Origin of the sequence: Bacteroides sp. (assembly GCF_030151085.1) — a bacterium.
Taxonomy (GTDB): Bacteria; Bacteroidota; Bacteroidia; order Bacteroidales; family Bacteroidaceae; genus Bacteroides.
Map to the genome: position 1 here is coordinate 1 of NZ_JASLER010000014.1, position 57,671 is coordinate 57,671.

A 57,671-nucleotide genomic window follows, 5' to 3' on the forward strand; every position below is an offset into this window, starting at 1 on the left:
GGCCGGAGACGGTGTGGTTCGCACCGTCGAAGGTGCCGCGGTAAGGGTGTTCTAAGTCCTTTCCTATCGGCGTCCATTGGTTGGTGGCGCTGCCGGCAAGGTCGATGTCGGCGGCAAGGGTGGCGTCGGGGCAGACGGCGTCGGGGTTGCTGGTGTAGTCGATGCTGTTCACGTAGCTGCTAAAGGCGGCAAGTCCGCGGGCGGTGCGTATCGTCCAGCGGCTGCTCATGTCGCCGGGGGTGGCGAGGGTGTAGTCGCTCTGCATCCCCTCCTCGTCGCCCCATCCTGTGGTGCCTCCTTTGATGGCGGCGGTGCTACGGGTGGGCGTGAGGGAGAGGCTGAGGGGGTAGCGGGTGCCGGGGCGCAAGGGCACCGGTGTGCCGTCGGTGGCGCTGCTGACGGGGGCGGTGACTGTGTAGGCAGGCGTGTCGGCAGTGCCCCCCTTGGTGAGGGTGGCGGTGAGGGATTGGAGGGTGTAGGTCGTTGTGCTTGTCGGGTTAGAGGCGTCAGCGATGGCTTGCCACGTGCCTGTGCCTGGCGTGGCGCCGGGGGTGTAGATGAAGGGGATGTCGTCCTTATTTGTAATTCCGTCGGAGTTGGTACTCACGAGGCGTCCGGTCAGGGTGTTGATGCCGTCGTATGCCTCGGGGTAGCCGCTCACGCTGAGGGCAGTCTCGGGCAGGGAGAGCAGGGCTAACTTGTGGCGGAGGCAGGCGGTGACCTTGCCGTCGGTGCCTACGCGATATTCCGCTGCCGCCAGCGTGCCGTCGGTGGTGCGGCGGGTGCCGGCGTAGAGGCAGTCGTAGTACATACGGGTGTTGGTGGCGGGGTCGAGGTAAGAGCCGCCGATCTGGTAACACAGGTATCCGTCTTCATCGGTGAAGATGCCTCGGGGACTGAAGTGGAACTCCAGCCGGAGGTTGTCCCAGCTCTCGGCGGGGCGGTCGGGGTTGGGGCGCAGCTTCACTTCTTCGTTGAGGGTGGGGCCGGCATAGAGCGTCCAGGTGCCGGTGGCGGTGAGCTTGGCGTAGGCGGTGCCTTGGCCTTCGGGGGTGTCGAAGTCGCCGTCGAAGTCATAGGCCATCAGTATCACGTCGCCTTCCTCGAAGGTGCTCACGATGGGGCGTTCGATGGGGGTGGTGATGCCGGCGCGGGTGGTGGCGGCACGGGGGGCAAGGGCTGCGTGACTTTCTACGGTGGCGGTGCTCAGGGTGAGGTACGCGTTAGGGTCGACGCCGGTGTTGGGGTCGAGTTCGTCGGTGGTGGCACACGAGGCGAGTGCGAGGGTGGCAACGGTGGCCACGGCTGCGGCGCCGTTCAGCAGTCGGGCTGCCATGCGGGTGGCACGTGCGGCGAGGCTGCGGGGGATGGATGTTATTCTTTTCATGTTGTTCATTGTTATATTATATAATTTATTATTTCTTGTTTCAATTCCGGCTCCTCCGCCTGAAAGGGGAGGTGCCCGTAGGGCGGAGGGGTCTCACACAATACTAAGTTACTTCTGACTTGCGGAAGACCCCCTGTGTGGAAAACCCCCTCCCCCTCCTTCGTCGGGTACTCCCCCTTTCAGGCGGGAGAGTCCTTGCGGGTTTCAAGCAAAAACTCCTCCTTGCAGGTTTCAGGCAAAAACTCCTCCTTGCGGGTTTCAGGCAAAAACTCCTCCTTGCGGGTTTCAAGCAAGAACTCCTCCTTGCGGGTTTCAAGCAAAAACTCCTCCTTGCGGGTTTCAGGCAAGAACTCCTCCTTGCGGATTACTCCTGCCTCCCCCAGTGCCTCTTCAATATGGCGTAGCACGTTTTCGGGTTGCTCGAACACCATACGGTTCTCGAAGCGTAGCACGCGTATGCCGGCCACTTGTTCGAGGTAGCGGGTGCGTTGCTCGTCGTGCCGGGCACCGTCGGGGGTGAAGTGTGGCGCGCCGTCGAGTTCCACGGCCAGGCGGGCGGCGGGACAGTAGAAGTCCAACACGTATGCCCCCACGCTATATTGCCGGCGAAACTTGCATCCCGACACCTGCCCCGCCTTGAGCATCCGCCACAGGGTGGCTTCGGCAGGGGTGCCGTGGGTGCGCAGTTCGCGGCGCAGGGGCTTCACGTCGTAGCGATTGACCTCCTTATTATTGTCGTTGCGTTGATAGCTCATATCTATTGCTTTTTTATTGTTATTACTAAACTCCTCCGCCTGAAAGGGGAGGTGCCCGTAGGGCGGAGGGGTCTCACATAATACTTAAGTTGCTCTTGCTTTGTGGGAGACCCCCTCCCCCTCCTTCGTCGGGTACTCCCCCTTTCAGGCGGGAGAGTCCCATGCGGATTCAGGCGGGAGAGCCTGAGTTACTCTCATTAGTTACTCTTGCTACTTACTATCATTACTTACTACTTACTACTCACTTCCTCCCCTCCTTACTTCCTCACCTTCGGCGCCGCTGCCGTCTTCGTCCAGCGGTAGGGGCAAGTGATGGCGGGGACGGTTCCGTTGGCGGAGAAGGCGCCGGTGTTGTAGGTGTCGATGGCATCGTTCATCGCCTTCACCTTGCCATTCAGCCCGGCAGAGGTGGGGATGATGCCGCCGTCGGTGTTGGTGATGCCGCCGACGACGTCGTCGACGCTGTAGACGCCATTGGTGCCCAGCTCGTTACTGCCCACATAGAAGGAGGTGCTGACGGTGGCGGTAAGAGAGTTGAGGTAGCCGAGGATGCCGCCGATGTGCGACTGCCCCTCCGCGCCATTACCGCCTCCCTGGCCGGCCGTGGGCACTTCGGTGCTGAATGAGGCAACGATGGATTTCAGACTCAGTCCCACCACGCCCCCGGCATACAATTCGCCTCCGGCGTTGAAGGTGATGGCTCCGCTGTTGCTGCACGCCACGACCTCTGCACTGCTCCATCCCGCCACGCCGCCGATGTGGAGGATGCCGGTGGTGGCGTCCGTTGCCGAGCCGCTCACCGCCGCCGTGTTGGTGCAGCCCAGGAACTGACTGCTGGCAGAACCCACTACGCCACCGACAGTGGCCGTACCCTTCGCCGTGGCTGCGGATACGGCGCCCGTGGTGTGGCTACAGCCCGTCAGGGGGGTGTCGCTGCTCTCGCCGCAGATGCCGCCCGCAAATGCCAATTCCTGGCTGCTGTTTGTGGTGCTTGCCGTGGCTGTCACCACGCCGGTGGAGGTGCAATCGTTCAAGCTGCCGCCGATGCCGCCGTTAATGGCGACGCCCGCGATGCCGCCGGCACGGACGGTGGTATTCACTGCCGCCTCGTCGCCCTCGGCGGAAACGCTCACCTCGCTGTGGCAGTCCGTCAGGGTGGAGCCGTAGGCAAAGCCCGTGATGCCGCCCGCATAAATCGACAAGTCGGCTTTGCCTTGCGCGGCTGTGATGCTGAGGTTGACGCTGCCCGTCACGGTGAGGCGCTGCACAGTGGCGCCCGCTGCAAATCCAAAGAGCCCTTGGTAGATAGTGCCGCTGCCGGTGTCGAAGCCCGTTCGCGTATCGTCAATGTAGAGCCCTTTCACGGTGTGGTGGTTGCCTTCGAATACTCCTTGATAAGAATAATCGAGGCCTTTCCCTATCGGCTTCCAGCTCTTGCCCTTGCCGTCGGTGCCGATGGTGGCGCCGCACAGGGTGCTCAGGTCGATGTCTGCCATGAGGCGGGCGTTGCTCTTGCGGGCTTCTAAGGTAGAGGTGCCCGGTATCGCGATGCCGCAGAAGATGCGGTCGGCGCCGTCGTCCGTGCCATTGATGAGGTCGGCAAAGGCTTTGAGGCCTTGGGCGGAGTGTATCTCGTAGGTGGGGGTGCCGGTGCCGGGGGCGAGGACGAGGCCGGGGTTGTTGGTGGCGTCGAGGGGGGTGCCGGCGGTCCATTCGCCCACGGTGAAGGAGGTGAGGGTGGCGATGTGGTTGCCCACGGTGAGCTGGAAGGTGTAGCTCTTGCCGGGGGTGAGGCCGGTGGTGGCGAGCAGGTCGTTCACTTTCACGGTCACGGGCTGGCCGGCAATGGTCATCGTGAGGAAGTCGGCGCCGGCGGCGTACTTGCCCGGTGCGAGGATGGCGGTGTAGCTATGCAGCGCGGCGGGGCTGGCGTCGGGGCTGACCAGGGGGAGGACGGTCTGCGCCGTGGGCAGGGTGACGCCGGTGGCGAGGTCGAGGGTGGGCAGCTTGAACTGCACGCTTTCGAGGGTGGGCGGCGTGGTGCCGAACTCGTTGCGGTAGGCGGTGATGCTGACGGTGACCTTGGCCAGGCGGTGGGTGAACCGGAGGTCGACGGTGCGGTCGGCGTCGGTGCGTGCCTTGGTGGCGGTGGCGGTCATCCAGTCGGCGGCGCGCAATTTGTCGACGTCGGTCTGCGTGCCGGGCAGGGTGAAGGTGGCGTAGGTGGTGGTGGTTTCGCCGACGGGCATGTAGGCCTCGAAGGTGTTCTCGCCTTCCGCCCAGGTGAGGTAGGGGGAGGTGACGGGGGTGCCGGCGGCATCGGTCAGGGACCAGGTGGCGGGGGCGGTGTAGGTGTAGTGGGCGGTGTTGGTGCCTGCGTTCGCGGTGGTCGCGGGGGTGGTGCCTGCGGTGTTCGGGGTGGTGTTCGTCACGCGGAAGCGGTCGGTGCCGATGACGAAGGCGTCGCCGGTGGATTCGGTGTTGGCGCGGGTGGAGGCGCCGGCGGTGTCCTCCCCTTGCAGGGTGGCGTTGACGATGACGGCGTTAGGGTCGCCGAGGTAGGTACTCTCCCACTCCTGCTCGTTGTTACAGGCGGCGAGGGCGAGTAAACCGGCGGTGGCGGTGAGGATTGTTTTTATCTTCATATTGTTATTCTTGTTTTATTAATTTCTTATTCACTTGTTCTTGGCAGGGGTGACTCTTGTGAGTAGCAGGGGTAACTCAAAGCTCCTCCGCCTGAAAGGGGAGGTGCCCGTAGGGCGGAGGGGTCTCACACAACACTTAAGTTGCTCTTGCTTTGTGGGAAACCCCCTCCCCCTCCTTCGTCGGGTACTCCCCCTTTCAGGCGGGAGAGCCCATGCGGATTCAGGCGGGAGAGCTGAGTTACTGCTGCTTCACTCTTATTCGTTACTTCTGCTGCTTCACTCTCATTAGTTACTGCTACTGCTTCGTGCTCCGGCTTAATGCGTATTCAGCGACCCTCCTGTCTCGTTGCCCCAGCTATCGGCGGTGATGCCTCCCGGGTTGGCGGGGTCGATGACGGTGATGGTGCATGCAGCCGTCTTGCCTCCGTCCGTGGTGGTGACGGTGATGGTAGCGGTGCCCACTTTCACGCCGGTCACATTTCCTTTAGCGTCCACCGACACGATAGCGTCGTTGCTGCTCGTCCACGTCACTGCCTTGTTGGTTGCATTCGTCGGGTTCACGGTAGCCGTCAACGCTTCGGTCTTTGCCCGGACAAGCGTAGCGCTGGTCTTGTCGAGGGACACGCCGGTCACGACAATCGGATTGACCGTCACGGTGCAAGTAGCAGTCTTCTTGCCATCCTCCGTAGTCACGGTGATGGTGGCGGTGCCCACGGCTTGCGCGGTTACTACGCCTGCGGCGCTCACGCTTGCAACGGCTGCATCGCTGCTTGTCCATGTCACTGCCTTGTTCGTAGCATTCGTGGGGTTCACGGTAGCCGTCAGCGTTTCGGTGGCGCCTACTAATAAGGAAGCAGCGGTCTTGTTCAGCGTTACGCCGGTGACGGGGGTAATCACGGTCACGGTGCAGGTAGCGGTTTTCTTGCCATCGGCGGTAGTCACGGTGATGGTGGCGGTGCCGTTTGATACGGCGGTAACTACGCCAGCGGCGCTCACGGTGGCAACGGCTGCATTGCTGCTGCTCCATGTCACTGCTTTGTTCGTTGCGTTCGTGGGGTTCACGGTAGCGGTCAGCGTTTCGGTGGCGCCTACTAATAAGGAAGCGGCGGTCTTGTTCAGCGTTACGCCAGTCACGGCAACGGTTTCCACCGGTTTTTCAGTCACTGTGACGGTGCAGGTTGCTGTCTTCTTGCCGTCCTCGGTAGTCACGGTAATGGTGGCGGTGCCGGCAGCATTTGCGGTCACAAGTCCCGTTTCGCTCACACTGGCCACGGTGGCGTCGCTCGACTTCCAGCTCACCTTTTGGTTAGTGGCAGTCAGCGGAGAGATCTTATATACAAGCTGCTTCGTGCTGCCTTTTGCGATGCTTACGGTAGCTTCGGCAAACGATACGCCCTCTACAGGAGTCGGTTTATCGGGTTTTGCCGGAGGAGTGACCTGTCCGCTTACAGTGCCGTCGGCAATGTCGGCCTCTTTGGCCTTGCTGGCATCTACCGATCCGTTCACTTTGGCGCCTTCGTTCACTTTGATCTTTCCGTCCTCGGTCACTACGATATCGCCCGTGACGCCGGTGCTGCCGATGGTGATGTCTCCGCCGGTGATGGTGCCTTCTACGGTGCCGTCTACCAGCAGCGAACCGTTGCCCTTCATTATGATAGCGCCTTTCACCTTTCCGGTGGGGCCGATAATCAGGCTACCGCCTTCTATGGTAAGGTCTCCTTCTATGACTCCATTCAAGATGAAAGTGTCCGGGTTGGTCGTTGCCTTGGCGCTTCCGTTGATTTTGCCCGCTTCAATCAGGAAGGAGCCCTTCGGCAGGTTCACCATCAGGATATCCTTGGCAGATGGGGTGGCGGTGCCCACGGCAATCGTCTCGTTATTGGCTGCCCGCAAGATGATGGTGCCGGTATAGTTGGCATCTTCTATCGTCAGCGATTCGGTGAAGGAGGCTCCTTCGGCCAGGTCGATGGTGATGTTGGGATTATCTTCGGCCTTCAATTCGGCGGGGAGGATCAGCTTTGCGCTTCCCTCCACACTGGTGGGCACGGAGACGAGGATGTTTCCTTTCTCTTTCGGAGTCTGGAGGGGGTACTCGGTTCCCGTCCAGGTCTGCTTCTCCTTCTCGGCAGGCTTCACGGGTTGTACCACGGTGATGGTGGCGGTCTTCGGGCCTGCGCTGATGGTGATAGTGCCCTTGCGTTGGTCGGTGTACGAGAGGTTGTTTTCCTTAATGGTGATGGTCAGCGTGTGCTTGCCGGGCTCTCCTGCAAGTTTGTCGACGGTGAACCAGGTGGGAGCCGGGTCGCCCAGGCTGAGAGTCCACGACTGATTGGTGGTGAAGGTGGTGGTTACGGTACCCATGTCTGCCGTGGGCAGGGTCAGAGTAGGAGTTTCAACTTCGATTGCGGGCTTAGCCGAATCATCGTCCTTGCTGCAAGAGCAAAAGCCAACCGCTGCAAATAGAACGGTTAGAAGTAGTGTTCTGATTTTCATCTTTTCTTTGTTGTTTAAAATGTTATTATTAGATTGCTTATTCATTGTCATTTCGTTAATGCCACTGTTGATGTCATCGTTCTGTTGATGTTTCGTTGATGTCATTGTTGATGTCATTGTTCCGTTGATGTCATCGTTTCGTTGCTGTTCCGTTGATGTCATCGTTGTCATTTCGTTATCGTCACAAGTACGCTACGCACCGCCCGCGACCGAAAGCTGGGGGTGGTGCCGATGGGTTCGGGGGTGTCGGTGCCTCCCCAAGTATATTTCAAGTAGCTACCGTCGGTGGCGGTGCAGAGGTATAACGCTTGCGAGCTGCTGGCATCGCCTCCGGCAGCTGTAAGCAGGTTATCGAAGGCGCCCGTGGTTTTTCCCACCGCCCTGCGGGCATCGCGCAACGGGGTGACTTCTGCCTCGGTGGGCAATCGCCATGCACCGGGCAAAGTTGCCAGGCTGTAGTTGATGATGGTGCTTGTGGCGGCGGCGGGTTTTAGTCCGCCCCACTCTTTGAGGGACATCACCAGCAGTGTGGCACCGGTGGTGGTTACGTTACTCACGCCCATTACGCAAGCACCCCTCCAGATGGAAGGCACAGTGGGGATGGACGCCACGGAGATAGCATCGCCACTCGCGCTTCCGCTACCGGGTTCGTTTCCGCCGGATTCACCGCCGCCGCCCGATTCGCCGCCGCCCGATTCACCGCCACTACTCGACCCTGCACCGAAGTTGAAAGAAATGTTGACCGGAGCCTTCCAGCCCTCGGCTTCGAGCACCCCGTTCACGGCAATGCCCTGCTTGTAACTGCCGCTCAGCACGTAAGGAGTGGCGGCAAGCAAAGACTGGTGATGCGTGTAGCCATAGGTAGAAATAGTGCCGTTGGCACGAGTGAGGACGATGGAAAATATCGTTTGTTGTCCGCTACCCGGAAAGAGGTGGAACTGGGGCGTGCTCCATGTGCCTGCCGTTGCCTGCTTGGTGCATGTCACGGTATTCACCGCACCGGCATCGCTGAAGCTGCCCTGCATGCAGTAGCCGGTATATTGCGGCGAGAAGCGCACCTGCACGGCAGTCACATCCTCCGGCACATCGGTGAGGGTAAGCGCGAGGCGTGCCACCCGGTAGCTGAGACGGATGTTGGCCGAAACGGCGGCATCGCCCACCGTGACGTCGGCATTGCCGCTCATCAGAGCCGAGGCGGCGGGGGTGCCTCCCTTCAGGGTAATGAGGCTTGTGCGCTGCATGGGGCTGGGCAGGGTATATCCGTCGGTGCCCGCCAGTGCCGCCAGGTGATAATCACCCGGAAACAGGTTCAGGGCAAGGGCTTCGCCGGCACCGGTGATGGTTTGCGAGGCGGCACACTCCCCTTCGGCATCAAAGGCATAGACGGTGATGGGGTAAGCCAGGGTGGCGCTGCCCTCGCCGCGGGTCTCTACCAGCAGCTTCACAGGCGATTCGTTTGTAGTCTCTTCAGCATCGTCGATGCGATTGACGCAAGCGGCAAACAGGAGGGTTAAGATCATCAATAGGGATGTTACTTTCTTCATAATTGATAGAGTTTTGTTATTGTTGATTTTCTACGTTATGGTGTTCAATCGGTGTGTGGTGTTCAATCGGCATGCAGTAATCAATCGGCATGCAACATTCAATCGGCATACAAGCTCATATCATCGTGTTCATCAGCCCCAGTACACGTGCCGACCGGGAGTTCAGATTGTCGAACGTAGGGTTCAGCTGCCGTATCTTATCGGCTATAAGGCTGCTTGCGTTTATACTCTGTGCATAGGCGCGCGCCTGCGCCACCGAGTCGAAGCGACGGATGTAAAGCAGTTTTTCGTCTTGCAGTTCCACTTCGCGCTGCTTGTACTCCAGGTTGGCGGTGAGCTGCACACGGTGATGACCGGGACGGACGGAAGATTCGGTGATGACCACCCAGCAGGGTACATTATTACGCCGCAAAGCCGCCTTGTCGTAACGGCGGATCAGCCAAAGTTCCTCTTCGGGCTGGTAGAGCAAGGTATAGGGTTCCTCCCCCCACTGCTCGGTGGTGTCAGTGCGATAGGGTGACACAAAACGGAAGTGATACTCCACCACCGTGAATGCCGCCACAAACACCACCCATACAATAAGCAGCACGGGCATCGAAAGCCAGAATGCCGCCTGAGTAAGTGACACGCCCAGCAGGGCAAACAGCAAGTAGTAACTGCCGGGCATCAGTTCCCGAAAAAGAGTCAACAAATTGGCACCTCGCAGCGACTCTCCATTCTCTCTCACTTCACGAATCAGCTCGATGAAATGGGCGAAAATAGCAAATATGCCCATTGCCAGCGTGAAGAATCCAAGCCAGCGCGTGGGCAGAAAACGAAACAGATCGGTGATGACCACACCGCCTGCAAGAAACCACAACAGGACTGCTTTCCACGTGCGGTAGACGTTGAGTGAGTTCGTTTGTTCGGCTGCCTGCGCAGGGGTGAACTCGTTCAACTTGTGGAAGCAGATGGTGCGGTGTAATAGGTAGGCAGGCAGCAGGGCCGTGTAGAGCAGCAGCAGGCTGTCTGTAGAGAACAGGAGCCCACGATGCAGGAAGAGCGCCATAGCCGCCAATGCAGCCAATATCAGCGCCACAGTCAGTACCACGCGTGCCTCCTGCGCCGGATAGTAGTAGCGGTAGGCACGGCACAGGTAGTCGTGGGCCGGACGTATCCAACGGGGCATCCACCGGGTGTTGTAGATGGATAGCGTGTGGGGTGCAACCAGCCATCCGCACATCGCTGTAAACATAGCGAGTGCCAAGAAAAATACATGTTGAGAAGGAGCCATTGTTTCCATTGCGTATAGATATAAATGATCTTTTAATTTTGCTGTGCAAATATGTCTATTCCACACCAATAGCTTTGACCAAATACGCAATTTCTTTGACCAAATACGCAAACCACTGATTAGCAGCAGTAAAAAAGCTCACTTTTAACATTTAGGAAGGAGATGTTCACGGTGCGGCAGAAGGCGGAAAGAGACAAATAATGCCGCCCGACAATGCGACAACCAAGCCGAAAGAGTGGCTTTAAGGCTGGCAACACGTGGGGATAAACTAAAAAAAATCGGAAAGGAAAGGGGGACAAAACCGGAAAAGGCAAGCGGACAAACCTCCAAAAAGGAGAGCCGCCGGGCACCATCGGTCTAGGAAGTTGCCGAGGTGGCTACTAACAAGCAGAGGAGGCAGTCTTGTGCATAGGACGGTGCAATGAAGGTAACTTGTGCCGCAGCCTCGTCTTGTGGAGACGAGGGATTGCAGGCAACAATAAGCATTACTAATAGAACTGTGGTAAAGTGGTTTTTAGTTCTTTCAGTATGAGGTAACGACTATGTATCTTACTCATACATTTTATCTATCAATTCCTTGTAGTTCTTCTCCACTACGGCACGCTTCAACTTCAGGGTGTTCGTCAATTCGCCACGCTCCATGCTGAAGGGTTCGAGCAGCAGAGTGAAACGCTTGACCTGTTCATACTGGGCAAACGACTGCTGCAAGGTGTCAATGCGTGCACGGAACAGCGCCTGTATTTTAGGATGCTGCAACAAGTCTTCCATATCTTTGTACTCAATGCCTTTTTCCTTCGCATAGTCTTTCACAAAACCATAGACAGGAACAATGAGTGCAGAGACAAACTTGCGTTCATCGGCAATGATGGCTATTTGATCGATGTAGCGGTCGATGGACAGCTTCGTCTCAAGAGCTTGTGGAGAAATGTACTTGCCGTTGGAAGTCTTGAAAAGGTCCTTGATTCGCTCTGTGAGATAGAGCTGATCGCCTTTCAAATAGCCGGCATCGCCTGTGTGAAACCAGCCATCGGCAGTAATTGCTTCGGCAGTTGCCTCGGCTTTCTTATAGTAACCGGTGGTTATAGTCTTGCCACGAAGCAGTATCTCATTGTTTTCGCCTATCTTCACTTCTACATCAGGCAAAACCGTTCCCACGGAACCAATCTCATATCCTTCGTTCAAGAAGCAAGACACAGTAGCTGTAGATTCTGTCAAGCCATAACCTACCACCATATTAATGCCGACCGAATGTACAAATTCACAAATCTCATCAGGAACGGCAGCACCTGCTGTAGGGAAGAAGTTTCCGTTTTCAATACCAATCGTCTTCTTTAGCAAAGCGTAGATGGTCTTTTCGTAGAATTTATATTTCAGATGGAGGAGCATGGGAGGAGTCTTACCTTGACGCAGATAATCTATATTATGCGCCCTGCCCACTTTAATTGCATCCAGCATCAATGCTTTCTTCATACCCGTCTCCTGGTTGATCTTCTCCTGTACACCGGCATACACCTTCTCCCAAAAACGAGGTACGCTACACATCAATGTAGGACGTATCTCCTTAATAGTTGTTTGAATATCTATCGGACGAAGGTTGATACAGATCTGTACACCTCTATGAATACAAAGATAACACCAAGCTTTCTCGAATACATGTGTCAACGGCAAGAAGTTCATTGAGACATCCTGATCCGTCATAAACGGCAAACGAATATCATGAATGCGAAGTGCTTCCCGATAGTTGAAATGATGTAGCATTACACCTTTCGGTTCACCGGTCGTACCGGAGGTATAAAGGATATTGGCCAAATCATCGTCCGATGCCTGTGCAGTACGTTCTTCCACAATGTCATTATGCGGCAGATCCTTACCCATCTCCAGGAATTCGTCGAAGTAGATAGAGGTCATATCGCGCTGGTCGCGTACCACGCTGCGGTCGAAAATAATGAGTTGCTGCAAAGACTGGCAGAAGCCGAATATACTAAAAGCAGCATCATACTGGAACTGCTCGCCCACAAACAAATAGCGAATCTGCGCATCATTGACGATATACCGGGCTTGTGCAGATGAACTGGTTGCATACAAAGGGATGGTCACAGCACGATTGGCAAATGCTCCGAAATCGGTAAACAAACATTCGGGCTTGTTTTGAGAGAATATTCCGATATTCTCCTGCACTTCAACCCCCAGAGCCACCATAGCATTAGCGGTCTGACGCACTGTTTGGGAGAATTCATTCCAAGAAATCGGCAGCCATTGCGATGTCTCATAGTCCCTATATTTAAGAGCTACTTTATCTCCATACTTTTCTGCCTGGCGATGCACCATAACAGACAAATGATGATATGTCATAACGTTATGAATTAGTAAATAACACGCAAAGGTATTAGTTTTATTTGAAACTATCTGCATTTTTCAGTATTTATCCGTAAGTTTGCAACTTAATAATCAATAAACTTCCAATCATGATATACGATATGCCCACCTTAGTTTCTGAAGCTACAGGCCTATTAAAAGCACTCATTTCTATTCCTTCTCTTAGTCGTGACGAAGAAAAAGCGGCTGATTATTTACAGAATTACATCGAGATGCAAGGCATGACCACCGGCCGAAAAGGTAATAATATTTGGTGCCTCAGCCCAATGTTTGACCTCAAGAAACCTACTTTGCTACTGAATTCGCATATCGATACCGTTAAACCTGTAAACGGATGGAGAAAAGACCCGTTCACTCCTCTCGAAGAAAACGGAAAATTATATGGTTTGGGGAGTAATGATGCCGGAGCAAGTGTAGTAAGCCTCCTGCACGTTTTCTTGCAATTGTGCCGTACGACACAAGCCTACAATCTGATTTATCTTGCTTCTTGCGAAGAAGAAGTTTCGGGTAAAGGTGGAATAGAGTGTGTATTGCCGGAACTACCTCCTATACAATTTGCTATTGTAGGAGAGCCGACCGAGATGCAACCTGCCATTGCAGAGAAAGGTTTGATGGTGCTGGATGTTACAGCTTACGGCCGTTCGGGACACGCCGCCCGGAATGAAGGAGATAATGCTATATATAAGGTATTAAATGATATTGCCTGGTTCCGCGACTACCGCTTTTCCAAAGAATCAACCTTTTTAGGACCTGTGAAGATGAGCGTAACGATGATAAATGCCGGTACCCAGCACAACGTCATCCCCGACCGCTGCACTTTCGTGGTAGATATCCGAAGCAACGAATGTTATAGTAATCAGGATCTCTTCGAAGAAATACAAAAGCATATTACCTGCGAAGCTAAACCACGTTCTTTCCGATTGAGTTCCTCGCATGTTTCACCGGAACATCCGCTAGTACAAAAGGCAGTTGCTATGGGACGTACTCCTTTTGGTTCTCCCACTCTCTCCGATCAGGCATTAATGCCATTCTCTTCCATGAAAATGGGTCCGGGCAAAAGCAGTCGCTCGCACACTGCCGACGAATTTATTTTTATCAAAGAAATAGAAGAGGCGATAGAAATGTATCTAAATCTATTGGATGGTGCTGAACTAATTCATTAACAAGATCAGCGGTTTAACCACGGTTCCGGATTCAACTTTTCTTTTTCCCTTCTTAATTGGAAATGCAGTACTGTGCGGCCGTTATCCGAGCCGTCGGAGAAAATTTGTCCGAGTGATTGCTTGGTAGTCACATTGTCGCCTTGCTTTACAGAAGCAGAAGACAAGTTACAATAAACGGAAATATAGTTTCCGTGACGAACGAGAATATTGAATAGTCCATTTAACTGGAAGACGGCAGCTACTTTTCCGTCGAATATAGCACGAGCTTGTGCACCTGCTTTTCCTTGGATATCAATACCTTTATTATCTAGTTTGACATTGCGCAATCCTTCTACCGAGTATTGTCCATAATGGCTGGTGATAATATAGGGTCCGGTAATAGGTATAGGCAATTTACCACGGTTATTAACGAAATTGCCGGATAATTCACGATCATCCCGACTCATAGAATAAGTTTCCAAAGGAGCAACTTTAGTCTTTGTCTTTTCTACTGTAGTAGTGGTAGCAGTAGTTGTTGCCGATTCTTCCTTCTTCTCATTCGCCTTTTTGCGGGCAGCGGCTTCACGACGGGCTTCCTCTTCGGCACGCTTACGCGCTTTCTCAATCTCTTCTGCAATCAAGCGATCAATGCGGGCATTAAGCTGATTAGCTTCACGGCGTTTCTTCGAAAGCTCATTTTGAATGCCCTTCTGCTTTTTCTGCAAATTGGCAACAAGGGTCTTTTTCTCTTTCTCCTGATCCTCTAACTTAGCCTTTTCCGCCTCACGCTCTTTCAGCAAACCTTCTTTAGCAGCCTTTACTTGTTGCAACTCCGCTTTCTTTCGATTTACCTGCTCTTGCTTTTTCAGAACTTCTTCGCCTTGCAAACGCTGGTAAGTAGCGTATTCACGTACATAGCGCAAGCGACGATAGGTTTGTGCCAGACTTTTGGCAGATAAGATAAACATCAGTTTCTCCTCTATCGAACGGTTTTTATATAGATATTGTACAGACGAATCGTATTTCTGTTTCTTATCTTTCAAGTCGCGTTGCAAACGGGTCAATTGCCGTTCCAAAGAAGTCAATTCACGTTCTATTGATTCTACATCATTATTGATGGTTAGAATGTAACGTTTGCGTTCTTCGATTTGTCCGGTCAATGCAGCAAGACCATTCAGCTGGCTGCCAACGTCTTTCTTAGTAGTGCTCAAAAGTGTTTCAGATTCAGAAATCTGCTTTTGCAGACTTCCACGCTTGCTTTCCAATTCCTTAATCAGCTTATTGGATTGGGCAAGAAGCGGTGTCAACAGACAGAAACAACTTATCAAGATACAAAAAAGACGTCTCATTGTATTTGCTATTTGACTATTCAGTATTTACTCTATCCCTTTCTGCAAACCCATCAACATTTCCATTAACTCACTCAACTCAACCTTCTTGTATTTAGCAGAAATTCCGGTCGGTGATATCGAGAAGGCTTTATCCGAAAAGTTGGAAAACTCTATCTGCCCCTTCTCCATAGATGGTATGCCTAATTCTGTTGCGGTCAGAATTTTCTTTCCATTTGGTCTGGCAGCTGCGTAAAGCAACTTTTCCAGGTGTGCGAAATTGAATTTCTTAGGTAATACGTCCTTCAATTCTTTACGAGTGGTTTGTACATAACGCTTTCCCATACGGTCCACCAATAATATATCATCCGGTGTAACCTCTATCCGGGCAACTTCAGAACGAAGAATCGGCATGAGGAAAGAAATCTGCATACGTTCACCACTTTTCAACTTCATCGTACCATTCACTGTAAAAACGGCATCTTTATGAGGAATGGTCAACTGTACCTTCGAAGAAAGATAACCGGAAGCATCCGGCAGGGGTGAACCTGTCTGACGAGTAGTTTTACATCCCGAAAGTCCCACAATCATCAGAAGCAGGAAAGACAAAACACGAAGTGTCTGTATTACATCGTTATTCAGTAGTTTGAGTTTCATCAGCTATATATTTCTTTTTTGCTATTTTCTGTTTAATTGTCTTCGATTTACTACCCATCTCCAGTGCCTGATTCCAGTATTTTAATGCACCTTCCACATCTCCGGTCATATAATAAATGTCGCCGCAGTGTTCCACCACAACATCGCTTTTTGCTCCGTCGTTTTTCATGGCATCATCAATGTAAAGACGTGCCTCGGCATAATTGCCTTTTTCAAACAATATCCAAGCGTATGTATCCAGATAAGTGGCATTATTCGGTTCGGCCTTCACCGTTTTGTAGCTCATTTCTTCCGCTTTATCCAAGTCACGGCGTTCTACAGAAAGATAATAAGCATAATTGTTCAAAGCGCCGATGTTCTTAGGATTATACACTAAAGCTGAATCGTATGCGGCATAAGCCTCTGCCTGATGCTTCTTGCTATGGTAGGCATCACCCATAATAGCATAAAAATCGGAGACCACTTCTTTCTTGCTATCATCCTTTACATGCTCCAATGCCTTCTGAGAAACGGCAAGTGCATCGTCAGTGCGTTCAGCCTGATTATAAGCAATAGCCAAGTAAAAATAGAATTCCAGCATATCGGGATTCGCCTCTACACCGGCTTCACACAAGTTCATCAAATCTTTGTAATCTTCCTTGCGTACCGCTTCGCCTAACAACATCATACGTGCTGCCGTATTGGTAGGATCAATAACTAGCACTTGTCTAAGCACAGGCAATGATTCTTGATTCATCCCTTTGGATAAAAGGTATTGAGCATACAACATGGGGAGTTGAGCGTCATCGGGATCTTGCTCCATAATACGATTAAAAAGGGTGATAACCTGAGTGCTATCCTTACCTTCCTGCTCACTTTCTACCACAAACTGACGCATCACATTCAACTTCGTATCCGAAGGAACTTTCTTATTCAGCAACAACGTGTCCAATTGTTGTTGATAAAGCTCTTTTTGCCCGGTCTGATCACAACGTGTCCAATTGTTGTTGATAAAGCTCTTTTTGCCCGGTCTGATCATAATATGATGCCAACGAATACATCGCCATAGCATTCTCCGGTTCTTCCTTTAATATTTTCTGATAGATATTATAGGCTTCTTCTTTTTTACCGTTCTGCATATAAACATCTCCCAAGACCACCTGATACCGGGTGTCCATAGGATATTCAGCAACCAAGCTCTCTATTTCACGGAAGGCACTTTTATTATCTTTCTTTTGCAGATAAATACGGAACTTCTCCATACTCAGCTGCTCATTCTTACCCATCCTGTCTTCCAGTTTATTCAAGACCACAATTACCTTATCATAATCTTCCTGACGATTATAAATATCCAGCAAGTTATAAAGTGGGTCCATTTTGCCGGAGAAACGGGTAGTCATTCCTTCTAACAATGGAATTGCTTTCTCCAATTCATTCTGTTGCAAATAGAGGTTTGCCAATCCCTGGCTATACCAAAAGTTATCCGGATCATTCTGCACTGCTTTCTCCATAGCAGCTATCCCCTGTGGAATTTGTTTGAGAAAAATATAGTATTGTGCCATCTCATACAAAGCAGACGAAGCGTTCGGATTGATAGTAAGGCAATGTTGCAGCATATTGAAAGCAGTGCCATAATCTTTCTGAGTCTTCTGCCGAATTGCCTCCAGATAGAAATAATTGTATTTACGTTGTTGCTCAGACGTCAGGGTATCTAAAGCAGTAACTGTTGCCACCGAACAGGTATGCGTTTTCTGACGAGCTGTACCGCAAGAGACAAACAAGACCCCGATCAACAACAAACCTACAATCTTATTCTTCATATTTTTCATTGAATCTTCATTTAATTATACTCCCGTATGTCCAAAGCCACCGGCACCGCGTTCGGTCTCATCGAGTACCTCTACAGCTTTCCATTCAATCTGTTCATGGCGTGCTATCACCATTTGGGCAATACGTTCTCCATCTTCTATAACAAATGTTTCCGAAGAGAGGTTGACCAGGATGATACAGATTTCTCCACGATAATCCGCATCAATCGTTCCGGGTGAATTCAACACTGTAATTCCCTTCTTGATTGCTAATCCGCTACGCGGACGAATCTGTGCTTCAAATCCGGCAGGTAAAGCTATATACAATCCTGTAGGTACCAGACAACGTGCCAAAGGAGCCAAAGATATTGATTCCGAAAGATTAGCACGAATATCCATACCGGCAGATAGTTCTGTGGCATACGCAGGAAGCGCATGTTTTGATTTATTGATGATTTGTACGTTCAACATGATAATAATTACAAATTACGAATTATAAATTACAGACTGCCCAGCTCTAAAAAGCCGAACTGTTATTCTTTTAAATGGACGAAAGTACGGCTTTTTATACAAAATAGTGATACATTTGCAGTTAAATTATAACAAAGGACGCAGTACACCCCCTTTTTAGCACTTTTGTCTGTCATCCCATAGCTTATAATTTATAACTAATAATTCGTAATTTGTACCTATCATGATGAATTGGAATACGCTTATATCTGCCAAACGTTTCGGACTGGAAGAATTCCACGAAGAACGTATCGAAAACCGATCTGAATTTCAACGGGATTATGACCGTCTTGTTTTCTCAGCTCCTTTCCGACGTTTGCAAAACAAGACGCAAGTGTTTCCGCTTCCGGGAAGTATATTTGTACATAACAGATTGACGCATAGCTTGGAGGTGTCATGCGTAGGACGTTCATTGGGCAATGATGTTTCTAAAGGATTACTGCTCCGTCATCCGGAATTACAAGATTCTTTCCTTGCAGAGATAGGATCTATCGTCTCCGCCGCCTGCCTTGCACACGATTTGGGAAATCCTCCTTTCGGGCATTCGGGAGAGCGTGCCATTTCCACATTCTTCTCTGAAGGAAAAGGTATGTCTTTACAAACCAAGCAATCTAATGGCGAACAACTGACACCCGCCCAATGGGAAGACCTGACACACTTCGAAGGAAATGCGAATGCTTTCCGCCTTCTCACCCATCAATTCGAGGGAAGACGCAAAGGAGGATTCGTCCTTACCTATTCCACCCTTGCCAGCATTGTAAAATATCCCTTTTCATCGAGTTTGGCAGGTAAGAAATCCAAGTTCGGTTTCTTCACTACAGAAGAAGAGAGTTTCCGTCGGGTTGCTGATGAACTAGGAATGAAAAAGATTAATGATTCACCATTAAAATATGCCCGCCATCCGTTGGTTTATCTGGTAGAGGCAGCAGATGATATTTGTTATCAGATGATGGATATTGAAGATGCCCACAAATTGAAGATTCTCACAACACAAGCAACACAGGACTTACTGCTCTCCTACTTTTCCGAAGAGCGTAAGTTGCGCATGCTTAATACACTAAATATCGTCAGTGATGTCAATGAGCAGATAGCTTACCTCCGTTCCTGTGTTATCGGATTGCTTATACGGGAATGCACTCAAGCCTTCCTCGACAATGAAGGGAAAATCCTAGACGGAGAGTTTGAAGGAAGCCTCATCAAGCACATCTCTGAAAAGCCGAGAGCTGCCTACAGCCATTGTGCAGCTGTGTCAATGGAAAAGATATATCGGTCAAGAGATGTATTAGATATAGAACTTGCCGGTTTCCGCATTATCAGTACATTACTAGAGTTGATGATTGACGCCGTTCGCTCCCCTGAGAAAGCTTACTCGCAACTACTTATTAACCGGGTTTCCAACCAGTATAATATAAAAGCGCCTGCACTCTATGAAAGAATACAGGCGGTGTTGGATTATATTTCCGGTATGACAGATGTATTTGCGCTCGACTTATACCGGAAAATAAACGGTAACAGCCTGCCGGAAATCTCTTAATAGCAGGAAGTTGATAGTTAAGAGTATATCCACTTACCTATCAACTCTCAGCTAAATAATAATTTTGTTTGCTCCCGATGTAATCTTGCATGCATCGGGTTCATTCTCTATGAACGACTCAATATGACGGATGCGCTTATCTGCAAGGATTTCATCTACAGCAATCAGAATACCGGTTTCTTCTACATCACCGAAACCATAGTTGATAGCTGTACCAAACATACGCATAGTCGGGCTAAGACTCATATAAGCATTCACTAATGGAGGAATGTTGTAACCCAATTTGCGGATTTCGCAATTCAAGATCTTATAGTCTTCTTTAAACGTGTCCTTACAGAACAAAGCAGCCAAATCTTTCTCATCTGATTCCAAAATCAACGGTTTCATCGGGGTAATCAAGTTGTCCTTGTCACCAAAATGCTTCTTCAAGAAATAAAGAATCATGTCACGTCCTTGACGGTGATAGCTGGGGTACATGGTTACTTTACCAAAAAAGTACTTCACATTCGGCATAACTACTGTCAACGCACCCAGTCCATCCCACAAATTATCCAATGCAAACAGACCTTTACTGTCTGTGCGGGTTGATTGATATTCGAGGGTTACGAACGAGCGACCCAATTCGATGGTAGTGGGGAGATACTCATTCAAGAATGTCGGTGAAAAATTAAACATGTGCGCCGTAGCAAGTATAGGAACGCAATGCTCGTCATACTGAACATCAGTACCTAATATATAACGATAACCACCAAGAATTTCTTCTGCTTCAGGATTCCAAACGATCAATTGCTTGTACGGATTATCCATGATATCATATTCATCAATATCCATCGATTTGCCTGTTCCTCCTCCAGCGGCACGGAATGCTATTTCACGCAAACGTCCGATCTCGTTCATCGTATTCGGGGAGTCCTGAGCAGTAATGATATAAATTTGGTTATGACTTCTGTTGGTCATACGCAAACGCTTCTCCTCAGTTAACTCCGCTTTCAGCAATTCTTTGCTTATCGGTGCAATAATATCTTCCATATTTTTTTGTTAGTAGTTCTTCTTTAATTATATACAGTATTTCTACAGTTTATATACGATATCCTTCACATATTGAGCCCACTGTGCAGGGGTTTTCGACTTATCAAAAGTCTGCCATGGGATAGGTTTTCCAATAGTGACGGTAAACGTCTTATGACGGTTCTTTAGCATTTCGTCTGCCAGATAGAGCATGGCTATATTAATCTTAATACCCAATGCCTTGCAAAGATTAGCTAAATTATAAAAGAAATCAGAGTTCCGACCTTCAAAATGGATAGGCACGACATCACGGTGGGACTCAACACTTTTCACTATAAAAGTTTTCTTCCAGTCCAAATCACGAATTACTCCATTCTGGCGACGGGAACATAATCCTGCGGGGAACATAATCAGTTGGTCGTCCGATGCAAAACCCGCTTCCACCATTCGGGGGAAATCCTTAGCCTGCTTACCTGTTTTGTTTATTGGAATGCAAAGCGGAGCCAGTCCTTGGAGATTCATTAACAAGTCATTGACCATGTATTTCACCTTACCATTATAAAAGGAACCGAGTACATATCCCAACGCTACTCCATCTTGCCCCCCCAAGGGATGATTGGATACTAAAGTACACAACCCTTCTTTAGGAAGATTTTCTTCTCCTTTCACTACTATCTTAGCGTCAAGGAATTCAAGGCATGCTTTTAGAAAGTCTACCCCCACTTTATCTTTCGAATCCCGTAAGAAGACATTCAACTCCTCCTGATGAATAATCCGTTTCAGGTAGGAGACGACGAATTTAGGGATATACTTAAAGTACTTCGGTGCTTTTTCCCGAAGTATCTTATCTATGTCAATCAAAAATAATGAGTCGTCAGCCATTCTTCTTTCGATGAAATGAATGCGCAAAATTAACGCATCTTTTTAATTAATCGCAAGAAAACAGCAGAAAACTACACCTGATATCTATCAAAATACACCTGATATCTATCAATTGACAGTTTTTCCCCTAAAGAGTGTTTGAAATTCGTCGGTCGAAGAGAAAGAATATTCGTAGAATTGCAACACCAAACGAAACGAACAATTAACATTAAAACATAACACATTATGAAGAGTGTAACATTTGCAAAAGACCTGGTAGGAGTTCAAGACGATTTATTACGCTTTGCATTCAAACTAACTTCCGACCGTGAAGAAGCCAACGACCTGCTCCAAGAAACATCTCTGAAAGCTTTAGATAATGAAGATAAATATATGCCCGACACGAATTTTAAAGGTTGGATATATACCATCATGCGCAATATCTTCATTAATAACTATCGCAAGGTAATGCGTGATCAGACTTTTGTCGATCAGACTGATAACCTTTATCATCTGAATTTACCCCGTGACGCTGCCTCAGATAACACCGAAAGCGCTTACGACCTTAAGGAGATGCACCGCATCGTCAATTCTCTTCCGCGCGAATACAAAATACCTTTCTCCATGCACGTTTCCGGATTCAAATACCGGGAGATAGCAGAAAGACTGGGACTTCCCTTAGGCACAGTGAAGAGTCGCATTTTCTTCACCCGTCAGAAGCTACAACAAGAATTAAAAGATTTTGTTTAGTAAAAACAGGAACAATCATCTATATCCATTAATTATAGTACAGATTTTAGTAGTATCAAAGAATAAAGGCAGACCGGAGAATCCGGATCTGCCTTTATTCTTTTTGAGAATGTCACAATTCTGGCACGGTATTCTATCAAAACACACCTAATATCTATCAATTGTTAGTTTTATCCCTAAAAAGTGTTTAAAATCCACCCGCCTCATCGGGAATTCTTCCGTAAACTTGCATCAACAAACAGAACGAACAATAAATTTAAAAACCTCACACATATGAATAGTAGAACATTTACTAAAGATTTACTCGGAGTACAAGATGACCTTTTACGCTTTGCATTTAAACTTACCTCCGACCGCGAAGATGCTAACGACTTGCTGCAAGAAACATCTCTGAAAGCGTTAGATAATGAAGATAAATATATGCCTGACACAAATTTTAAAGGTTGGATATATACGATCATGCGCAATATCTTTATCAACAACTACCGTAAAGTAGTACGTGACCAGACATTTGTGGATACTACAGAAAATCTGTACCACCTAAACCTGCCGCGTGACAGTGGATTTGAAAGTACTGAAAGCAATTATGACTTAAAAGAGATGCACCGTATCGTCAACTCACTGCCTCGTGAATACAAAGTTCCTTTCTCCATGCATGTTTCCGGTTTTAAGTATCGCGAGATTGCAGAAAAGCTAGGAGTTCCATTAGGAACTGTGAAGAGCCGTATCTTCTTCACACGCCAGAAGTTACAACAAGAACTAAAAGATTTTGTATAAAATATACAGACCTAAACCTTACTTAAAACCTGACTAAACGACAAAGGTCACACTGTAATGAGATTACTATCTTCATTGCAATGTGACCTTATTTTTGAATAAGTCTATACCAATCTATAGTCCTCCAATCACTACTTCTTCTCAACGAAATCTTTGGGAAGTATTCCGAAATACTCCTTGAAACATTTAGTGAAATAGGAAGCCGTACTAAATCCGGTCATTTCATAAACTTCCGTAGCTCGATGGCCCTGCTGCAACAATTCGGCAGCACGATTAAGGCGGACAATTCTCAAATAATCGTTAGGCGGCATCCCCGAGAGGGCTTTTATCTTACGATAGAAGTTAGAACGGCTCATGTTCATGGCATCTGCCAGTGTATCGACGGAGAAATTAGGCTCTGCCATTTCCTGCTCAATGATTGCTTTGATCTTTCCAATCAGCTCACAATCGCGCTGAGAGAGTGCGTTATTCACAGAACCTGCTGTTTCTTTATCTCCACTGCTCAAACCAAGATGCTGCATCACTTTATAATAAGATATGCGCAGGTTCAGCAGATTTTCTATCTGTGCTTTGAGTTGACGGATGGTAAACGGTTTCTCCACATAGACGTCCGCCCCACATTCTATACCTTCTGTTTTGGCATCAAGACTGGTCTTAGCGGTCAATAGAATGATAGGAATATGCGACCACTCGATGTTACTTTTCACCTGGCGGCATAGTTCGATTCCATCCATTATGGGCATCATAACGTCGCTGACTATAATATCTACGGTATCTTGCTTCAGCATTTCCAAGGCTTGCTCTCCATTCTCTGCTTTCAGGACAATGAACCATTTGTGTAGCATATTAGCTGTCATTGTCAACAGTTCCTGATTGTCTTCAACCACAAGAATGGTGAACTTTCTTCCGTTCAATTCGGGGGTTTCCGGTATTTCTTCCTGTACGTCGATCATTGCATTCGGTTCCGCATTGGTCACTTGTAGTACATCGCCGATGGGCAAAGAGAGAATAAAGCAAGAGCCACCCCACTCGCTTTTGGTTAGTTGGAGTTTTCCGTTTAGTCCTTCTGCCAAGCTACGCGAGAAGGCAAGACCGATACCAGTCCCCGGTCTTTGGTGTTCATTATTCACTTGATAAAAGGCAGTGAAAATCCGCGAATGTTCTTCAGGATCGATACCCGGACCGTCATCACTGACAGAGAGATGGAACATTTCACTGTCATATGTCAGCTCAAGGCGAATCTTCTTGTGGGCATACTTCATGGCATTGCTCAAGAAGTTGACGATGACTTTGCTCAACTTACCAGCATCGGTCATCACCTGTATATTCTTCTCGGGTAACCTGACATCCAGTTCTTTCCCATTCAACCGGAAACTCTCAGTAAACTGGGCAGATATTCCACGCACCAATTGGGCAACGTTACAAGTATGCAAGCCGAATGTAAGCCCTTCATTCTCCATCTTCTGAAAATCGAGGAGTTCATTGGTTATCCCTAACAAGTAGTTCACATTGTGATGTATGGTTTCCAGATACTTCAACCTGTCTACCTCTTTCAGGTCGCGATGTTCGAGCAACTGCTCCAAAGGCAGATTAATCAAACTAAGCGGAGTACGTATTTCATGCACCAGATTGACAAAGAACCCTACCTTGGAACGATAGGTTTCCTTCTCCTGCATCACGCGGAATTGCTCCATCCGTTTCTGATATTTCTGCTTCACCCATTGGTTCCACTTCCAGGCAAGCAGGCATAACAACAATATGCACAAACAAGTATAAACGGCATATGCCCAGCCGGACAGCCACCAGGGTGGAGTAATGATAATAGTCAGCCGATGGCTTTCCTTGCTCCATATACCATTATTATTACATCCCTTTACTTCGAATTCATATTCGCCAGGTGGCAGGTCAGTATAATAGGCAGTAGTCTGATCGGTCGATTTTATCCATTCGCGGTCGATGCCATGCAGAATGTAACTGTAGCGATTGCGCGAAGGATCACTATAACTCAATGCGGCGAATGAAATGCCGAAACTGTTGTTATTGTAAGGAAGCTCTATCCATGTCTGCTCCACAGAAGGACCGCCCGTACCTTTGAGCAAACGCACTTGCGCCTGATCATCGATATACGGGAAACTCATATCGGATATAATAATAGGGGGAACATACGGATTCTTTCTGAATAGTTCCGGACGGCAAGCACTCAGTCCGCCGATATTGCCGAAAAACATCCATCCATCTTGTGTAAGCAAGGACGAACGACGGCAGAACTGATTACTTTGTAAACCATCAGAGACTGTGTAAACTGAGAATTGCAGATTAGCCGGATTAATACGCATCAGCCCCCAATAGCCGGACAGCCATAAATCGCCACCGGCATCTTCCTGAATACTATACACAACATTCGGTATAGGCACTTTGGTTCCTGCACCCAAACGAGTGAACTCTTCTTTCTCACGGTCGTATGAACACAGCCCGCCACCATCAGTCGCAAACCACATTTTACCATTATTTCCTTCCAGCAAAGCTACTACCGAGTTAATGCTCAGCCCCTTTCCGTCCGAAGAAGCCTGAAAGTTCTTCCATTCCCCTCGCTTCAGATGGCAACGAAACACTCCGCTATTGCCGGTTGCCACCCACAGATAACCATAGGCATCTTCGTGCAAGTCCAGTACTTCGACCATCATGCCCACGGTGGTAACAGTCAGGAAGTCGTCAGTCTTCGGGGTGTAACGGCAAAGTCCCCAACTGGTACCTACATAGATTTCACCGTCCCGTGTACCTTGCAAAGCCAGTACTACATCGCTACCGATAGTATTAGGCATTTGCTGGGAGTGTCGGTACCAGCGTATCTTTCCCGAAGGCAAATCCATCACAGCCAGTCCACTACCGTTGGTTCCTATCCATAGTTTGTTCTGATATTGTAACAGTGCGGTTACTTCTATCTGCAAATCTTTATCTGCGGCTAATGGCACGCGCTTCAATATATTCTCATCCTTATGCAACTTCCACAAGCCATATCGGTTTCCTACCCAAACTCCTCCCGTATTATCTTCGCAGAGGGGACCGATACCGTTTTCTCTTTTCACTAAATCGTCATTCGTTTCATAGGTGAACCGTTCAAAATGCCGGGTATGCCATGCCAGATAGTTGATGCCGTCTTGCTCGGTAGCCATCCATAGTCCGTTTTCTTTATCCTGCATGATGGCATTCAGTTGACAGGTTGCCATGCGTTCGCCTATCAGGCTATCGGCAGTATCTATTTTCCCGGTTACGGTATCGAGCAGATAAGCACCGTCGCTGCTACCTATCAGCAAGCGTCCGTTCTCTATCATCTTTAAACAGAGTATGGCTTCCTGCCGCTTTGCCAATTGATAAAAATGGTTCTTGAGTTTACCGTCCGAAGCTTGGAACGAAAAGATATCGCCGTTGGCTGTTCCTATCCCGACAGTGCCTTGTGTCACGACTAATGCAGAAAGGGTAGCCATTGCACCACCTTCCGTTACAACCGGCTGTTTGTATTTACAAGTGCCGTCCAGCCTCAAAGCTACCCAACCGTCTTGCAGGGTAGCAACGTAGACAGTATTATCAAGAATAGACAAGTCGACGATAAAAGAACTGTAAGAACTGTTTTGAGTAAGTTTACCTGTAGTAGGGTTCCATACAAAAAGTCCCTGCCCCAAGGTGGCAATCCATATATTACCTTTTTTGTCTTTAGTAATACGGGGCACCTCACAGCTGATAGATACACCGTACTCAGTAGCTAGTTGTAAAGGTTCCAACCCATCCTTATGCTTATCATACAGACAGATGCCGCTGTTGGTGCCTACTACTAATGTTTGCGCATCCAGTTCGGCGAGTGCCAGAACACGATTGCTATTCACGGTTGAATGGCGGATATAATATGCACGGAAGGTATTGCCATCGAAACAGTTCAAGCCATTACCCGTACCAATCCAGATAAGTCCGCAGCTATCTTGTAGTGCGCAGTAGGTGGTATTATGGTTAAGTCCGTTTTCTACTTTATATTGCAGGAGGGTATAGTCGGGAAGAGCATAACTGCTTAATCCGAAGAAGAGATTAACCAAACATAAACAGAAAAGTCTTTTCAGATAGAAGTATTTTCTATTATGCAACGATTTCATCATATGTGCGTTTCATTCAAGGTTATCATATAGAGCAGGCAAAGATATGATTTTTATTGTAAAGAAACAGCAGATACTTTAGTAATATACAGTTACCTATTGTACATTCTTATTTGTAGGGTTATGAATTAAATGATTCCTGCCGAGATGCATAAACAGGAGTAGCTTAATTCTCCTCCTGAGAGGAGGAAAATTAAGCTACTCCGTGAAATATTATAAATGGAGGTATTTCATTCTTTTCTTACCTATAAAAAGGTACAAACGCCTATTTACTTGATAGGACACGGCTTCACTCCTTCATTTGTTATTCTGACCGGCTTGATAAAGCCTTTGTTGTCAAAATAAAGAGGGTCGATGCACGTCACCCGATGGCTGACATTCGTATAGTCCAGTGGATGGCGGTGATACACGATGTACCATTCATCCTTACCAGGCACTTGGATAAGAGAATGATGTCCTGCTCCTGTAGCCACTTTATCATCTTGTTCCAATATCTTTCCGATGCGTTTGAACGGACCGAAAGGAGAGTCTGCAATAGCATAAGCTACACTGTAATCGGGACCTCCCCAACCACCTTCGGACCACATGAAGTAATACTTCCCGTTGCGCTTCATCATAAAAGGTCCTTCGGTATAGCGTTCAGGCGTTACTTCTTTATACATAGAGCCGTCTTCAAAAGGGACCACACTGAGCAAATCGGGACTCAGTTTCACCATGTTGCAATGTCCCCAACCACCATAGTACATGTAATACTGTCCGTCATAATCTTTGAAGACAAACTGGTCGATGGGCTGTGCTCCGTTAATAATTTTGTCAATCAGCGGCTTGCCCAGTGCATCCTTAAACGGACCGGCAGGAGAATCGGCTACGGCAACACCGATACCGCCCAACTGTTCATTGTTCTGTATATCGTTTCCACCAAAGAATAGATAGTACTTCCCGTTAGCTTCGACAACGGCAGGTGCCCAAAGGGCGAACTCCAGCCACGGTATATTTTCGATAGACAACACTTTGGAATGCTTAGTCCAGTTCACCAAGTCTTTGGATGAAAAGGCATCCATATAGGTTTGAATATTGTAATCCTGATTCACGGCACGAGTCTTGCGGTTCTTTACCTCAGCCGGAAAGTTCAAGGCATCTTCGCCATGCAGAAGTGACAAAGTGGGATATATCCAGTATTCGTTATTGAAGACCACACCTTCGGGGTCGGCATACCAGCCGGGAAAGACGGGGTTACCACTTGTTGTCTTGCTGCTTATACTTGTTTTCCTGCTGTTCATCTTGTTCAACAGCAGTTTCATAAAGAAACCGCCTACTACGGAACGGGCTTTGAAGTTCATCATCTCGCCGTGGTCTGCATCATACCAGTCGCTAATGGGAACACGCGATGCGGTTTCTTCAGCATTCAGATAGACAGGAGCAATCATCCGACGGAAATCGTCTTCACCACGCAGGCAGGCGCTCCACATTATCCAGTCGCTCTTGGTATAGTTCTTGCGCGAATCCAGCGGAGTACCGTATTTATGTTGCGATTTCAGGTAGAAGTCCATTTCCTTTTCAAATATCTGAGAGGGGAACAGGTTGGTGCCGAATGCTTTGTCCCATATCAGGTTGTACTTCAAGCTCCATGTTCCGGTTTTGTCGAATGCCAACTTGTAATGGTCGTTATCGCGTGCCATCTTCTCCCACTCTATTGCCATATTACGGGCGGCATTCATGTATTTAGCGGCTACGTCATTCTTGCCCAGCATGCGGGCTACTTCGCTGTAACCGGCAATGGCAAGGATGGCTTTTACAGATAAGTTGGCGTTGTGTGCCAGGTGTCCGGCAAAGTCGTCGGTGCAGATTTGGTTCTCCGGGTCCAGGCCGTTTTCGTAAAGGTAGTTAGCCCAGGTAGTCAGTGTTTCCCAATGTTGGGCGGCGTAGTCGGCATTACCTTCAATTAAGGAAATGGCGGCGGTCAGGATGACCATGTTACCGGCTTCTTCGATGGGCATGTCACCACCGTATTCCAGGCCGTTGGCTACGGGGTAGGTTCCCAGGTCGTGGGCAGGGAATGGTTTCGTCCATCGTCCGCTTTCGCTGTAATGGAAGATGGAGGTCATCATACCTTTCAGCAGGTCGGGATTATAAAGCAGGAATAGTGGTGCAGAGGGATAGGTGATGTCTACGGTATTGATGCAACCGTTGCTATGATTTTCTTTGGAGAAGAACAGGACATTTCCGGCTTCGTCGGTGAAGAGTTTGTGGGCGGTGATGGCCTGACGGTAAACTAAGGCGCAAAGTTCGGCATACTGTTTGCCGCCTGCTTGTTCGGCATTGGCCATCAGTTCGGCGTCGAAGGCACGGCAACGTTCCATCAAGGCGGCATGTTGCGCCTGGTAGCGTTCGAAGGCATCGAAGATCGTTACTTTGCCGTTGTGTTTCCAGTAGGCTTGACGACGTTGGTAGAAGTACTCCAAGCTATAGATATCGTCGTAACCTAGCATGATGAAACTGCTCTTGCCCTCTTTACCTACTTGTTTGAGGTCGTGCGAGTAGGCCATGGCAGGCATTTCGTTTTCGTTGCGGCTGATGATACGGGCAGAGGTGGGTGACAGGAGCTGTCCGTTGGTTATGAAGGATTGCTTCATATCGTAGTAACTGCCTGTACGGACGGCTTTATCTGACTCGTCCGGTGCACCGAGGTAAGCATAGCCCCAGTCGATGCGCACGCCGTCACCTTTACGAACGGTATAAGGCTGGTCGATAGTGCCGCTCTTGGCGTAGTTCATGCCTTTCACGTTCAGGCATTCGGTGATAGTGGGCTGTGAAGTTTCGTGTACAGCCAGTTGGGGAGTGGTTTCTATATAGATTTGTACGTTGTGTTGTTTGCGGTCGGTGGAGCGCACGCGATAAGAAAGATAGTTGATAGGGGTGGAAATCAAGTCGAAATCTTCCATCAGCAGTGGGGCGGTGAAGATTAAGTCCAGTTCTACGGGACCACAGGTAAAGGTATAGTATGTCTGCGTGGGCAGTACATCGACTGATTTCTGTAGGGCTACACGGCTGAAGTTGCACTCCTGTGCCGGTTTCTTATAAAGCCCGAAGTCCACGTAAGCACCTCCGGTGGTGTTGTGGCAATGGGCTGCCAGTACGTTTTCACCTTTCACCAGTTTCTTTTTGGCGGCTGCGGAGAGTTCCAGCAGTACGTTGTTCTTCCAGCTGTAGTCGGTGGCAACCAACTGTTCACCATTGAGATAGAGTTCGAATACATCGTCGTGGGAATAACGGACAAAGAGTGGTTCGCGAGAGAGGTCTTCCGTTAGTTGGAAGGTGCGGCGTACCCAGATATCGTCAGTATTCCACTCTGTGCCCAGGCATTTCATGTCTTTAGTGCCGAAGGCGGCTTTACCGCTTTTCCAGGCGGAAGCATTGTAGGCAGGCAGCGTCCAACCTTTTTCGGGACGTTCAAAGGTGTATCGCCCTTCCCACAGTCCGGTGTCTGCCATCGGTTGCAGGGCATCCAGGCGAACTTGGTCTTTACCCATAAAGCGATAAACGGTTCCGTCGACGCGCAGTGCGCCGAGTAACGGATGGGCGGCACCTGTCCAGTGCTCGGTATTGCCTTCTGTCAGTTCGTTATAGGGTGACCAGATGGAGAAATAGGTATCCGAGGTGATTAACGGAACGGAAGGGGCACGCAAGGCGGTTTCACGTGTGGGCGTCCAGATGTCGGAGGCATGCACACTGAATAGATATAGGCATAATGAGAATAAAATAAAGGCTTTCTTCATGTTGTTCTTGTTAAGAATGTGTTTTAATTTATTGTTTATCAGTTCCCGAAGGAAGCGGCAACCGTGTCTCTTCCTTTTGGGGTGTTCCCAGAACCGGAATGCCTTGTGCATCCCATTCTATCTTTTGTATACGGGGGGTACGCGAGTCGATGGCTCCGGCTGCATCATTCGTAATGCGCCGGGCGTGATAGAGCATATACCATTCCTTGCCATCGGGCGAAGGAACGAACGAAGGACTTCCCGGTCCGTACACTCCATTCTCAGCGGAACTTCGGAATACAGGTTGAGGAGATTTCTTCCATGAGCCGGGCAACAACGGGTCACTATTGGCGTCGGCTGTCAGCAATCCGATGCAATAATAAGGTGTCCAACTGCCGCTGGCACAATAATATATCAACAATTTATCACGATTCTTTGAATACATAAACTGGGGAGCCTCATTCACATGAATGGGGTAAGCCGTCTTGCTCCCATCGGGGTTCACCCATTGCAGTTCCCATTCGTGTTCGGGTTGCGAAATAAGGACACGTTCACTGTCCAGTGTCCACGGATTTGCCATGTGCGCCAGGTAGATACACTGCATCTCTTCGCTGATACGGCGTTGTTTCCAACCGCACCACATCATATATCGCTCTCCACGATGCTCGAAGGTAGTGGCATGGATAGCCCAGTTATCATCTTTATCAGTGCGGATGCGACCTTTCATCACGAATTCTCCATCCAGCGGATTGTCGGCGCTGTTCTCCAGAACATAAATCTGATGGTTGTCCATATTGCCGTCATCAGCAGCAAAGTAGATGTACCATTTGTTGTCGATGCGGTGCAACTCCGGTCCCCAAAGGTGATAAGAGGCATCTTTCTCACCGGGAATCCATACAGCCTTCCGCTCGGCGCTGTCCAGGCGGGTTATGTCGGTTGCCTTCCAAAGGACTATCTTGTTCTCTTCTCCTTGCGTATAATAATAGGTACCGTCGTGAAAGATAGCCCACGGTTCGGCGCCTTTCGCTTTGATGGGATTGGTATAAGTAGTATTGCCGGTAGGCAGAACATCGGCGGTTGCCTGTTTGTTTTTGCAGCCGCAGCAAATGCATAATAGCAATATAAAGAATAACAAGTTCGCTTTCATAGTGCTTATCATTTTGGTTTCTACTGCAAAGGAAAAGGTTTCCCTGCAAAAAAGGTCACAAAATCTAGTCTAATAATACGAATAGCTGTTCAACTGCACAAAAACATGCCTCACAATGGCACCAAAACCGCCTTTTATTGGATGTATATATGCAGCGGCTTGGATATATACATCCAGCGTGCTGGACATATATATCCAAGCCGCTGGAAGTTAACTTCCAGCAAACCGATAATAAACACCTCAGCACATGTATTCATATACCTCCCCTGTTCCATTCGCAGTACCCGGCTAAATTTAATCCATTCCTGCCCTATGTAAAAATAGCAACCATGTTGCAAGAAAATAGCAATAACTATTCATTCCGCTACCTGTAGAACGGGTTTTGATAGAATGAACAGCTATTACCTTTTATTGAACACTCATTATCGGCACGTAAAAAAGAGAACTCATACTTTTGTCGCAGTTCCCGAGGGGGGAAGAATACGATTAACCTGTTAAGTTAACTTTAAAACCCAATGATGCCTATGTAAAATTTCTCCAATTCAACTAATCCTTTCTAAGAGAAAGTTTCTCGATGCACTAAGACCTCTCTTATAGAGTCCTTTTTTACAAATCAATTTATAATCCAAAATTAAATCTATTAATTATGAGCGAAAACATTAAAAATGTATTGTCTAAGGCAATGTTTTTGATTGCTTTTCTAAGCTGTAGCTTGTTGATGGCAGCGCAGACGAAGAACGTAACGGGTACCGTTACCGACTCGAACGGCGAAACAATCATCGGAGCTAGTATTCTGGTAAAAGGAAGCGGCAATGGTACTATTACCGACTTCGAAGGAAAATTCGCATTGCCCAATGTAAGCGACAATGCTATTCTGCAAGTTTCGTATATAGGATATGTATCACAAGATATCCCTGTAAAAGGAAAGAGCGTGATACAAATCGTATTGAAAGAAGATTCCGAGCTATTGGATGAAGTAGTGGTAGTAGGCTACGGCACACAAAAGAAGGTCACCCTGACCGGAGCCGTATCTGCCGTGAAAGCTGATGAAATCATCGCTACCAAGAACGAAAATGCACAGAACATGCTGACCGGTAAAGTAGCCGGCTTGCGCGTAGTGCAGAAGAGTGCCGAACCGGGTGCCTTCAACAATAACTTCGACATCCGCGGTCTGGGTGCTCCACTGGTTATCATCGACGGTGTTCCCCGCGACAATATCAGCCGCATCGACCCTAACGATATCGAAAGCCTCTCTGTATTGAAAGATGCTTCGGCAGCTATCTACGGTGTACGCGCCGCCAACGGTGTGGTATTGATTACCACCAAATCGGGTAAAGCAGAAAAGACTGAATTGAGCTACTCCGGTAACATCGGCTGGCAGATGCCCAGCGGTTTGCCCGACGTAGTGAATGCTGTAGACTGGATGACCCTGTGGAACGAAAAGAAGATGCACAACGTAAACGGTGGTTCTCTCCGTTTCAATGATGATGACTTTGCACCCTATCTCAACGGCACCAAGCGTTCTACCGACTGGTACAAAGCTGTAATTCGCAACGCATCGCCCCAAACACAACACAACATCAGCGCAACTGGCGGTAACGAGAAGACTCACTTCTACATGAGCGCCGGCTATCAGAACCAAGAAGGTATCTTCAAGAGCGGCGACTTCGACTACGAACGTTTCAACCTGCGTTCTAACATAACGTCACAGTTGACCAAATACCTGAAAGTAGACCTCAACATCACCGGAATCATGGACACTCAGGAACGTCCGTATGAAAGTGCCGATATGATTATCCGTTCTTTGTGGCGTTCGTCTCCTATCCAGTCCGTTTATGCTAACGATAATCCCGAATACCTGCAACAAGGTTTGGTAGATGGTAGCAACCCGGTTGCCATGATGAGCAAAGACCTCACAGGTTACAACCAATGGAACAGAAAGTGGTTCCAGTCTTCGGCTTCGGCTACATACGACGTACCTTACGTAAAAGGACTATCGGCAAAAGCAGTATTCAGCTTCGACTTCAACATGGAAGATAACAAGAAGTATCAGTCTGCCTACAACCAATATAACTATCAGGAAGTAGACGATACCTATCGTCCCAACCTGCGCAACAATCCCAGCAAACTGACCCGCGAGTATTATCGCAAGCAGTCTATGCTTTACCAATTCTCATTGAACTACAGCCGTTCGTTCAATCAGACTCACAACGTAAACGCCCTGTTATTGTGGGAAGGGTCTAAGAGAACCGGTGACAACTTCTATGCTCTCCGCGAACTGGGTCTGGACTTAGACCAGTTGTTTGCTGGTAACACTACTAATCAGGTAGGTTATATGAATACTGACGGAAACGCTTTGTACGACAAAGCAAACCTGGGTTTGGTTGGAAAGTTCGGCTATGACTTCAAGTCCAAATACCTAGCTGAGTTCAGCTTCCGTTACGATGGTTCGTCCATGTTTATGTCCGGCGGACAATGGGGCTTCTTCCCTGCCGGTTCTTTGGGATGGCGTTTTTCAGAAGAAGACTTCTGGAAAGAATCTGCTCTTTCTTTCATCACCAGCGGTAAGTTGCGTGCCTCTTACGGTAAAATGGGTGACGACAGCGCATCAAGCTACCAGTTCATTACCGGCTACTACTATCCGGCAGGTGGCGACAACAACAAACTGCCTGGCGGACATGTAATCGGTGGTGACTTTGTAAATGCAGTAAAGAACAAAGGTATTGCCAACCGTAATATCACTTGGTACATCGCCAAGACATTCGACATCGGTATCGACCTCGAAGCATGGAACGGACTGTTAGGCTTATCCGCCGACTACTTCAGCCGTTCACGTAGCGGTTTGCTGGCAACACGTGCAACCAGTCTGCCCGAAGAAGTAGGTGCCGACTTGCCGCAAGAGAACCTCAACAGCGACCTTACCCAAGGCGTTGAGTTGGAACTGAGCCACCGCAACCGCATCAACGACTTCTCGTACAGCGCCAAAGGCTTGTTCTCTTTTACCCGCATCAAAAAACAGTATGTGGAAAGAGCACGCTCGGGCAACTCTTACGAGAACTGGCGTAACAATGAGAACGACCGCTACCAAGGCATTTGGTGGGGATATGGTGACAATGGACGTTACGGTTCATACGGCGACATCGCCAACAGCAACATCTATGTGGGCCGCGACAGATTGCCGGGCGACTATATCTACGTCGACTACGATGGCGACGGACAAATTACCGACCACGACCGTTATCCTATTGCCATGCGCGGCGACGGCCCGTTGATGAACTTCAGCTTAGACCTCAGTGCACAGTACAAAGGTTTCGACCTGAACGTCCTCTTCCAAGGAGCCGCTATGACCTATTGCGCTTACGGTGAACAGCTACGCGAACCATTGTGGGGTAGCGATTACTCCAACGCCATGACTCAATTTATGGACCGTTGGCACCCCACTGATGCAAAAGCCGACCCCTACGACCCGAATACCCAATGGACTTCCGGTTATTATGCCTATACAGGTTCAATGCCTGAGTTCGACTCCTTCTTCAGCATTCGCAACGCCGCTTATCTGCGTATGAAGAGCATCGAACTGGGTTATACCCTCCCCGCTCGTTGGACTGAGAAAGTAGGTATCAAAAACCTCCGCTTCTACGTGAACGGCTACAACCTATTGACCTTTACCGGTCTGAAAGATGTAGACCCCGAACATACAAACGACGGCGAAGGATATAACTATCCGTTGAATAAGACAGTATCTGTTGGTGTTAACGTTAAATTCTAAGAAACAATGATGAAGAAATATATATTTGCATTAGCATTGGCCTCCTGCTCATTGACTTCCTGTCTCGAACTGGATGTGCCTCCTATGAATATTGTGCAGGACAAAGACGTCTTTACCTCTGAGAATGGTGTAACAAGTTACATCGTCCGTCTGTACAGCCAGCTTCCAGTAGAAGATTTCCGCTACTCAGCAGCACGTGGTTTCAACCACTTCTGGATTATCGACCCTGTGCCCATGATTACCGGTGAAGCCATCGGTCGTGACTGGTGCGGTGCTCATAGTGAAGACTTCGACTACTACTCTGATAACAACAACCCAACGGGTAATGGTTATAAGCTGATTCGTGACATCAACTACTTCCTCGAAACTTTAACTTCTTACGAATCCTACTTCTCGACCGAACAGTTGAATACGTGGAAAGGTGAGGCCTTGTTTGCCCGTGGTTTTGCTTACTTCGCCCTGGTTAAACGTTACGGTGGTGTCCCTCTGGTAAACTCAGTACTGAAATATCCGGAGCAGAGCATTGACGAACTAAGAATACCTCGTTCATCCGAAGAAGCTGTATATAATCAGGTATATCAGGACCTTACCGACGCCTTCAACCTGTTGCCCGAGAAAGCGCAACGCGGACGTGCCACCCGTTATGCCGCCGCAGCACTTAACTCACGTGCCATGCTGTTTGCCGGTTCTATCGCCAAATACAACAAGAACTCTACTTTGGTTGACAAAGACGGTAACCGTTTATGTGGCATAGATGCTACCAAAGCAAAAGACTTCTACCAAAAGAGCTACGACGAAGCCAAGAAGGTAGAAGGTCATCACAGCCTATACATGAAGAATTGGAAAGAAGGCGATAAAGAAGCACAATACCAGAACTACGTAAGTGCCTTCTTTGACGAAAGCAGTGAAGAGAATATCTTTGTAAAAGAGTACTCTTACCCTAACTCTGTACACGGATACGACGCATACTGCGTACCCCGTCAGGCTATGGGAGCCAATGGTTACGCCACTTTGGTAAACCCGACACTGGACTTCGTTGAAATGTTCGACGGTCTGCCCAAAGACGCCAACGGACATTTGCAGAACTTCGATGCCAACGGTCATTATAAGATGTATGACAAGACTATGGATTTGTTTGCCAACGCCGAGCCTCGCTTGCGTGCCAACGTAATCCTGCCGGGCGATGAATTCAAAGGTGAAAACATCTCTATCTACCGCGGTCTCTGGACCAAAGCAGATGCTGCCAACGGTATCTCAAAAATCATCCCTGACGGTGCAACCGAGAAGTACGAAAACATTGCCCAGTGCAAAGACTACATCGTAAGCTCTCCCAACCCGGACAAGCAAACTGTATACACCCTGCCCGACGGAACCAAGATGAATGCTGCCGGACTAAGCGGTCCGTTTGCTTCGGACACCGGCGCAGGTGCCATGTCTGGTTTCTCTGTACGCAAATGGTTGAACCCGGATATGCCGAAATCGGATGTATTGGAGAACAACTCTACTCAAACCTGGATTGAAATACGCTATGCCGAAGTTCTATTGAATCGTGCCGAGGCTGCTTACGAACTGGCCGAGCTGGGTGAAGGCAATCAGTATAAGGAAGATGCTTTTACTTGTATCAACCTAATCAGAAACCGTGCAGGTGCCAATCTACTGGCTTCTTCTGCTGATTTGAACGATTTCTCTATCATTCAGACTGAAAGACGCAAAGAGTTGTCATTCGAGAACAAGACTTGGTGGGACTTGAAGCGTTGGAGACTGATTGAGAAAGAACAACAATCCAGCTTATGGAGAATCTTGATGCCTTTCTACGCCGTACATGCAGGCAAGTACTTCTTCGATGTACGCACGGACGAAGACAACCATCGCTTCACGTTCGATACTCGTTGGTACTACAAGAATCTGCCGGGCGGTTCTATCGAGAAGAATCCGTTGCTGATACAGAATCCGGGGTATTAATCATTAAAACTAAAAGACATGAAAAAAATAATATATTACGTAGCCTGCTTAATGCTGTTGTTCACAGCCAATGCTTGTACCGATGTTGACAACTATGATGCTCCCGAAGAAACCATCATGGGACGTATCATCGACAAGAAGACTCAAAAGCCCATGCAGACCGAAGTGGGCGACGGAGGCGTACGTCTGAAACTGTTGGAAATGAGTTGGAGCGACAATCCTACTCCTTATTATACTACAGTAAAACAAGACGGTACTTATCAGAACACCAAGATATTCAAAGGTAACTACATCATCGAGGCGCTGGGTGCATTTGTCCCTACATACGTGACGAACTCCGAAGGCAAGGTAGTGAAAGACGAACGCTGGAAAGGCGACGTGAAAGGTACTACTCAAATAGATTTCGTTGTAGAACCTTTCTTGAATGTAGAATGGGTGGGCGAACCGACAACGAATGCTGACGGAACCATCACGGCTTCCTTCAAGGTAACCCGTGGCACAGACAATGCAGACTATCAGCAGGGTTTGTCGGAAGTGTATCTGTTCCTGAACTCTTCGAGCCCGTATGTAGGCGACAACAACAAGGACGACCGCTACTCAGTACGCATGAGCGATGAGATGAAACAGACCTGCATCGGCAAGGATATCGTTACGCTGACTACCCCCAAGTTGCCGGGAAAACGCAACTACTATGTTCGTGTAGGTGCTCGTATCGATCGTGAAGTAGATGGCCGGAGACGTTACAACTACAACGAACCGAAGACTGTGACTGTACCCTAAGACAATCATATTAATTAACTAGGTTAGTTTTCAATAGGTTTATTATAATCATCTTCCGGCAAGAGACTCTTTTCTTGCCGGGAGATTCTAAAGACACAATTACCATGAGAAATAGAATCTTACTCTTTACACTTTCAATTCTGCTTATTTCCACGTCTGCCACTGCTTCCGGGCGAGTTGCCGAAAAGGAGAAGCCTTATACTGCCAAAGATGCTACTGTGGCAATAGATGCCTTTCACCAAACTTTCTACAACCCGGAGATGAAGCTCTACGCCATCTCGTCCGACGGAAAAGGAAGAGCAGCCATCTGGGTGCAAGCCATCTATTGGGACATGATAATGAATGCATACAAGCGCACCAAGGCTCCCAAGTATCGTCAACTGATTGACGACATTTACCAAGGCGGCTATGAACAATATGCCAAATACAACTGGAACAGCAAGGTAGAATGGTTCATCTACGACGACATGATGTGGTGGATTATCTCACTGGCACGCGCTTACGAGATTACGGGCGACCCGAAATACCTTGCCGATGCCGCCTCCGGCTTCTACCATGTATGGAAAGAATCGAACGACCACGAACGTGGCGGACTGTGGTGGAGTTTTGCCCACGATGCCAAGATGGCGTGCATCAACTATCCTACCATTGTAGGCGGTATGACACTGTACGAGATTACCAAGAAGGCCGACTATCTGGAAAAGTCCAAAGCAACCTACGACTGGTCACGCAACGTATTCTTCGACAAAGAGAAAGGCCGCGTTGCCGATAACATGCACTACCACTTCCAACGTCAGAATGGAATGGACATCGACTGGACTACACAACTCTACAACCAGGGAACGTTTATCGGTTCTGCCGTAATGCTCTATAAAGCAACAAACGACAAGCAATACCTGGACGATGCACTACTCGCTACAGAATATGTACGCAACCACATGTGCGACTCCAACGGCATGCTGGAATTCAAGAACGGAGTGGAACAGGGAATCTACGCCGCCATCTTCTGCCAATACGTTATCCGTCTGATTGAAGACTGCAACCAACCTCAGTATTTGGAATGGCTGCGTAAGAACATCAATACCGGTTGGGCAAACCGTGACAAGACCCGTAATATCACTTTCAAGAATCCGTCCATCCCCTGCCCTACGGGTGTAATGGAAAGCTATGATGCCAGTGCCTGCCCTGCATTGATGCAAGTAATCCCCGCTAAATAACAGAACAACAAAACACATCCATATATAATATGAAAACAAATAGAATATTATTTACCGCTGCCTTCGCACTCTTCTGTAGTGGAATGTATGCACAGAATGCACCTGAAGCAAAGACCATCTTCCAAACATCCGAACCCTGGAAGACAGAAACGGATATCCGCGCCGACGGCGTAATGGTGTACGGAACAGTTGATAAACCCGGAGTTACCTTTGAACAACGCATGCAGTCGTGGAAAGATCGCGGCTACAAGGTGCAATTCATGACCGGTGTAGCCTGGGGCGATTACAGTGATTACTTCCTGGGCTGGTGGGACAAGAGCATCGAGCACATGAAAGAGGGACAACGCGACCGTGATGGACGTGAAATCGGTCACGGCTACCTGACCCCTTATATTGTGCCTACCGAAAGCTTCATCCGCTACATGCAGGAAAAACAGATTAAACGCGTTATCGACTCCGGCATCACATCCATCTATCTGGAAGAACCTGAGTTCTGGGCGCACGCCGGATATAGCGATGCCTTCCGCAATGAGTGGCAGAAGTATTACAACTTCCCCTGGCGTGCACAACACGAATCACCGGAGAATACGTACCTATCCAACAAGTTGAAGTATCAGCTGTACTACAATGCACTGGAGAAGATATTCACGTATGCCAAAGAGTACGGCAAATCGAAGGGACTGGAAATAAAATGCTATGTTCCCACTCACTCGCTAGTGAACTATACTTCCTGGCAGATTATCAGTCCAGAAGCCAGCTTGGCATCCTTGGATTGCGTGGATGGTTACATTGCCCAAGTATGGACAGGTACGTCTCGCGAACCGGTATTCTACAACGGTGTGAAGAAAGAGCGTGTGTTCGAGAATGCTTTCCTTGAATATGGCTGTATGAAGTCCATGACCGACCCGTTGAACCGGGAAATGTACTTCCTTACCGACCCCATTGAAGACCGTGCCAAGGACTGGACGGACTACAAAATCAATTATCAGGCTACCTTCGCTGCACAGCTGATGTACCCCATGATAGATACGTATGAAGTAATGCCTTGGCCGGATCGCATCTATCAAGGCTTGTACCGCATTGCCGGAACAGACAAACGCCAACGTATTCCCCGCTCCTACTCTACACAGATGCAGGTGATGATTAATACATTGAATGACATCAAGAAGTCATCCAAGCAAATCAGCGGTACGAAAGGTATCGGCGTTTTGATGGCGAACTCTATGATGTTCCAACGTTTCCCCAACCATGCCGGATATGAGGACCCTCAATTCTCCAGCTTCTACGGACAAACGTTACCGCTATTGAAGAAGGGTGTTCCTGTAGACATCGTACACATTGAGAACACTCCGTTTGCACAGACTTTCAAAGATTTGAAGGTATTGGTCATGTCTTACTCCAACATGAAACCATTGGATGCCAAGTTCCACGGCTTTATTGCCGATTGGGTAAAAAACGGCGGTGCACTGGTATATTGCGGTGAAGATATCGACCCGTATCAAAGTGTACTGGAATGGTGGAATACCAATGGAAACAATTACACCGCCCCTTCCGAACACCTCTTCGAGCAGATGGGCATGGAGCGCAAACCTTCCGCAGGTGCTTTCAGCTATGGCAAAGGAACGGTTATCGTGATGCGTGAAGACCCCAAACACTTTGTATTGAAAGAGGGTAACGATGCAGCGTACTTCCAAACCGTAGCCGATGTCTATAAGAAAGTAACCAAGAAAGCAGTCGAAACCAAGAATAACTTTATAGTAGAGCGTGGTCCTTATACCATCACCGCTGTATTGGATGAGAGTGTATCGGCAGAACCCCTTCATTTGAAAGGACTTTATATCGACTTGTTCGACAAAGACCTGCCCGTACTTACCGAAGCTATTATCAAACCGGGTGAACAAGGTTATTACTATAATATAAAGAATGTAGCCCGTGGAACGAAAGCTAAAGTTCTTTGCGGTGCATCGCGCATCTATGACGAGAAAGTAAGTGCAAACTCTTACTCCTTCGTTGCCAAAAGTCCGCTGAACACCACTAACATTTCACGCATCTTGTTGCCCAAAGCGCCGAAGAAGGTATCAGTCAACGGAAAGGAAGTACAAGACGCATTGTGGGACCAACATTCAAAGACCATGCGCCTCGGCTTTGAGAATAATCCGGATGGTGTATCTGTAATCGTTGAATGGTAATAGTTTTCAGAATAGGGAAATAAATAATAAAATAGAAATCATGAAGAAATCAATAGTAACCTGTTTGTTAGGAGCCGCCGCTTTGCTTTGCGGTTGCAATTCCGCTTCTACCGTAGAACAGAAGAAAAGTGAATTACGGGTATCATCCTACCCGTTGATAACAATAGACCCTTACACCAGTGTATGGTCATCTACCGATAATTTATACGATTCTCCTACCAAACACTGGACTGGCAAAGACATGTCGCTAATCGGTGTTGCCAAAGTCGATGGAGTGGCTTACCGCTTTATGGGCGATGAGGAACTGGAATTGCTTCCGGTAGTGAAGACTTCGGAGCAAGGAGATTGGACGGGTAAATATACAATTACCAAGCCCGCCGACGGATGGGAGAAAAACGACTTCAACGACGCAAGTTGGAAAGAAGGCCCCGCCGCCTTCGGTACTTGTGAGAACGAACATGTAGCCCAAACACAATGGAGTGAGGAATTCATCTGGGTTCGTCGCCATGTCAACCTGGAAAATGATTTGCAGAATCAGAATATCTATCTGGAATACTCACACGATGACGATGTTATCATTTACATCAACGGAATTAAGGTAGTCGATACCGGCAACGCTTGTAAAAAGCATCAGTTGGTGAAGCTATCCGATGAAGTAAAAGCTACCTTGAAGAAAGGTGAGAATGTCATCGCCGCTTACTGCCATAACCGTGGTGCCAACGCACTGCTGGACTTTGGTCTGCTGGCAGAACAGGACGATACTCGTTTCTTTACTCAAACCGCTACTCAGAACTGGGTTGATGTACAAGCCATGACTACTACTTATGAGTTCACTTGCGGCCCGGTTAACTTGAACCTGGCATTCACAGCCCCCATGTTTATGGATAACCTCGACCTCATGGCACGTCCCGTAAACTATATGACTTATAAGGTTACTGCTAATGACGGCAAACAACACACCGTAGAACTCTACTTTGAAGCCGCTCCGCAATGGGGGCTCGACCTGCCTCATCAAGAATCTGTAAGCAACACATTCACTGAAGGCGATTTGGTATATGTCAAGACCGGAAGCCTCAACCAAAAGATACTCAACAAACAAGGCGACGACGTGCGTATCGACTGGGGACACTTCTACATGGCTGCCAATAAATCGAACACCTACTCCGTAGCAGGCAACGGCATGGAGCTTCGCAAGAGTTTCTTGAACGGAAAAGCAGAAGCCGGTAAGACGGAAGGATACGACAAGTTAGTCTTGGTTTCAAATCTTGGAGAAACCAAGGAAGCCGACGGACACGTTCTCTTGGGTTATGACGACCTATACTCCGTACAATACTTCGGTGAGAACCTTCGTCCGTACTGGAACCGTAAGAACAACGAGACTATTCTTTCTCAATTCGCAAAAGCAGAAAAGGAATATACCGAGCTGATGAAGAAGACTGCCGAGTTCAATGCTCAACTGATGGACGAAGCAACTCAAGCAGGTGGTCGTCAATATGCGGAGTTATGTGCTGCCGCTTACCGCCAGTGTATTGCTGCCCACAAGTTGATGGAAGCACCCAACGGCGAACTATTCTTCCCTTCTAAAGAGAACTTCAGCAACGGGTCTATCGGAACAGTCGACTTGTCTTATCCGTCTTCTCCCATCTTCCTGGTATACAACCCGGACTTGGCAAAAGCACTGATTAACCACATCTTCTATTATAGCGAAAGCGGCAAATGGACGAAACCTTTCGCAGCGCACGATATCGGTACTTATCCATTGGCTAACGGCCAGACTTATGGTGGTGACATGCCGATAGAAGAATCTGGTAATATCTTGATTATGACCGCAGCCATCGCTACAGTAGAAGGCAATGCCGACTACGCAGCCAAACACTGGGAAACCCTCACTACCTGGACCGATTATCTGGTAGAATATGGACTTGACCCCGAGAATCAACTCTGTACCGATGACTTCGCCGGACACTTTGCCCACAACGCCAACTTGTCTGTTAAGGCTATCCTGGGTATCGCATCCTATGGTTATCTGGCAAATATGCAAGGTAAGAAAGAGGTTGCCGAGAAATATTTGCAGAAAGCCAAAGAGATGGCTGGCGAATGGGAAAAGATGGCTAACGATGGCGACCATTACAAGCTAACTTTTGACAAATCAGGAACCTGGAGCCAGAAGTACAACCTGATTTGGAATAAGCTTCTCAAGATGAATATATTCCCGGATAGTATCGCAGAAAAAGAAATTGCGTATTATTTGACCAAACAAAACAAATATGGCTTACCTTTGGACAATCGTGAAGCATATACCAAAACCGACTGGATTATGTGGACCGCAACACTGGCTAATGACAAAGCTACTTTTGAGAAATTCATCGCTCCCGTTTATCTGTTTGTCAACGAGACTACAGACCGCGTTCCGATGTCCGACTGGGTATTTACTGACACTCCCAAACAGAGAGGCTTCCAAGCACGCTCGGTAGTTGGCGGTTATTTCATCAAAATGCTTGAAGATAAATTGAATAAATAAGAAACATTACCATGAAAAGACTCGCATTCTTAGTTACTTGCGTGTTAAGCGCATGGACAATGACTGCAAATGCTGTGACCGAACCGGTGGATTATGTCAATCCACTGGTGGGCTCGCAGTCTAAGCATTCTTTGTCAACCGGCAATACCTATCCTGCTATTGCCCTCCCTTGGGGAATGAACTTTTGGACCGCCCAAACAGGAGTGATGGGCGACGGTTGGGCATACACGTACGACGCCGATAAAATACGCGGCTTCAAACAAACCCATCAACCCAGTCCGTGGATTAACGACTACGGACAATTCTCCATCATGCCGGTTACCGGTAAAGCTGTATTCAACCAGGATGAACGAGCCAGTTGGTTTTCTCACAAAGCGGAGATAGTGAAACCCTATTATTATAAGGTGTATCTGGCAGACCACGACGTCCTGACGGAATTTGCTCCTACCAGCCGTGCTGCTTTATTTCGTTTCACTTTCCCCGAGAACAAAGAATCGTACGTTGTAGTCGATGCCTTCGACAATGGTTCTTACATTAAGGTAATCCCCTCGGAAAACAAAATTATCGGTTACACTACCAAGAACAACGGCGGTGTGCCTGAGAACTTCAAGAATTACTTCGTTGTTGTTTTCGACAAACCTTTCACTTATAAGGCTACGGCAACCAATGGCAACATCGAGACCGGCAAACTGGAAAGTAAAGAGAACCATGTAGGTGGCATTATCGGCTTTTCTACCCGTCGGGGCGAACAGGTTCATGCCCGCATCGCTTCCTCTTTTATCAGCTTCGAACAAGCGGAACAGAATCTGAAAGAACTCGGCAATCGTACTCTGGAAGAAGTAGCCGCCGACGGACGCAATGAATGGAACAAGACACTGGGACGTATCGAAGTAGAAGACACAGACAAAGACAAACTGCGTACTTTCTACTCCTGCCTTTATCGCTCTGTATTATTCCCTCGCAGCTTCTACGAAATAGATGCAAAGGGTCAGCCTGTACACTATAGTCCGTACAATGGAAAAGTGTTGCCCGGCTATATGTTTACCGATACCGGTTTCTGGGACACATTCCGTTGTTTGTTCCCTTTCCTCAACCTGATGTATCCGTCCATGGGCGAGAAGATGCAGGAAGGACTTGCCAATACATACAAAGAAAGCGGTTTCTTACCCGAATGGGCAAGCCCGGGTCATCGGGGTTGCATGGTAGGCAATAACTCTGCCTCTGTGGTAGCCGATGCTTATCTGAAAGGTTTGCGCGGATATGATATCGAAATCCTGTGGGAAGCAGTGAAAAGCGGTGCCAACAGTGTGCATCCGCAAGTATCTTCCACCGGTCGTTGGGGGTATGATTACTACAACAAGCTGGGATATGTACCTTACGATGTAGATATCAAAGAGAACGCAGCCCGTACTTTGGAGTATGCGTTCGATGATTGGAGCATCTATAAGCTGGGACAAGCTTTGGGTAAATCAAAGAAAGAACTGGCAGTATATGCCGAGCGTGCTATGAACTACAAGAACCTGTACGACCCGGAGCATAAGTTGATGCGCGGCAAGAACAAAGACGGCAAGTTCCAGTCGCCATTCAACCCATTGAAGTGGGGAGACGCTTTCACCGAAGGAAATAGCTGGCACTACACTTGGTCTGTATTCCACGACCCGCAAGGACTTATCGACCTGATGGGAGGTAAAGCTGCTTTCAATCAAATGATGGATTCAGTGTTTATCCTGCCTCCGGTATTCGACGAAAGTTATTACGGTAGCGTCATCCACGAAATACGTGAAATGCAGATTATGAATATGGGTAACTATGCTCACGGCAACCAGCCCATTCAGCACATGATATACATGTACAACTATTCGGGAGAACCTTGGAAAGCACAGCAACGCGTTCGTGAAGTTATGGACAAGATGTACAATGCCAATCCCGACGGTTATTGCGGAGATGAAGACAACGGACAGACTTCCGCTTGGTATGTATTCTCCGCCATGGGATTCTATCCGGTTTGCCCGGGAACAGACGAATACGTGCTGGGGACTCCTTACTTCAAGCAGATGAAGCTGAACCTGGAGAACGGAAATACCATCACCATTCATGCACCGGAGAACAGTGACAAGAATTGTTATATCTCCTCTATGAGGGTAAACGGGAATCTTCGTACTCAGAACTTCCTTAATCATAGCGAGCTGATGAAAGGCGCCATTATCGACATAAAGATGACCGACTGCCCCAACAAACAGCGTGGAGTAAATGACACCGATTTCCCCTATTCATTCTCTAAAGAACTAAAATAATAAACATGATGAAGAAACAGACTATCATTACAACATGCACATTGGCGGCAATGTTATTGGCAGCTCCTTCCGCCTTTGCCATGCAATCGGACGAAAGCTACTATGTATGCGCTTCAGATGCCATCAAAAAAGACAATCGCCCCAAAGAATCAAAACGTTTGTTCCGTTCCAAAGCAGTAGAAGGACAGATTCAGCGCATACAGCAGTTGCTGAAGAATCAGAAACTGGCATGGATGTTTGCCAACTGTTTCCCAAATACACTGGACACTACCGTTCACTTCCGTAAAGACAAAAAAGACGGCAAACCCGATACTTTTGTATATACCGGAGACATACATGCCATGTGGCTTCGTGATTCGGGAGCGCAAGTGTGGCCTTACGTACAACTTGCCAACGAGGATAAAGAGTTGAAAGAGATGTTGGTGGGAGTGATTAACCGTCAATTCAAGCTGATAAATGTCGATTCTTATGCCAATGCTTTCAACGATGGTCCTATCCCCAATGGGCATTGGAAAACCGACCTCACCGACATGAACGACGAGGTGCACGAACGCAAATGGGAGATTGACTCTTTATGCTATCCGCTGCGTCTTGCTTATCATTACTGGAAGACTACGGGTGACGCAAGTGTCTTTGATGCCGAATGGATTAAAGCAATACAAAACATTCTGAAAACCTTCCGCGACCAACAACGCCGTGACGGACGTGGTTCTTATCATTTCCAACGCGTGACCGAACGTGCGCTGGACACCATGACAAACGAAGGTTGGGGTAACCCGGTGAAGCCGGTAGGACTGATAGCTTCTTCTTTCCGTCCTTCGGATGATGCTACGACCTTTCAGTTCCTGATACCTTCTAACTTCTTCGCCGTATCTTCCTTGCGCAAAGCTGCCGAGATTTTGACAGCAGTGAATCAGCAACCGGAGTTGGCGAAAGAGTGTACCGGTCTGGCTCAGGAAGTGGAAACCGCACTACAGAAGTATGCTACTTACAATCACCCCAAGTATGGCACTATCTATGCTTTTGAGGTAGACGGCTTCGGCAATCAACTGCTGATGGACGACGCCAATGTACCGAGTTTGATTGCACTACCTTATCTGGGCGATGTGGATATAAACAATCCTATCTATCAGAATACCCGCCGTTTTGTATGGAGCGAGGATAATCCTTACTTCTTCAAAGGCACGGCAGGCGAAGGTATTGGCGGTCCGCACATTGGTTACGACATGATTTGGCCCATGAGTATCATGATGAAAGCTTTTACAAGCCAAAACGATGAAGAGATAAAGACTTGTGTGAAGATGTTGATGGATACCGAAGCCGGCACAGGCTTTATGCACGAATCTTTCCATAAGGATAATGCGTCCAAGTTCACCCGTGCATGGTTTGCCTGGCAGAATACGCTATTCGGTGAACTTATTCTGAAACTGGTGAATGATGGCAAGCTCGACTTGTTGAACAGCATACAGTAAACGTGTATGAAGAAGTATCTGATAATGATGGTTGCGGCAGTCTGTATGACTGCCTGCAACCATTCTTCCGTTTTAACCCAGTCCGGCTTGGACCCTGCCAAGTTCCGGACAGAAGTAGATGGCAAGCAAACAGACCTGTTCATCCTTCGTAATGCGCAGGGCATGGAAGTTACCGTAACCAACTTGGGCGGACGAATCGTATCGGTGCTGGTTCCCGACAAAGACGGAGTAATGCGCGATGTAGTCCTGGGCTTCGACTCCATCCCGGATTATATTCACAAGCCTACTGACTTCGGAGCATCTACCGGACGTTATGCCAACCGCATCCACAACGGACGTTTCACACTGGATGGCGTAGAGTATCAGTTGCCCCGCAACAACTACGGGCATTGCCTGCATGGCGGACCAAGAGGTTTCCAATATCAGGTATTCGACAGCAAACAGACGGACGGACAGACTTTGGAGCTGACCTATCTTTCGAAAGACAATGAAGAGTGCTTCCCCGGCAATCTGAACTGCAAAGTTATCTTCGTCTTGACCGACGACAATGCCATCGACATCCGTTACGAGGCCGAAACCGACAAGCCGACCATCGTCAACATGACCAACCATTCTTACTTCAACCTGGACGGCGACGGCTTCAGCATCGCCGAGCATCTACTGAGGGTGAATGCCGATGCCTATACTCCGATTGATAGTACCTTCATCACTACCGGAGAAATAGCTACGGTAGAAGGTACTCCGATGGACTTCCGGCAATACACGCCGATTGGGTCACGCATCAATCAGACAGAGTTCGAGCAGCTACGTTTCGGGCAGGGGTACGACCACAACTGGGTGTTGAATACCAAGGGAGACATCAGTCAAGTGTGTGCTTCGCTCAAATCGCCTAAGACGGGCATTGTGCTCGATGTATATACCAATGAACCCGGCATACAGATATACACCGGAAACTTCCTGAACGGCATCATTCATGGAAAGAAAGGAGTGCCCTACGACCATCGTCCTTCGCTGTGCATGGAAACCCAGAAGTACCCCGATAGCCCTAACAAGGGAGACTGGCCGTCACCGGTTCTTCGGCCGGGAGAGAAGTACGAAAGCCACTGCATTTATAAGTTCTCGGTAGAGAAATAACATCTACTCTCTTTCAAAAAAGTGCTTAAATAATAGAACATGAAGAATAGTACAAGATTTAGATATATCATTGCTGCTGTTGGAATAACCGTTGCAATGACTTCTTGTGAATCAGCAGAGCAATCACACGTAACAACTGTGCCTCGCCCCGATACACAAGAACAGAACGTGAATTATGTATCGAACCGTGCACCCTTGCAACCTCTGCATTTCATCAAGCTACCTGTAGGAAGCGTGCAGCCGCTAGGATGGGTTCGCCGTTACCTCGAACTACAACGTGAAGGACTCACCGGACACTTGGGCGAAATCAGTGCCTGGTTGGAAAAGAAGAATAACGCCTGGCTCACCAACGGCGGCGACCACGGCTGGGAAGAAGTACCTTACTGGCTGAAAGGCTATGGCAACCTTGCCTACATCCTGAACGACCCCAAGATGATAGCCGAAACCCAAATATGGATAGAAGGCGCCTTTGCCAGCCGCCAGTCCGACGGCTACTTCGGTCCCGTCAACCTACGTAACGGCAAACGCGAACTATGGGCACAGATGATTATGCTATGGTGCCTACAATCTTACTACGAGCATTCGCAAGATGAACGTGTTATCAGTCTGATGACCGACTACTTTAAATGGCAAATGACCGTCCCCGATGAAGACCTGCTGAAGGATTACTGGGAAAACAGCCGTGGCGGAGACAACCTCCTGAGCATCTACTGGCTCTACAACCGCACCGGCGACAAGTTCCTGTTGGAGCTTGCCGACAAGATTCATCGCAATACCGCCGACTGGACGCAATCTACTTCCTTGCCCAACTGGCACAACGTCAACATCGCCCAATGCTTCCGCGAACCAGCTACCTACTATATGCAAACCGGAGATTCTGCCTTGCTGAATGCTTCTTATAATGTGCATAACCTGATTCGCCGCACCTTCGGGCAAGTTCCGGGCGGCATGTTCGGTGCCGATGAGAACGCCCGCCTCGGTTATATCGACCCACGACAAGGAGTAGAAACTTGCGGTATCGTCGAACAAATGGCCTCCGATGAAATCATGCTAGGCATGACGGGTGACCCCTTCTGGGCAGAACATTGCGAGGAAGTAGCCTTCAACACCTACCCTGCTGCCGTAACCTCGGACTTCAAGGCACTGCGCTACATCACAAGTCCCAACCATACCATCAGCGACTCCAAGAACCATCATCCGGGCATCGACAACCGTGGACCGTTCCTTTCAATGAACCCCTTCAGTAGCCGTTGTTGCCAGCACAATCATGCACAAGGATGGCCTTATTATGCCGAGCATCTCGTTATGGCAACGCCCGACAATGGTCTGGCAGCAGTGCTCTATGCCGCCAGCGAAACAACGGCAAAGGTAGGCAACAATCAGCAGGTAGTTTTGAAAGAAGAAACCCACTATCCATTCGACGAAAAGGTGACCTTCACCCTGCAAATGGAAAAGCCGGTCGACTTCCCCCTTTACCTGCGCATCCCCTCTTGGACTAACGGACAAGCCACGCTGAAAGTAAACGGACAATCCATGCAAATACCTGCCACCAAAGATGCGCAATACGCTTGCATCAAGCGCCAATGGCAACCGGGCGACCAAGTAGAGTTGACCCTACCCATGTCCTTCCGCATGCGTACCTGGCAGGTGAACAAGAACAGTGTAAGCGTGGACTATGGTCCTCTCACCCTCTCTCTGAAAATCAAAGAGAACTACGTGAAGCGAGACAGCCGCGAAACAGCCATTTGGGATTCCCGTTGGCAAGAAGGTTCCGACGCCAGCCAATGGCCGACAACAGAAATCTACCCCGACAGTCCGTGGAACTACGCACTGATATTACCGGACGAAGCCGATCTGAAGCAATGGAAGGTAGAGCGCAGAGCATGGCCAGCGGATAATTTTCCATTTACCACCGAATCAGTTCCTTTGGAAGTCAAGGCAGAAGGACGTAAGATAGCTTCCTGGCAATTGGACGAAACCGGTTTGTGCGGCGTACTGCCTGACGAGAATGCAGTGAAAGGTGAAAAAGAGGAGATTACATTAATCCCGATGGGAGCCGCTCACCTGCGCATTTCGGCATTCCCACGTGTAACACAATAAAATAGATTAATAGGACAATCATCACACATTAACAATTCATCAATAACACATTCATAATGAGCAACACCCTCTCTACAGACAACCGCATGGTGTGGCTGGATTTTATCCGCCTGGTAGCCATGGTCATGGTGATTGGAGTACATTGTATCGACCCCTTCTATATCTCTCCCACACTGGGAGTAATACCGGAATACAAACATTGGGCGGCCATATACGGTTCGTTCCTTCGCCCGTCAGTCCCTCTATTTGTAATGATGACGGGATTACTGTTATTACCGGTTCGCCGGCAGCCTTTAGGGACATTCTATAAGAAACGCATTTACCGCGTACTGTTCCCGTTCCTATTTTGGTCTATACTCTACAATATGTTCCCGTGGTTTACGGGTGTCTTGGGGCTTCCTAAAGAGATTATCGGCGATTTCTTCTGTTATGTACAGGGCAATGAATCCCAAAGCCTCATCGACTCCCTGAAAGATGTAGCCATGATCCCTTTTAACTTCAGTTTCAAGGAGAATCACATGTGGTACATTTATCTGCTGATAGGTCTTTACTTGTACATGCCTTTCTTCTCGGGATGGGTGGAGCAAGCCGATCGCAAGATGAAACGTACGTTTCTGATTATATGGTTCGTTTCATTGTTCTTACCTTATGCAAGCCAGTATATCAGTCACTATTTGTATGGTACCGCCACTTGGAACCAGTTCGGTACATTCTATTACTTTGCCGGTTTCAACGGGTATCTGCTGTTAGGACATTATCTCAAAGAGGGTACTGGCTGGAGTTTGGGCAAAACACTGGCTATATGTGGCATTCTCTTTGCAGTAGGCTATGCCATCACCTACCTGGGTTTTAGCGCCGCAGCAGCCAATCCTGGCGCCACAGAAGCCGACATGGAGCTGTATTTCACCTTTTGCAGCCCCAACGTCGCCATTATGACAGCAGCCGTGTTCCTGCTTCTACAACGTGTACGGATAAACAACTCTTTAGCTGTACGCTTCCTGGGCAATGTCACCAAGTACGGCTTCGGCATCTATATCGTCCATTACTTCATGGTAGGCCCTGTCTTCTTGCTGATTGAAAACTTCAACCTGCCTATACCCTTGCAAGTACCGGTAATGGCTATTCTTATTTTCATCCTCTCTTATCTATTTACATGGGGTATGTATAAGCTATTGGGCAAGTATGCTCATTGGATTATGGGATAAGTTTGGATTCTTCGTTAAATGAAGTCCATTCATTTAACATTTTGACACTTTGATTTTCCAATCGCCTCAGATTGGAAAATTTAAGTGCCAAGTATTGTGTCTATAGATTTATGCGACCCAAATATCGTAATATCCAATCATACTGAAAGATACACAAAACTATATCTCCCTAATAATTTCAAACACTCTACTTTTCCCTCCCTATGTACCTTTCTCACCGGGGAAATTCATATTCATCTACGAGAAACTATATGTTCCTCTACGAGGAAGTTAACTTCCTGTTTACTGGATATTAACTTTCCTCGTACTACAAGTTAACTTCCAGCAGACCGGACATTAACTTCCAACAACCGATTAGCGTATAAAACATGAATATTATGCAGAATAAACAAATATTCATGCTATATTCATGCGAAGAAATTTCTATTTTACCAACTTCTCTGAAACTGTGAAGATAGCATATTTCAAATTAGCATGTCGTTTTGCTCATCTATATCTATTAACCGAGAGCAATCTGTAAAATGGCACAAAGCTTCACAATCCCCCACCAGTAAAGCCTTTCAGAACATCGTTCATTATCAAACAAATAAGTAATCAACAGAGTGTTGAAAACTTCTCAGAAATATTTTTGTTAAACTTGTGGGGAATTGTGGGGAATTGTGTATTTTTACGGTCTCTTATTATAATAAGGTGATAATGATACAATTTTTGGGTAATATCGAAGCCAAGACGGACGCTAAGGGAAGAGTCTTCATCCCTGCCAGTTTCCGGAAGCAGCTACAGGCAGCTTCCGAGGAAAGGCTCGTGTTACGCAAGGATGTATTCCAGGACTGCCTGGTACTTTATCCCGAAAGTATATGGTTCAAAACACAAAACCAACTACGGCAGCGGCTGAGTAAGTGGAGTGCAAAGCAACAATCTGTTTTCCGCCAATTTGTAAGTGACGCAGAAATCATGATTCCCGACGGGAACGGACGTATTCTGTTACCCAAACGTTACCTGCAAATGGCCGGCATACAAAGCGATGTGCGATTTATCGGCATGGATAATACCATCGAGATTTGGGCTAAAGAACGTGCCGAACAACCTTTTATGAGTTCCGAAGAGTTCAGCGACGCCTTGCAGGACATACTGGGAGACGAACTTGAAGAGGTAGAAGAGTGATTAGTGATAAACGATTAGTGATGAATGATGAAAGAAGAACAGACATATCATATTCCGGTATTGTTGATGCCAAGCGTTGACGCAATGAATATCCGCCCGGATGGGACATACGTAGACGTGACGTTTGGCGGCGGCGGACATTCACGCGAGATACTCTCACGATTGGGAGACGGCGGACGCTTGCTGGGATTCGACCAGGACGAGGATGCAGAACGCAACATAGTCAACGACCCGCATTTTATATTCGTACGCAGCAACTTCCGCTATCTGCATAATTTCCTGCGTTACCACGACATCGATCAAGTGGATGCCATACTTGCCGACCTCGGTGTATCGTCCCACCACTTTGATGATAGCGAGCGTGGGTTCTCCTTCCGCTTTGACGGAGCGCTGGACATGCGCATGAACAAGCGTGCCGGTGACACCGCCGCCGATGTGGTGAATAACTATGATGAAGAACGTCTGGCAGATATCTTCTACCTGTACGGCGAACTGAAGAACAGCCGCAAGCTGGCATCTGTCATCGTAAAAGCTCGTGCAACGCAGAAGATCAGCACTATCAATGAGTTCTTGGAAATTATCAAGCCACTCTTCGGCCGCGAACGCGAAAAGAAAGAGTTGGCAAAAGTCTTCCAGGCACTGCGCATCGAAGTAAACCAAGAGATGGAAGCACTGAAAGAGATGCTATACGCAGCAACTGAAGCATTGAAACCGGATGGCCGACTGGTAGTGATAACCTATCACTCCTTGGAAGACCGTATGGTGAAGAACATGATGAAGACGGGCAACATAGAAGGTAAAGCCGAAAAAGATTTCTTCGGCAATGTACTGACGCCTTTCAGGTTGGTGAACAACAAAGTAATCATACCGGACGAAGCAGAAATAGAACGGAATCCGCGCTCGCGCAGCGCCAAGCTGAGAATTGCGGAGAAAGTGGTGAGAGAGTGAAAAGGTGATAAAGTGATAGGGTGATTAAGAGTTATGAGTGATATGGAAACTGAAAAGAAACAGGAAGAAAAGAAAACCGAAAAGATAAAGAAGCGCACCGCATGGAAGAACATCATCGGTGGCGATATACTGGCTACGGACTTCTTCCGCCGTCAGACGAAACTGATCGTTCTTATTATGGTGCTGGTTCTGTTCTACGTCCATAACCGGTACGCTTGCCAGCAGCAGATGATCGATATCGACAAACTCAAAAAAGACCTGATAGACATCAAATATGATGCTCTGACCCGAAGTTCGGAGTTAATGGAACGAAGCCGCCAATCGCGTATTGAGGAATATATTGCCACAAAAGAAAGCGATTTGCAGACCTCAACCAATCCGCCGTATCTGATTAAAGATAAAGAAGAAAAATAATTGTTGAATCGTTAATTGTTAGATAACTTTGGCTGTAAATAAGAAAAACATAATGACCCGTTACTTCTTCGTCGTCCTACTCATGGGACTGGCGGGAATAGCTGTTGTCATAAAAGGCGCTGTAATTATGTTTGCCGAACGACAATACTGGCATGAAGTAGCCGATCGATTCGTTAAAGAGAATGTAACGGTAAAACCAAACCGTGGTAACATTCTTTCATCAGACGGTAAACTGATGGCAAGTTCACTACCCGAATATAAAATATTCATGGACTTTATGTCCGGCGAGAGAGATGAAGAACGCCGCCTGAAAGACCAGCATCGCAAAGATTCTATCTGGAAAGCCAATATAGATTCTATCTGCATCGGGTTGCATCAGATTTTCCCTGACATCAGTGAAAGAACTTTCAAAGACCACTTGAAGAAGGGGCGTAGTATGCAGAGCCGCAACTACAACATTCTGCCCAACCGCAACAGACGCATCTCATACATTCAGTATAAAGAAGCGAGACGGTTACCCGTATTTAAGATGAATAAATACAAAGGCGGTTTCCACGAACAGATATATAATCAACGCAAGAAGCCATTCGGTTCATTAGCCGCCCAGACCTTAGGCAGACTTTATGCCGATACAGCCATGGGAGCCCGTAACGGTATTGAACTGGCTTTCGACACCTTATTGAAAGGGCGTGACGGTATCACCCATCGCCAAAAGGTGATGAATAAGTACCTGAACATCGTAGACCTTCCCCCTGTAGACGGATGCGATATTATCTCCACAATAGATGTCGGCATGCAGGATATCTGCGAAAAAGCATTGGTAGACCAGCTTAAAGAGCTTAATGCGACCGTAGGCGTAGCCATTTTGATGGAAGTTGCCAGCGGAGAAGTGAAAGCGATTGTCAACATGTCCAAAGCCAATGATGGAAATTACTATGAAATGAATAGTAATGGAATCAGTGACATGATGGAACCGGGATCGACTTTCAAAACCGCCTCTATCATGGTAGCTCTTGAAGATGGGAAAATAACTCCGGACACCGAAGTAGATACCGGCAATGGTATCATGAACATGTACGGTAGCAAGATGAAAGATCACAACTGGCACCGGGGTGGTTACGGCAGAATCAACGTTACCCGTATTCTGGAAGTCTCTTCCAATGTAGGCGTCTCTTCGCTCATCGACAAGCATTACAAAGACAATCCGCAGAAGTTTGTAGATGGATTAAGACGCATGAGCATCGACCAACCACTCCATTTGCAAATACCCGGAGAAGGAAAGCCCAACATCAAGGGTCCCAAAGAACGTTATTTTGCCAAAACGACTTTACCTTGGATGAGTATCGGCTATGAGACTCAGGTACCTCCGATGAATATCCTGACCTTCTATAACGCAATTGCCAATAACGGAACGATGGTTCGCCCGAAGTTCGTAAGATCTGCGGTAAAAGACGGTGAAGTAGTCAGAGAATATCCGACGGAAGTTATCAACCCAAAGATATGCTCCGACCGCACACTGACTCAAATCCGTGAGATTCTGCACAAAGTCGTATCAGAAGGATTAGCCAAACCTGCCGGAAGCAAACAATTCTCCGTATCGGGAAAAACGGGTACGGCACAAGTTTCGCAAGGAGCAGCCGGTTACAAATCGGGACGCGTAAATTACCTTGTAAGTTTTTGCGGTTACTTCCCATCCGAAGCGCCGAAATATAGTTGCATCGTCTCTATACAAAAGCCCGGTCTTCCGGCTTCAGGTGGTTTGATGGCAGGTAGCGTATTCGGTAAGATTGCCGAAAGAGTTTATGCAAAGAACCTGAGTTTCGATATGCGTAATGCCATAGACAGCACTACCAACGTAATTCCTGTGGTAAAAACAGGAGAAATGAACGAAGTGCTTTGTGTACTGAATGGTTTGAACGTTCCCGTACAGAAGCAATTCACCGAGCAAAAGCGGAAAATGTTATGGGGACATCCCCAAGCTGCACCCGCCGCTGTGATACTACAAGGACAAGAATCGACATCAAGCAGCGTGCCCAATGTGATTGGCATGGGAGCGAAAGATGCTGTTTACTTGCTTGAGAGCAAAGGGTTACGGGTAAGACTTAGTGGTGTAGGACAAGTTAAAAGCCAATCTATACCAAGTGGCAACCGGATCGTAAAAGGTCAGACCGTTGCTTTGACACTTAAATAAAAGGAGTTGAACCTTTACTAAAGAAAAAGTATACATTATATATATAATAAGGTATGAAGTTAAGTGAATTATTGAAAGAGATACAGCCGGCACAGATCACCGGAAGTACAGATATAGAGATCACCGGAGTTAATATTGACTCCCGTTTGATAGCGCCGGGACATTTGTTCATGGCCATGCGCGGTACGCAGACCGATGGGCATGCCTATATTTCTGCTGCCATTGAAAAAGGCGCCGTTGCCGTGCTATGCGAAGATATGCCTGAAGAGCCCAAAGCCGGGGTTACTTACATCCTGGTGAATGATAGTGAAGATGCTGTGGGCAAAGTCGCTACCATCTTTTATGGCGATCCCACTTCTAAAATGGAACTTGTAGGCGTTACCGGAACCAACGGAAAAACAACTATCGCCACCTTATTATATGATACATTCCGTTATTTC

The 57,671-nt window shown here is 48.0% G+C and carries 34 protein-coding genes and 3 pseudogenes (1 of these 37 running past the window's edge); 20 read left to right on the forward strand and 17 right to left on the reverse strand.

Going from position 1 to position 57,671, the window contains the following annotated elements; translation table 11 throughout:
* From Q1W14_RS03045 to Q1W14_RS03075, 7 genes and pseudogenes are all read right to left on the reverse strand, one after another.
* Positions 1–1,396, reverse strand: a pseudogene (locus tag Q1W14_RS03045) (hypothetical protein); the annotation flags it as partial.
* Between the two features lie 170 nt (positions 1,397–1,566).
* Entirely contained in the window at positions 1,567–2,142 is a 576-nt protein-coding gene (locus tag Q1W14_RS03050; protein WP_300699177.1) for an endonuclease domain-containing protein, read from the reverse strand.
* A 257-nt stretch (positions 2,143–2,399) separates the two neighbouring features.
* A complete protein-coding gene (locus Q1W14_RS03055) occupies positions 2,400–4,787 on the reverse strand; it encodes a fimbrillin family protein (protein ID WP_300699179.1) in 2,388 nt (795 codons plus the stop codon).
* A gap of 315 nt (positions 4,788–5,102) precedes the next feature.
* The gene (locus Q1W14_RS03060) at positions 5,103–7,451 is read right to left on the reverse strand and encodes an Ig-like domain-containing protein (RefSeq protein WP_300699181.1); all 2,349 of its coding nucleotides are present in this window, start codon (positions 7,449–7,451) and stop codon (positions 5,103–5,105) included.
* Positions 7,448–8,824 (reverse strand): FimB/Mfa2 family fimbrial subunit, encoded by a 1,377-nt coding sequence (locus Q1W14_RS03065; protein ID WP_300699183.1) that lies wholly within the window; start codon positions 8,822–8,824, stop codon positions 7,448–7,450. The genes Q1W14_RS03060 and Q1W14_RS03065 overlap by 4 nt, the downstream gene beginning before the upstream one ends.
* A 115-nt stretch (positions 8,825–8,939) precedes the next feature.
* Entirely contained in the window at positions 8,940–10,106 is a 1,167-nt protein-coding gene (locus Q1W14_RS03070) for a hypothetical protein (protein ID WP_300699185.1), read from the reverse strand.
* Positions 10,107–10,646: 540 nt separating this feature from the next.
* Complete coding sequence (locus tag Q1W14_RS03075) at positions 10,647–12,449, reverse strand: long-chain fatty acid--CoA ligase (protein ID WP_300699186.1); 1,803 nt, start codon at positions 12,447–12,449, stop codon at positions 10,647–10,649.
* Between the two features lie 113 nt (positions 12,450–12,562).
* Here Q1W14_RS03075 and Q1W14_RS03080 point away from each other — a divergent pair, with 113 nt between their 5' ends.
* The gene (locus Q1W14_RS03080) at positions 12,563–13,636 is read left to right on the forward strand and encodes a M20 family metallo-hydrolase (RefSeq protein ID WP_300699188.1); all 1,074 of its coding nucleotides are present in this window, start codon (positions 12,563–12,565) and stop codon (positions 13,634–13,636) included.
* A gap of 5 nt (positions 13,637–13,641) precedes the next feature.
* Here the strand turns inward: Q1W14_RS03080 and Q1W14_RS03085 are convergent, their stop codons facing one another.
* The 4 genes and pseudogenes from Q1W14_RS03085 to dut form a co-directional block, all read right to left on the reverse strand.
* The gene (locus Q1W14_RS03085; protein ID WP_300699190.1) at positions 13,642–14,964 is read right to left on the reverse strand and encodes a peptidoglycan DD-metalloendopeptidase family protein; all 1,323 of its coding nucleotides are present in this window, start codon (positions 14,962–14,964) and stop codon (positions 13,642–13,644) included.
* Positions 14,965–14,991: 27 nt separating this feature from the next.
* Positions 14,992–15,600, reverse strand: coding sequence for a DUF4292 domain-containing protein (locus Q1W14_RS03090; RefSeq protein ID WP_300699192.1), 609 nt, complete (start codon positions 15,598–15,600; stop codon positions 14,992–14,994).
* Positions 15,578–17,408, reverse strand: a pseudogene (locus Q1W14_RS03095) (tetratricopeptide repeat protein). Before Q1W14_RS03095 ends, Q1W14_RS03090 begins: the two are co-directional and overlap by 23 nt.
* Positions 17,409–17,423: 15 nt before the next feature.
* A complete protein-coding gene (dut, locus tag Q1W14_RS03100; protein WP_300699290.1) occupies positions 17,424–17,855 on the reverse strand; it encodes a dUTP diphosphatase in 432 nt (143 codons plus the stop codon).
* Between the two features lie 226 nt (positions 17,856–18,081).
* Here dut and dgt point away from each other — a divergent pair, with 226 nt between their 5' ends.
* Positions 18,082–19,431 (forward strand): dGTP triphosphohydrolase, encoded by a 1,350-nt coding sequence (gene dgt, locus Q1W14_RS03105; protein ID WP_300699194.1) that lies wholly within the window; start codon positions 18,082–18,084, stop codon positions 19,429–19,431.
* 51 nt (positions 19,432–19,482) lie between these two features.
* Here the strand turns inward: dgt and Q1W14_RS03110 are convergent, their stop codons facing one another.
* Positions 19,483–20,460, reverse strand: a complete 978-nt coding sequence (locus tag Q1W14_RS03110) for a GNAT family N-acetyltransferase (RefSeq protein ID WP_300699195.1) — start codon at positions 20,458–20,460, stop codon at positions 19,483–19,485.
* Between the two features lie 42 nt (positions 20,461–20,502).
* Positions 20,503–21,321 (reverse strand): 1-acyl-sn-glycerol-3-phosphate acyltransferase, encoded by an 819-nt coding sequence (locus tag Q1W14_RS03115; RefSeq protein ID WP_300699198.1) that lies wholly within the window; start codon positions 21,319–21,321, stop codon positions 20,503–20,505.
* Positions 21,322–21,546: 225 nt separating this feature from the next.
* Here Q1W14_RS03115 and Q1W14_RS03120 point away from each other — a divergent pair, with 225 nt between their 5' ends.
* The gene (locus Q1W14_RS03120) at positions 21,547–22,050 is read left to right on the forward strand and encodes an RNA polymerase sigma factor (protein WP_300699200.1); all 504 of its coding nucleotides are present in this window, start codon (positions 21,547–21,549) and stop codon (positions 22,048–22,050) included.
* Positions 22,051–22,323: 273 nt separating this feature from the next.
* Positions 22,324–22,827, forward strand: coding sequence for an RNA polymerase sigma factor (locus Q1W14_RS03125; RefSeq protein ID WP_300699201.1), 504 nt, complete (start codon positions 22,324–22,326; stop codon positions 22,825–22,827).
* Between the two features lie 131 nt (positions 22,828–22,958).
* On the opposite strand, the gene Q1W14_RS03130 is transcribed toward Q1W14_RS03125, so the two are convergent.
* From Q1W14_RS03130 to Q1W14_RS03145, 4 genes and pseudogenes are all read right to left on the reverse strand, one after another.
* Positions 22,959–26,972, reverse strand: a complete 4,014-nt coding sequence (locus Q1W14_RS03130) for a hybrid sensor histidine kinase/response regulator transcription factor (RefSeq protein WP_300699203.1) — start codon at positions 26,970–26,972, stop codon at positions 22,959–22,961.
* Positions 26,973–27,238: 266 nt separating this feature from the next.
* Complete coding sequence (locus Q1W14_RS03135) at positions 27,239–28,270, reverse strand: glycoside hydrolase family 43 protein (protein WP_366945722.1); 1,032 nt, start codon at positions 28,268–28,270, stop codon at positions 27,239–27,241.
* Positions 28,247–30,745 (reverse strand): annotated as a pseudogene (locus Q1W14_RS03140) (DUF4965 domain-containing protein); the annotation flags it as partial. The gene Q1W14_RS03135 and the pseudogene Q1W14_RS03140, both read right to left, overlap by 24 nt.
* Before the next feature lie 28 nt (positions 30,746–30,773).
* Complete coding sequence (locus Q1W14_RS03145) at positions 30,774–31,871, reverse strand: glycoside hydrolase family 43 protein (RefSeq protein ID WP_300699205.1); 1,098 nt, start codon at positions 31,869–31,871, stop codon at positions 30,774–30,776.
* A 646-nt stretch (positions 31,872–32,517) separates the two neighbouring features.
* On the opposite strand from Q1W14_RS03145, the gene Q1W14_RS03150 reads away from it, so the two are divergent.
* The 16 genes from Q1W14_RS03150 to Q1W14_RS03225 all read left to right on the forward strand — a co-directional run.
* The gene (locus Q1W14_RS03150) at positions 32,518–35,640 is read left to right on the forward strand and encodes a TonB-dependent receptor (RefSeq protein WP_300699207.1); all 3,123 of its coding nucleotides are present in this window, start codon (positions 32,518–32,520) and stop codon (positions 35,638–35,640) included.
* Between the two features lie 6 nt (positions 35,641–35,646).
* The gene (locus tag Q1W14_RS03155; protein WP_300699209.1) at positions 35,647–37,602 is read left to right on the forward strand and encodes a RagB/SusD family nutrient uptake outer membrane protein; all 1,956 of its coding nucleotides are present in this window, start codon (positions 35,647–35,649) and stop codon (positions 37,600–37,602) included.
* An 18-nt stretch (positions 37,603–37,620) separates the two neighbouring features.
* Complete coding sequence (locus Q1W14_RS03160) at positions 37,621–38,382, forward strand: DUF3823 domain-containing protein (RefSeq protein ID WP_300699210.1); 762 nt, start codon at positions 37,621–37,623, stop codon at positions 38,380–38,382.
* A gap of 104 nt (positions 38,383–38,486) precedes the next feature.
* Positions 38,487–39,599 (forward strand): glycoside hydrolase family 76 protein, encoded by a 1,113-nt coding sequence (locus Q1W14_RS03165; protein WP_300699212.1) that lies wholly within the window; start codon positions 38,487–38,489, stop codon positions 39,597–39,599.
* Between the two features lie 83 nt (positions 39,600–39,682).
* Positions 39,683–41,788 (forward strand): hypothetical protein, encoded by a 2,106-nt coding sequence (locus Q1W14_RS03170; protein WP_300699293.1) that lies wholly within the window; start codon positions 39,683–39,685, stop codon positions 41,786–41,788.
* A gap of 40 nt (positions 41,789–41,828) precedes the next feature.
* The gene (locus Q1W14_RS03175; protein ID WP_300699214.1) at positions 41,829–44,309 is read left to right on the forward strand and encodes a glutaminase family protein; all 2,481 of its coding nucleotides are present in this window, start codon (positions 41,829–41,831) and stop codon (positions 44,307–44,309) included.
* 11 nt (positions 44,310–44,320) lie between these two features.
* Positions 44,321–46,603 carry a GH92 family glycosyl hydrolase gene (locus Q1W14_RS03180; protein ID WP_300699215.1) on the forward strand — a complete coding sequence of 761 codons (2,283 nt, stop codon included), beginning with the start codon at positions 44,321–44,323 and terminating at the stop codon, positions 46,601–46,603.
* An 8-nt stretch (positions 46,604–46,611) separates the two neighbouring features.
* Complete coding sequence (locus Q1W14_RS03185; RefSeq protein ID WP_300699295.1) at positions 46,612–48,075, forward strand: glycoside hydrolase family 125 protein; 1,464 nt, start codon at positions 46,612–46,614, stop codon at positions 48,073–48,075.
* 6 nt (positions 48,076–48,081) lie between these two features.
* On the forward strand, positions 48,082–49,209 hold the full coding sequence (locus tag Q1W14_RS03190; RefSeq protein WP_300699217.1) for an aldose epimerase family protein: 1,128 nt from the start codon (positions 48,082–48,084) through the stop codon (positions 49,207–49,209).
* A gap of 96 nt (positions 49,210–49,305) precedes the next feature.
* Positions 49,306–51,309, forward strand: a complete 2,004-nt coding sequence (locus tag Q1W14_RS03195; protein ID WP_300699297.1) for a beta-L-arabinofuranosidase domain-containing protein — start codon at positions 49,306–49,308, stop codon at positions 51,307–51,309.
* Positions 51,310–51,365: 56 nt separating this feature from the next.
* Positions 51,366–52,514 carry an acyltransferase family protein gene (locus tag Q1W14_RS03200; RefSeq protein WP_300699219.1) on the forward strand — a complete coding sequence of 383 codons (1,149 nt, stop codon included), beginning with the start codon at positions 51,366–51,368 and terminating at the stop codon, positions 52,512–52,514.
* A gap of 696 nt (positions 52,515–53,210) precedes the next feature.
* Complete coding sequence (mraZ, locus tag Q1W14_RS03205) at positions 53,211–53,678, forward strand: division/cell wall cluster transcriptional repressor MraZ (protein ID WP_300699221.1); 468 nt, start codon at positions 53,211–53,213, stop codon at positions 53,676–53,678.
* A gap of 27 nt (positions 53,679–53,705) precedes the next feature.
* Positions 53,706–54,626 carry a 16S rRNA (cytosine(1402)-N(4))-methyltransferase RsmH gene (gene rsmH / locus Q1W14_RS03210; protein WP_300699299.1) on the forward strand — a complete coding sequence of 307 codons (921 nt, stop codon included), beginning with the start codon at positions 53,706–53,708 and terminating at the stop codon, positions 54,624–54,626.
* 33 nt (positions 54,627–54,659) lie between these two features.
* Positions 54,660–55,040, forward strand: a complete 381-nt coding sequence (locus Q1W14_RS03215) for an FtsL-like putative cell division protein (RefSeq protein ID WP_300699223.1) — start codon at positions 54,660–54,662, stop codon at positions 55,038–55,040.
* Between the two features lie 52 nt (positions 55,041–55,092).
* Entirely contained in the window at positions 55,093–57,231 is a 2,139-nt protein-coding gene (locus Q1W14_RS03220) for a penicillin-binding protein (RefSeq protein WP_300699301.1), read from the forward strand.
* Between the two features lie 53 nt (positions 57,232–57,284).
* Positions 57,285–57,671, forward strand: the 5' portion of a protein-coding gene (locus Q1W14_RS03225; protein WP_300699225.1) for a UDP-N-acetylmuramoyl-L-alanyl-D-glutamate--2,6-diaminopimelate ligase. It continues 1,065 nt past the right edge of the window; only the first 387 of its 1,452 coding nucleotides appear in the window; its start codon is at positions 57,285–57,287; its stop codon lies off the right edge, out of view.

Excerpts from the sequence above, each read along its gene's own strand:
- Q1W14_RS03185 (WP_300699295.1), top strand. The coding sequence starts at position 46,612 with ATGAAGAAACAGACTATCATTACAACATGCACATTGGCGGCAATGTTA.
- Q1W14_RS03080 (WP_300699188.1), top strand. The coding sequence starts at position 12,563 with ATGATATACGATATGCCCACCTTAGTTTCTGAAGCTACAGGCCTATTA.
- Q1W14_RS03055 (WP_300699179.1), bottom strand. The coding sequence starts at position 4,787 with ATGAAGATAAAAACAATCCTCACCGCCACCGCCGGTTTACTCGCCCTC.
- Q1W14_RS03175 (WP_300699214.1), top strand. The coding sequence starts at position 41,829 with ATGAAGAAATCAATAGTAACCTGTTTGTTAGGAGCCGCCGCTTTGCTT.
- dgt (WP_300699194.1), top strand. The coding sequence starts at position 18,082 with ATGATGAATTGGAATACGCTTATATCTGCCAAACGTTTCGGACTGGAA.
- Q1W14_RS03165 (WP_300699212.1), top strand. The coding sequence starts at position 38,487 with ATGAGAAATAGAATCTTACTCTTTACACTTTCAATTCTGCTTATTTCC.
- Q1W14_RS03145 (WP_300699205.1), bottom strand. The coding sequence starts at position 31,871 with ATGAAAGCGAACTTGTTATTCTTTATATTGCTATTATGCATTTGCTGC.
- Q1W14_RS03155 (WP_300699209.1), top strand. The coding sequence starts at position 35,647 with ATGATGAAGAAATATATATTTGCATTAGCATTGGCCTCCTGCTCATTG.
- Q1W14_RS03190 (WP_300699217.1), top strand. The coding sequence starts at position 48,082 with ATGAAGAAGTATCTGATAATGATGGTTGCGGCAGTCTGTATGACTGCC.
- Q1W14_RS03125 (WP_300699201.1), top strand. The coding sequence starts at position 22,324 with ATGAATAGTAGAACATTTACTAAAGATTTACTCGGAGTACAAGATGAC.
- Q1W14_RS03065 (WP_300699183.1), bottom strand. The coding sequence starts at position 8,824 with ATGAAGAAAGTAACATCCCTATTGATGATCTTAACCCTCCTGTTTGCC.
- Q1W14_RS03060 (WP_300699181.1), bottom strand. The coding sequence starts at position 7,451 with ATGACAACGATGACATCAACGGAACAGCAACGAAACGATGACATCAAC.
- Q1W14_RS03195 (WP_300699297.1), top strand. The coding sequence starts at position 49,306 with ATGACTTCTTGTGAATCAGCAGAGCAATCACACGTAACAACTGTGCCT.
- Q1W14_RS03090 (WP_300699192.1), bottom strand. The coding sequence starts at position 15,600 with ATGAAACTCAAACTACTGAATAACGATGTAATACAGACACTTCGTGTT.
- Q1W14_RS03135 (WP_366945722.1), bottom strand. The coding sequence starts at position 28,270 with ATGAAACTGCTGTTGAACAAGATGAACAGCAGGAAAACAAGTATAAGC.
- mraZ (WP_300699221.1), top strand. The coding sequence starts at position 53,211 with ATGATACAATTTTTGGGTAATATCGAAGCCAAGACGGACGCTAAGGGA.
- Q1W14_RS03115 (WP_300699198.1), bottom strand. The coding sequence starts at position 21,321 with ATGGCTGACGACTCATTATTTTTGATTGACATAGATAAGATACTTCGG.
- Q1W14_RS03220 (WP_300699301.1), top strand. The coding sequence starts at position 55,093 with ATGACCCGTTACTTCTTCGTCGTCCTACTCATGGGACTGGCGGGAATA.
- Q1W14_RS03200 (WP_300699219.1), top strand. The coding sequence starts at position 51,366 with ATGAGCAACACCCTCTCTACAGACAACCGCATGGTGTGGCTGGATTTT.
- Q1W14_RS03215 (WP_300699223.1), top strand. The coding sequence starts at position 54,660 with ATGAGTGATATGGAAACTGAAAAGAAACAGGAAGAAAAGAAAACCGAA.
- Q1W14_RS03110 (WP_300699195.1), bottom strand. The coding sequence starts at position 20,460 with ATGGAAGATATTATTGCACCGATAAGCAAAGAATTGCTGAAAGCGGAG.
- Q1W14_RS03070 (WP_300699185.1), bottom strand. The coding sequence starts at position 10,106 with ATGGAAACAATGGCTCCTTCTCAACATGTATTTTTCTTGGCACTCGCT.
- Q1W14_RS03050 (WP_300699177.1), bottom strand. The coding sequence starts at position 2,142 with ATGAGCTATCAACGCAACGACAATAATAAGGAGGTCAATCGCTACGAC.
- Q1W14_RS03150 (WP_300699207.1), top strand. The coding sequence starts at position 32,518 with ATGAGCGAAAACATTAAAAATGTATTGTCTAAGGCAATGTTTTTGATT.
- Q1W14_RS03120 (WP_300699200.1), top strand. The coding sequence starts at position 21,547 with ATGAAGAGTGTAACATTTGCAAAAGACCTGGTAGGAGTTCAAGACGAT.
- Q1W14_RS03170 (WP_300699293.1), top strand. The coding sequence starts at position 39,683 with ATGTATGCACAGAATGCACCTGAAGCAAAGACCATCTTCCAAACATCC.
- Q1W14_RS03130 (WP_300699203.1), bottom strand. The coding sequence starts at position 26,972 with ATGATGAAATCGTTGCATAATAGAAAATACTTCTATCTGAAAAGACTT.
- rsmH (WP_300699299.1), top strand. The coding sequence starts at position 53,706 with ATGAAAGAAGAACAGACATATCATATTCCGGTATTGTTGATGCCAAGC.
- Q1W14_RS03160 (WP_300699210.1), top strand. The coding sequence starts at position 37,621 with ATGAAAAAAATAATATATTACGTAGCCTGCTTAATGCTGTTGTTCACA.
- Q1W14_RS03180 (WP_300699215.1), top strand. The coding sequence starts at position 44,321 with ATGAAAAGACTCGCATTCTTAGTTACTTGCGTGTTAAGCGCATGGACA.
- Q1W14_RS03075 (WP_300699186.1), bottom strand. The coding sequence starts at position 12,449 with ATGACATATCATCATTTGTCTGTTATGGTGCATCGCCAGGCAGAAAAG.
- Q1W14_RS03085 (WP_300699190.1), bottom strand. The coding sequence starts at position 14,964 with ATGAGACGTCTTTTTTGTATCTTGATAAGTTGTTTCTGTCTGTTGACA.